Genomic DNA, 57671 nt, shown 5'->3' on the forward strand with positions numbered 1-57671 from the left:
TGGTGACAACGTAGAAATGTCAGTAGAATTGATCCACCCGATCGCAATGGACCCAGGTCTACGTTTTGCGATCCGTGAAGGTGGTCGTACTGTAGGTGCTGGTGTTGTTGCTAAAGTAACTGCATAAGCCCAATACTGTGTTACACTCAAATCGGAAGCTTCGGCTTTCGATTTGCATAATAGGCCAGTAGTTCAATTGGTAGAGCGTCGGTCTCCAAAACCGAATGTTGGGGGTTCGAGTCCCTCCTGGCCTGCCACTTTTTTTTTATAAAAAAGCTTAATTCTGGCTGAGTTGTCATATAATAAGTCGCGAATTCTACGACGAGTAAAAAAATGTCGAATGATAAATCGCGTGACGCATTAAGCGACGCGCCAATCCCTCAAAGAAATAATGCTGCAGAAGTTGTAAGCACTGGTACGCCACTTGATGCTGTCTTGTGGTTGATTGCTATCGCTTTATTGATCGGTTCAGCATTGGTAAATCAGCATTTACCTGCCTATTGGGCACCAGCAAATGATATTTGGGTGCGCGTTGGGGTAATTTTGGCTTGTATCGTCGTCGCTTTAGGTTTATTATACGCCACCCATCAAGGCAAAGGCTTTGTGCGTTTGTTGCAAGATGCGCGAATTGAACTGCGTCGAGTGACCTGGCCAACAAAACAAGAGACGATCACGACGTCGTGGCAAGTGCTTTTGGTTGTAGTGGTTGCATCATTGGTTTTATGGTGTTTCGATTACGGGTTAGGTTGGTTTATTAAGTTAATTATCGGGTAAGAGTGCGATGAAACGTTGGTATATTATTCATGCCTATTCAGGTTTTGAAAAACAAGTGATGCGTTCACTTAATGACCGAATCCAGCGCAGCACTGTTGCTGATAGTTTTGGTGAAGTCCTTGTCCCTACTGAAGAAGTAGTGGAAATGAAGGATGGCAAGAAGCGTAAGTCTGAGCGTAAATTCTTTCCGGGCTATGTATTGGTCGAAATGGAAATGAATGATGATACTTGGCATATCGTAAAAGAATGTCCAAAGGTACTTGGTTTTATCGGTGGTACACCAGAAAAACCGGCACCAATTTCACAACGCGAAGCGGATGCGATTCTTGCACGTGTACGTAATACTGGTGAAGCACCTCGTCCTAAGACGATGTTTGAACCAGGTGAAGAATTGCTCGTTATTGACGGTCCGTTCACTGACTTTAAAGGGGTCGTGGAGGAAGTTCAATACGATAAGTCACGTTTAACGTTGACGATTAATGTATTTAATCGACCAACACAGGTTGAACTCGAATTTCGCCAAGTCGAAAAGACGGTTTAATCTGCCCTGGTTGATAAGCGCCCGATCTGATCGGGCATTGTTGTTGTAACACTTCGGTGTTGTTTAATTTTTTGGGGAGCCTAACGGCGTCTGTACCCAGAGGTAATTTTCAATGGCTAAGAAGATTGACGGCTATATCAAGCTGCAAGTTCCAGCTGGTAAAGCGAATCCATCTCCACCAATTGGTCCTGCTTTAGGTCAACGTGGTGTAAACATCATGGCATTCTGTAAAGAATTCAATGCTGCTACACAAAAACTTGAAGTTGGTTTGCCAATTCCTGTCGTGATCACAGTGTACAACGACAAGTCGTTCACTTTCATCATGAAAACTCCGCCTGCATCTATTCTTCTTAAGAAAGCTGCTGGTATTCAAAAGGGTTCTTCTGTACCAAACAAAACTAAAGTTGGTAAGTTGACTCGTGCTCAGTTAGAAGAAATCGCGACTACTAAAGAACCGGACTTGACTGGTGCTGATCTAGACGCTCGTGTTCGTACCATCGCTGGTTCTGCACGTTCTATGGGCTTGGAAGTGGAGCTATAAGACATGGCAAAGTTAACTAAACGTCAAAAAGCCATTGCTGCTGCTGTTGAAGCAAACAAAGTTTACACTTTGGAAGAAGCAGTACAAGTTCTTAACAGCCTTCCAGCTGCGAAGTTCAAAGAATCTTTAGATATCGCTGTAAACCTTGGTGTAGATCCACGTAAATCTGACCAGGTTGTTCGTGGCGCGACGACTTTGCCTGCAGGTACTGGTAAAACTGTACGTGTAGCGGTATTTGCTCAAGGCGCTGCTGCAGAAGCTGCAAAAGCTGCTGGTGCTGATGTTGTTGGTTTCGATGACCTTGCTGAAAGCATTCAAGGTGGAAATCTTGATTTCGACGTTGTTATTGCTGCTCCTGATGCAATGCGCGTTGTTGGTAAGTTAGGTACAATTCTTGGTCCACGTGGCTTAATGCCAAACCCTAAAGTGGGTACAGTAACTCCTGATGTTGCTAGCGCGGTTAAGAATGCTAAATCTGGTCAGGCACGTTACCGTGTAGACAAAGCGGGTATCATCCACGCTGCGATTGGCCAAGTTGGCTTTAGCGAAGAAGCTGTACGTCAAAACGTTGAAACTTTAATTGCAGACTTGAAAAAGTTAAAGCCTGCAACGTCTAAAGGTGTATACGTTAAAAAGATCACTTTGAGCTCAACTATGGGTCCTGGTCTGATCGTTGACGTAAACAACGTTTCTAAGTAATTGGACAGAATTTTAAAGCCTTAGGTTTTCTCTTTGAGACAACCTAAGCAAACTTTGAATTGATAAATGAATATTTATCAGCGTCAAAGACCTCAGGCGAGAAACATTTCCGGATGTTTTTCTTAATCATCCAGTCTGAGTAGACGCGGTGGTGTGATTTATTCCTCCTCCGCGTGTAAGTCTGAATAGGGCTTACGAATTGGGAGTGCATCTGTTATGGATGCATAAATCACCGTTAGGAGGTTTTACGATGGCTCTTCTTATCGAAGACAAAAAACAGATCGTTGCAGAAGTAAACGAAGTTGCTTCTAAAGCGTTCTCTGCCGTTGTTGCTGACTACCAAGGCCTAACTGTAGAGCAATTAACAACACTTCGTGTTGAAGCTCGTAAGTTGGGTGTTACTACACGTATCGTGCGTAACACTTTGGCTAAGCGTTCATTTGAAGGTACTCAATTCGATATCTTGAATGACGACCTGGTTGGTCCAACAATTCTCGGTTTCTCTACTTCTGAAGATGACATGGGTGCAGCTGCACGCTTGTTTGAAGAATTTGCGAAAACTAACAAAGCATTTGAACTTAAAGCTGCTGCATTTGATGGCAAAGTTTATAAAGGTGCTGAAGTTAGCGTAATTGCGAACCTTCCGAACCAAGAAAAAGCACTTACTATGCTTGCCAATGTTCTTCAAGCTCCTATTTCGAAATTGGGTCGCCTTATTACAGCACTCAAAGAGAAAAACGAGTCAGAAGCGGCTTAATCCTACTTTCACACCATTCAATATCCATTTGGAGTTATTCTCATGGCTTTAACTAACGAAGAAATCTTAAACGCAGTTGCTGAAAAAACAGTTCTTGAACTTGTTGAATTAATCTCTGCTTTTGAAGAAAAATTTAACGTATCTGCTGCTGCTGTAGCTGTTGCTGCTGCTCCAGGCGCTGGCGCTGCTGCTGCTGAAGAACAAACTGAATTCAACGTTGAGTTGACTTCTTTCGGTGCTAACAAAGTTGCTGTAATTAAAGCAGTACGTGAAGCAACTGGTCTTGGTCTTAAAGAAGCTAAAGATATGGTTGAAGGCGCTCCAGCTGTTCTTAAGGAAGGCGTTTCTAAAGAAGAAGGCGAAGAACTTAAGAAGAAGCTTGAAGAAGCTGGTGCTACAGTTACACTTAAGTAATTCTGTAGGGAGTCGGTTTTTTGATAATCGGCTCCAAAAAATGGCTGATGGCTCTTGGGTCATCAGCCTTTTTGCGTTACAATAATCGGCTCGTTTTTTGTTAGTTTTGCGTGTAAATCGCGTATTGTTTGAGCAAAATTAATAAAAATCAAACGCTTACCAATATTTTTTTGCTTATAAAAATATTGTTAAGCGTTTTAATACCACTAAAAATTGCAGCATTTGTAAACAGTGGTGGCCATATCGGCCTGCGTAATTCCTTCTAAGCCCGTTCTGCAGGCGGGTTTAGTTTACTTTCCGAGGACTCCAGATGGCATACTCATATACCGAAAAGAAACGGATCCGTAAGAATTTTGGTAAATTGCCCCACGTAATGGAAGCACCGTACTTACTTTCGATTCAGGTCGATTCGTACCGTACATTCTTACAGGGCGGTAAATCACCAAAAAATCGCGAAGATATCGGTCTCCAAGCCGCATTTCGTTCAGTTTTTCCTATTGAAAGTTATTCTGGCAATGCTGCTTTAGAATTTGTTGAGTATAGCCTTGGTAAGCCTGAGTTTGACGTGCGTGAATGTATTTTACGTGGTTCAACTTATGCAGCACCAATGCGCGTAAAAATTCGTTTGATCATTAAAGATCGTGAAACGAAATCAATTAAAGACGTTCGTGAACAAGAAGTTTACATGGGTGAAATGCCACTCATGACCGATAACGGTACGTTCGTGATTAACGGCACTGAGCGTGTAATCGTATCTCAGTTACACCGTTCTCCAGGTGTATTCTTTGACCATGACAAGGGTAAAACCCACTCAAGCGGTAAAGTGTTGTATTCAGCACGTATCATTCCTTACCGTGGTTCATGGTTAGACTTTGAATTTGATGCAAAAGATCTGGTTTTTGTACGTATTGACCGTCGTCGTAAACTGTTGGCGACCGTGATCTTGCGTGCCCTGAACTATACCAACGAACAGATCCTGAATCTGTTCTACGAAAAAGTTCCTGTCTATCTGGATATGGGCAGCTATCAAATTGATCTTGTTCCAGACCGCTTACGTGGTGAGATGGCGCAATTTGATATTCTGGACAATGATGGCAAAACCATTGTTGAGCAGGGTAAACGTATTAACGCACGTCATGTACGTCAAATGGAAGCTGCGAACCTGTCTAAGCTTTCAGTACCTGATGAGTACTTATATGAGCGTATTACCGCTGAAGATATCACGCTGAAAAGTGGTGATGTGATTCCTGCCAATACCGTATTGAGCCATGAAGTCATGGTGAAGTTGGCAGAAGGCGGTGTTAAACAGTTTAATATCCTGTTTACCAATGACATCGACCGTGGTCCGTTCATTGCAGATACGTTACGTGCAGATACCACAACTGGCCGTGAAGAAGCGCTGGTTGAAATCTATAAAGTTATGCGTCCGGGTGAGCCACCAACAAAAGAAGCTGCTGAGAACCTGTTCAATAACCTGTTCTTCTCTTCTGAGCGTTATGACCTTTCTCCAGTGGGTCGTATGAAGTTCAACCGTCGTCTGGGTCGTCCTTACGAAGTGGGTACTGACCAGAAGTCACGTGAAGTTGAAGGTATTTTATCGCACGAAGATATTATCGATGTATTACGTACATTGGTCGAAATCCGTAACGGTAAAGGTGAAGTCGACGATATCGATCACTTGGGTAACCGTCGTGTACGTTCTGTTGGTGAAATGACTGAAAACCAATTCCGTGTTGGTCTAGTTCGTGTTGAACGTGCTGTTAAAGAGCGTTTAAGCCAGGCAGAAACAGATAACCTGTCTCCGCAAGATTTAATCAACGCGAAACCGGTTGCTGCTGCGATCAAAGAATTCTTTGGTTCAAGCCAGTTGTCTCAGTTCATGGACCAGAACAACCCGTTGTCTGAGATTACACACAAACGTCGTGTTTCGGCGCTTGGTCCTGGTGGTTTGACTCGTGAACGCGCGGGCTTCGAAGTACGTGACGTACATCAGACACACTATGGTCGTGTGTGTCCAATTGAAACGCCTGAAGGTCCAAACATTGGTTTGATCAACTCGCTTTCTGTATATGCAAAAGCGAATGACTTCGGTTTCCTGGAAACTCCATACCGTAAAGTAGTCGATGGTCGTGTAACCGATGATGTTGAATATTTATCTGCAATTGAAGAAGTAGGTACTGTCATTGCACAGGCCGACTCGGCAGTAGATAAAGACGGTAACCTGACTGAAGAAATGGTTTCTGTCCGTCATCAAGGTGAATTCGTACGTATGTCGCCTGAACGCGTTACCCATATGGACGTTTCTGCACAGCAGGTTGTTTCTGTTGCAGCATCATTGATTCCGTTCCTTGAACACGATGATGCGAACCGTGCATTGATGGGTTCGAACATGCAACGTCAGGCTGTTCCTACCTTGCGTGCTGACAAGCCGCTTGTTGGTACCGGTATGGAAGCAAACGTAGCACGTGACTCAGGTGTGTGTGTGATCGCAAACCGTGGTGGTGCGATTGAATATGTTGATGCTTCTCGTATTGTCATTCGTGTCAACGAAGATGAAATGATCGCGGGTGAAGCAGGTGTAGATATCTATAACCTGATCAAATATACACGTTCAAACCAGAACACCTGTATTAACCAGAATGTCATCGTGAACCTGGGCGATAAAGTTGCCCGTGGTGATATCCTGGCGGATGGTCCGTCGACTGACATGGGTGAGCTTGCGCTGGGTCAAAACATGCGCGTGGCGTTCATGACGTGGAACGGTTATAACTATGAAGACTCGATCTTGCTTTCTGAGCGTGTGCTTCAAGAAGACCGTTTAACCTCGATTCACATTCAGGAATTGTCATGTGTTGCACGTGATACCAAGTTAGGCGCAGAAGAAATTACTGCCGATATTCCTAACGTCGGTGAAGCTGCACTGTCTAAACTGGATGAGTCAGGTATTGTTTATATCGGTGCTGAAGTTACCGCAGGCGATATTCTGGTTGGTAAGGTAACGCCTAAAGGTGAAACCCAGTTAACCCCTGAAGAAAAATTACTTCGCGCAATCTTTGGTGAAAAAGCGGCTGACGTAAAAGATTCATCTTTACGTGTTCCGTCTGGCACGAAAGGTACGGTAATCGACGTTCAAGTCTTCACACGTGATGGTCTGGAAAAAGACGAACGTGCACAGGCAATCGAGAAAGCTCAGCTTGATGCATACCGTAAAGACTTGAAAGAAGAATACAAGATCTTTGAAGAAGCAGCACGTGAGCGTATTGTGCGCTTGTTGAAAGGTCAGGAATCTAACGGTGGTGGTTCAACTAAACGTGGCGATAAACTGACTGAAGAGTTATTGTCTGGTTTAGAGCTGGTTGATTTACTTGAAATCCAGCCGGCAGATGAAGCAATTGCTGAGCGCTTAACTCAGATTCAAGTGTTCTTGAAAGAGAAGAGCTACGAAATTGACGAGAAGTTTGCCGAGAAGAAACGTAAACTTTCTACTGGTGATGAATTAACCACTGGCGTATTGAAAGTTGTTAAGGTTTATCTTGCAGTTAAACGTCGTATCCAGCCTGGTGACAAGATGGCGGGGCGTCACGGTAACAAGGGTGTTGTATCCAACATCTTGCCAGTTGAAGACATGCCACATGATGCCAATGGTGTACCAGTCGATATCGTATTGAACCCGCTGGGTGTACCGTCACGTATGAACGTGGGTCAGATTTTAGAGACTCACTTGGGTATGGCGGCCAAAGGTCTTGGTGACAAAATCGAAAAAATGTTGAAAGAACAGCGTACAGTTCTGGAACTACGTGAATTCTTAGACAAGATTTATAACAAGGTCGGTGGTGAACAGGAAGATCTTGACAGTCTGACTGATGACGAAATCCTGGCGCTTTCAGGCAATCTGCGTGCCGGTGTGCCGTTGGCTACACCTGTATTTGACGGTGCTGAAGAGAGCCAGATCAAAGACTTGCTTGAATTGGCAGGGATTTCCCGTACTGGTCAGACCGTATTGTTTGACGGCCGTACCGGTGAACAGTTTGATCGTCCTGTAACAGTAGGTTACATGTACATGCTCAAGTTGAACCACTTGGTTGATGACAAGATGCATGCACGTTCAACTGGTTCTTACTCACTTGTGACACAGCAGCCGCTGGGTGGTAAAGCCCAATTCGGTGGTCAGCGTTTCGGTGAGATGGAGGTCTGGGCACTTGAGGCATATGGTGCTGCATATACCCTTCAGGAAATGCTCACTGTGAAGTCGGATGACGTCGAAGGCCGTACACGCATCTATAAGAATATTGTAGATGGTAACCATTATATGGATCCGGGTATGCCTGAATCGTTCAACGTATTGACCAAAGAGATCCGTTCTTTAGGTATCAACATTGAACTGAAAAATGGTGACTAAATCCCTCTCTATCCCCCTTTGTTAAAGGGGGAAGTTCCCCTCTTTTTAAAGAGGGGCTAGGGGAGATTCCAAATTTCAGTAAAAACAATATTTGTGACCCAGTCGGGTGAGCCTTGCTCCCCGACACACGGAGAAAAAAATTGAAAGACTTGCTCGATATCATGCGTAAGAAAACGGATTCAGAAGGTCATGCACCTGTTGAATTTGACCGTATCCGTATTGGTCTTGCGTCGCCAGAGATGATTAAGTCATGGTCTCACGGTGAAGTTAAAAAGCCTGAAACCATTAACTACCGTACGTTTAAACCTGAACGTGACGGTTTGTTCTGTGCCAAAATCTTTGGCCCGGTAAAAGATTACGAATGCTTGTGTGGTAAATACAAGCGTATGAAATATAAAGGCGTCATTTGTGAAAAATGTGGCGTTGAAGTAACAACTGCAAAAGTTCGTCGTGAACGTATGGGTCACATCGAGCTTGCTTCTCCAGTTGCACACATCTGGTTCCTGAAATCATTACCAAGCCGTATCGGTTTGTTGCTTGATATGACATTACGTGATATCGAGCGCGTATTGTATTTTGAATCTTATGTGGTGACTGATCCTGGTATGACTCCGTTTGAAAAGTACCAGCTTTTAACAGACGAAGAATACTACAATGCCCTTGAAGAACACGGTGATGAATTCACTGCGAAAATGGGTGCAGAAGCAGTTCAGGACTTATTAAAAGATATCGATCTTGAAGCCGAGATTGCACGTTTACGTGAAGAAATTCCACAAACGACTTCCGAGACGAAACTTAAAAAAGCGTCTAAGCGTTTGAAACTGATGGAAGCCTTCAAAGATTCAAACAACAAGCCTGAATGGATGGTGATGAATGTACTGCCAGTACTTCCACCAGACTTGCGTCCGCTTGTACCACTTGAAGGTGGCCGTTTCGCGACTTCTGACCTGAACGATTTATATCGTCGTGTCATTAACCGTAACAACCGTTTGAAGCGTCTTCTTGACCTTGCTGCGCCAGACATCATCGTACGTAACGAAAAACGTATGTTACAAGAGTCTGTTGATGCGTTGCTTGATAACGGTCGTCGTGGTCGTGCCATTACTGGTTCGAACAAACGTCCATTGAAATCTTTGGCAGACATGATCAAAGGTAAACAAGGTCGTTTCCGTCAGAACTTGCTCGGTAAGCGTGTTGACTATTCTGGCCGTTCGGTGATTACCGTAGGTCCTACGTTACGTCTTCACCAGTGTGGTCTTCCGAAGAAAATGGCACTTGAATTGTTCAAGCCATTCATTTTCGCAAAACTACAAGCCTCTGGCCAAGCAACAACCATTAAAGCTGCGAAGAAAATGGTTGAGCGCGAGACACCGGAAGTTTGGGACGTTCTAGCATCTGTAATTCGTCAACATCCAGTCATGTTGAACCGTGCGCCAACACTTCACCGTTTAGGTCTTCAAGCATTTGAACCTATTCTGATCGAAGGTAAGGCAATCCGTCTGCACCCGCTCGTCTGTGCTGCGTTCAACGCCGACTTCGACGGTGACCAGATGGCGGTACACGTTCCATTGACATTGGAAGCACAGTTAGAAGCACGTGCCTTGATGATGTCTACCAACAACATCCTGTCACCTGCAAACGGTGAGCCAATCATCGTTCCTTCTCAGGACGTGGTCTTGGGTCTTTACTACATCACCCGTGATGCGGTAAATGCCAAAGGTGAAGGCATGGTGTTTGCCGATACTCACGAGGTCAACCGTGCGTTGGCAACGGGTAAAGTTGCGATTCATGCACGCGTTAAAGTACGTGTTCATCAAACCGTGATTGATGAAAACGGCAACCGTGAGAAGCAAACCATTATTGTGGATACAACACCGGGCCGTTGCTTGCTATGGGAAGTTGTGCCACAAGGTCTAAGCTTTGACATGATCAACCTTGAGATGACCAAGAAAAACATCTCGAAGTTAATCAACTCTTGCTACCGTAAACTGGGTTTGAAAGATACTGTTATCTTCGCTGACCAATTGATGTATCTGGGCTTCCGTCAAGCGACACGTTCAGGTGTATCTGTTGGTATGGAAGACATGTTGATTCCACCAAGCAAGCATACGATTATCGATAAGGCTGAAACCGAAGTTCGTGAAATCGAACAGCAGTTTGAGCAAGGTTTCGTAACTGCGGGTGAGCGTTATAACAAGGTTGTCGATATCTGGGCACGTACTAACGACCAGGTTGCGAAAGCAATGATGGATAACTTGTCTTATACCCTGGTGAAAAACAAACAAGGTGAAGACGAGAAACAGAAATCATTCAACTCGATTTACATGATGTCTGACTCGGGTGCCCGTGGTAGTGCGGCGCAGATCCGTCAGCTTGCCGGTATGCGTGGTCTGATGGCGAAGCCGGATGGCTCGATCATTGAAACCCCAATTAAGGCAAACTTCCGTGAAGGTTTGACAGTACTCCAGTACTTCATCTCGACACACGGTGCGCGTAAAGGTTTGGCCGATACTGCATTGAAAACTGCGAACTCTGGTTACTTGACTCGCCGTCTTGTAGACGTAGCGCAGGATCTGGTTATTACCGAGCCTGACTGTGGTACAGCCGGTGGCCTGGTGATGACACCATTCATTCAAGGTGGCGATGTCATCGAGCCATTACGTGACCGTGTATTGGGTCGTGTAACTGCTGAAGACGTGCGTCGTGCAGCGGATGATGAAGTGGTATTGCCACGTGGTACTTTAATTGACGAGAAAATCGCAGCCCAGCTTGAAGAAGCGGGTGTCGATGAAGTTAAAGTCCGTTCGGTTATTGCATGTGAATCGAGCTTCGGTGTTTGTGCGAAATGTTATGGCCGTGACTTGGCACGTGGTCACCTGGTAAATCCGGGTGAGTCTGTCGGTGTTATGGCGGCACAATCGATTGGTGAGCCAGGTACACAGTTAACGATGCGTACCTTCCACGTGGGTGGTGCTGCGAGCCGAACTTCTGCGGCCAACAGTGTTCAGGTGCGTAACAAAGGTACTGTACGTTTCCACAACGTGAAAACTGTACAACATGCCAAAGGTCACCTGGTATCAGTTTCACGTTCTGGTGAAATCGGTATTGCCGATGACCTGGGCCGTGAGCGCGAGCGTTATAAACTTCCTTATGGTGCCAGCATCTTGATCAAAGATGGTGAGACTGTGGAAGCGGGTGGTATCGTGGCGACTTGGGACCCACATACACATCCACTTGTGACCGAAGTTGCCGGTAAAGCACGTTTCAGCCAGATTGCTGATGGTGTAACTGCAACCTCGAAGACAGATGATGCAACAGGTATGACAACTGTTGAAATCTTGCCGGTAACAGCTCGTCCTGCTTCTGGTAAAGACTTGCGTCCTGCAATCGTGCTGGATACAACTGATGGCGGCGAACAGTTCTACTTCTTGCCACAAAATACCATTGTGACAGTCCGTGATGGCGAAACCATTGGTGTCGGTGATGTCATTGGTCGTGTACCACAAGAATCGTCACGTACCCGTGATATTACCGGTGGTCTTCCACGTGTAGCTGACTTGTTCGAAGCACGTAAGCCGAAAGAACATGCGATCTTGGCAGAAGTGTCGGGTATCGTGAGCTTCGGTAAAGAGACCAAAGGTAAGAACCGTTTAGTCATCACACCTGATGACGGCTCGGAGATCTACGAAGAGTTGATTCCAAAATGGCGTCAAATCAACGTGTTCGAAGGTGAGCATGTGAACCGTGGTGAAACCATTTCTGATGGTCCACAAAACCCGCATGACATCTTGCGCCTGAAAGGTGAAGTGGCATTAACCAACTACATCGTGAACGAAGTTCAAGACGTTTACCGTCTCCAAGGTGTAAAAATCAACGATAAGCACATTGAAGTGGTTGTACGTCAAATGTTGCGTAAGGTTGATATCACTGATGGCGGCGATACAAGCTTCATCAAGGGCGAGCAAGTGGATTACATCCGCGTTGTTCAGGAGAACCAGGCTGTTCTGGCTCAGAACAAGTTCCCTGCGAAGTTTGAACGTCAATTGATGGGTATTACCAAAGCGTCGCTTTCGACTGACTCGTTCATCTCTGCTGCATCGTTCCAGGAAACCACACGTGTGTTAACTGAAGCGGCTGTAACAGGTAAAGAAGATGATTTACGTGGCTTGAAAGAAAACGTGGTTGTGGGTCGTTTGATCCCGGCTGGTACCGGTCTTGCGTATCACCTGGAGCGTCGTCGTCAAGAAGCAGAAGCTGCTGAATTCGAGCTTCACAATGACTTCAGTGAAGTAGACCAGGCATTCAGTCAGGCATTAAACTCAGACCAGTTCTAAGATTTAAGTACTAAAAAAGGCACCTTCGGGTGCCTTTTTTTGTGGAAAAATACGGCAGTTGTTACAAAAACACATTACAGCGTCAGTATTTGATTACTTAATCAAGGTAAACAGTTCATTAAAGAATACTATCCTATGTACAACTGAGGAGAGGAGTAGTTCCCATGAAAAAAATGATGATGATTGCTGGCGTTGGCCTGATGTCAACCACACTGTTTGTCGGTTGCCAGAATGCGAGTCCTGAAAGTAAACGTATCGGTTCTGCTGCAATTGGCGGTGGTGCGGGCGGTGCAATTGGTAAGCATGTCGGCGGTAACCTTGGCGCAGGTTTAGGCGCAGCGATTGGGGCAGGTGTTGCTGCCAATGCAAAAGGTTCAAATAGCAAAAATACCAGAAACAGTGCAATCGGTGCCGGTCTAGGGGCTGTAATTGGTGGTGCAGTATTGGGCGGTGATTCTGGTGCGGCAGTAGGTGGTGCACTGGGCGGTAGCGCCGGTTCAGCCTATGGTGAGAAAAAAGGCAAATACTAAGCCTGCATGACAGTAAGTCAGAATGCTGAAAATTCGTAGTTCAGCTTCTGACGTTTTTTTAGTTTATATATCCTTCCTTGTGCGGTGATAAATCGGTTGCCGAGCCAATTAAAATCAATATTCCTGACAGTCCGCTATTTGATGTTCTAACCTGTTCTTAAACGAAGCTGGGGCGCTATCATCTGCTATGCTCTAAGCCGGTTCAATAACCCGGACAGGTCATGCCTTTACAAAATATCAAACGATTGGGACATTGTGATAACACAATATGATCAAATCCCTCATAAAAGAAGATTATGCTTTTTACTAGAACGTATACAAGAGAGAGTATGGTCATGAAAAAAACAATAGGTTTAGCTTCTGTTTTGATGTTATCTACGGTGATGTTTACGGGTTGTCAGAACATGAGTGCATCGGATCAGCGTATTGGAACAGCAGCACTGGGCGGTGCTGTGGGTGGCGGTTTAGGTAACCATGTCGGTGGCGGCGTCGGTGCCGGTCTGGGAGCTGCGGCTGGTGCCGGTGTGGGAGCCAATGCCAAGGGTGCAAATAGCAGCTCTACCACCAGCAGTGCCATTGGTGCCGGTATTGGTTCTGTGGTCGGCAAAGCAATTTTTGGTGGTGACTCGGGGGCTGCGATTGGTGGTGCAATCGGTGGCGGCGCAGGCGCTGCAATTCAGGAAAAGAAACGATAATTTTTCAAGCTAAAACCCAGTGCCTGCAATATTGCAGGCATTTTTATATGCTCTCACATTATTGAACACTGGCTTTGGGTTTTTTACGTCGGATATACAGCACTTTTTCGACTTCTGCGATGCGGGTGCCGGCTTCATCCACAATACTCAGGGTGTAATGGCGTAAAACAGGTGCATGGTTTTCGGCGAGCCGTTTGATTTCGGCAATTTCCGCTGCATTTAACCGGATATCTGCATAGACCGTATCACGGCCCGGAGAAAGAAAATGAATGCTGGCGCTTTTGTCCCAGACAATATATTTATTGCCCAGATGATGGATCAGAATCAGCATATAAAATGGATCGACCATCGAATATAAACTGCCACCAAAGTGGGTTCCGACTATATTACGGTTACGCCAGGTCAGAGGCATTTTGACACGGATGTAGTAGTCATCCAGATCAATATGGTCAATGCTGATACCTGCACCACGATAAGGCGAATAGTGATTCAGCATAAATTTGGCAATCGCTGGAATGGTTCGAATCTTTTTGAAAAAATCGTTCATGGTCAATTTTTTTTGTTGCAACTCTATTCATACTGCATAAGTATCATTTTTCATGCAGGGCTGGCAATGGCTGTTTTATCACCAGGCCGATAGAAAACAAAATGGGAAAGTATTATGCAAGCACAAGTAAAAACAGTAACGACATCGGATCAGCAGACACTCTGTGTGAAAACATGGGGAGAACAACAAAATACCCCTTTGGTACTGGTACATGGCTATCCGGATAATCAGGAAGTCTGGGAGCCGGTCATTGAACAACTGGTCGACGACTATTATGTGGTGACTTATGATGTACGGGGGGCGGGCTTATCTTCGATTCCAAAACGCATTAAAGACTATCGTTTGCCGCGTTTGTCACTGGACTTGCAGGAAGTGGTTGATCAGGTGTTACCAAATCGTAATTTTCATCTGGCAGCCCATGACTGGGGATCTTTACAATCCTGGGAATCTGCAACTGAACCCAAACTAAAAGGCCGTTTGCTGTCCTATACCACGATTTCGGGTCCTTGTCTGGATCATGCCGCTTTCTATTTACGTGAAAAATTTAAGGCCGCACCCAGCAATGTGCTGAAAATGTTAAGTAAGTCGTGGTATATCGGGGCATTTCACCTGCCTTTAATTGCTCCAACAGTATGGTCGTTTTTTAGTCCGGAAAAATGGGGCAAGGTGTTAAGCGGGCTGGAGAGAAAGCAGGATTTACCTTTAAATGCCAATATTGCCTCGGACGGCAAATATGGCATTAATCTGTATCGTGCCAATTTTATTCCTTCTCTAACCCAGCCACGCCAGCGTTATGCACAATGTCCAGTGCAGGCCATTGTGTTAAAGCGTGATGCTTTTGTCAGCCCCGAGTACATTACCGAGTCGATGCCAAAATGGGTTGAAAACTTTGAATATGTTGAGCTGGATGCAAACCACTGGGCAGTGTTGAGCCAGCCTGAAAAAATTGCTGAACTGATCCGTCAGTTTGTACAACGTCAGGCAGCTTAAAGCTTTAGTGGAATTATTAAGCTAAAAAACGGTACAGTTTGGCGATAATCCGGCGATATTTTCAGCTAGGTTTTAATGAATCTGCTAGAATGTCGCCTTTTCTTTGCTCCTGAATTTGTTCATGAATGCTGTCGTAATTGCGATTGCCGTGATGTTTATCCTGTCATTGGCACGAGTTTCTGTTGTTCTCACCCTGGTGATTTCAGCCATTATAGGAGGCTTGGTCGCTGGTCTAAGCCTGTCTCAAACTGTTGAAGCATTTAATGCGGGTTTGGGCGATGGCGCTGAAGTTGCATTGGCCTATGCTGTATTAGGTGCGTTTGCATTGGCACTTTCCAAATCTGGTTTACCCGATTTGCTGGCCCATAAACTGATCGGTTTACTGGGTATGGAAGCAGGTAAAAACCATCAGACCAAAGTGAAGTTTCTGCTGCTGACAATTTTACTGATTGCGGCCATCTTCTCGCAAAACCTGATTCCTGTCCATATTGCCTTTATTCCGGTTTTGGTTCCGCCTTTATTGAAGGTCATGAACCATCTGAAACTGGATCGCCGTGCGGCTGCATGTGTCATGACATTGGGACTGGTCGGAACCTATATTTTCCTGCCAGTGGGCTTTGGTGCAATCTTTCTTGAACAAATCCTGATGGGCAATATTAACAAGATTGGTGCAGCCTATGGTCTTCATGTAGAACGAGGCATGATGCCAATCGGGATGGCAATACCGGTACTGGGCATGGTATTAGGCACGCTGGTTGCGGTGTTCATCAGTTACCGTAAACCAAGACTCTATGTGGACCGTACGATTACTCCGGTGAAAACGATTGATCTGGATAAGCCACTCAAGGTAACTTCGCAGGCAGAATACGATCTCCAGGCCGATGCTGAAGAACTCAAGCAAGAAGCAGAGAAGGTGCCGTATATTTCCAAGAAGACCATGTTTATGGCGCTGCTCGCGATTGGTTTAACCTTGGTTGCACAGCTCTATTCAGGTTCAATGATTCTGGGTGGTCTGGTCGGTTTTGCGGTGTTGTCGGCGTCTGGCATTTTTAAATGGCAAGATGCCGATGATGTGTTTGTACAAGGCATGCGCATGATGGCGCTGGTCGGTTTTATCATGATTTCTGCGGCAGGCTTTGCCTCGGTCATGACGCATACCGGCGATATTAACCATCTGGTTAATGGCGTGGTTCATATCATTGGAGATAATCATGCCCTGGCTGCTTTTCTGATGCTGTTTATCGGGCTGTTTGTCACCATCGGAATAGGCTCATCATTCTCAAGCGTACCGGTGCTTGCCGTCATTTATGTACCTTTATGCGTGCAGTTTGGTTTTTCTCCCTTGGCAACCATTGCCCTGATTGGAACTGCAGCTGCACTTGGCGACGCCGGTTCACCTGCTTCCGACTCGACTTTAGGGCCTACAGCAGGCTTGGGGGTTGATGGTCAACATGATCACATTTGGGATACGGTTGTGCCTACTTTTATACATTTTAATATCCCGTTGCTTATTTTTGGCTGGATTGCAGCAATGGTTTTATAATCAGAAGTGGCTCAGAAATGAGCCATTTTTTTTGATTATAAAATTTATCTTAAATATAAAAATAATCATTAAATGACATTTTTTGTCCCTTTTTAAATCTGGTTTTATAATGCGGTTTTAATATTAAGTTATATGTGATTATATTCTTAAATAGGGCTTAATTTATTTTTAAATCTGATGAAAATACTAGGTTTTATCAATATTTAAGTTGATTGTATTGGTCGGGATTAATATTTATTACATATTTTAACAATTATATTTTATTAATATTCAATGTATTATAAAATCAATTAAAATAGTTGGAATTAATATGTATTGCATAATGTAAATGTGCGTGTTTATTATGTTGAACAAGAACATAAATTGTTAAAGAGGTTGTTTAAATGTTAAAGAAAGTTTTGGTTGTTGCTTTATTGGGGTTATCTTCAACTGCATTTGCAGGGGGCTTTCAGGTTAAGGTGGGTGCGAGTTTAATTGACCCGACTGCAGATGTAGACTTGGCTCCAGGGGCAACTGTAAAAGGGGATCATGAGTTTGCATTTACACCATCAGTAGAATATTTCTTTGGTGATACACCATTCTCAGCTGAGCTTTTATTGGCAACTCCGGTCAAACATGATGTTTTATTAAATGGCGAATCAGTTGCGAGTGTCCGTCATTTACCACCAACAATTACAGCAAAATATAATTTTAAAAACTCGACCCGTTTCACACCCTATATTGGTGTGGGTGGCACAGCTTTCATTCCTTGGCATGAAAAGGGTGTAGCGAAAGATGTGAAAGAGGCTTATGGTTTCGCGGGCCAGTTAGGATTTAATTTCCAGCCTGCTGATGCAAAAAACTGGGGGGTTTATCTCGATGTGCGCTATGCAGATATTAGCCCGGAAGTGACCTTGGTTGATGGTACCAAATTTGATCTAGACCTTAATCCAGTGGTTTATACCTTGGGTTATAGCTATAAGTTCTAAGCTGAACCTATGCTTGAAAGCCTCACTATGTGGGGCTTTTTTATTTTTGCAATTTAAATATAAAACCGATACAGCCCTTACACAGAGAGTTTTGTATGCTGAAAAAATAATCTTCGCAAAGGGAGTGTCAGTGATCATGAAAAAACAAATCCTGTCCAGCTTGTTGTTGATGCCATTCCTGTTGTTTTCGCAGACGCATGCGGCCAGTTATTCATGCAAGGCTGCAAAGCTGAAGGTGGAGCAGCAAATCTGTAGCGAGCGTAGTCTCAATGATGCCGATGTCAGGCTGGCAACGACCTACCAGATCATTTTGCATGCCTTGCCGATGGGAGGACGTGATGCTGAAAAAGACCGCCAGTTTCAGTGGTTGAAGCAGCGCAACTCATGCGGGGCCAATACACCCTGTATCAAGCGGGCATATGCCCAGCGCCAGCAGCAGCTTGACCAGTTATTGCAACAGCGGGTATTAAGCCACGGGCCATTCTAAGCGCCATTTTGTGCATTTTTCGCCTGAAAAATACAGCTCAAGGATTGAAAAATTCAAGATATGCACCATTCATAAATCATTCCAAATAGATAAGCCTCACAGATAAGGAGTGATTTATGAGTGAACAAGTCGCACAAAATTATAGTTTCCAAGCTGAAGTTGCTCAGTTATTGCATTTAGTGACGCATTCTCTTTATTCCAACCCTGAAATTTTCTTGCGTGAATTGATTTCAAATGCTTCTGATGCGTGCGATAAGTTACGTTTTGAAGGGATTAACCATCCAGAATATTATGAAAATGATCCCGACCTGCATGTCCGTATCACTTTAGATAAAGACAATAAAACCCTCACCATTTCGGATAACGGGATTGGCTTAAGCCAACAAGAAGCGATTGATAATCTGGGAACCATTGCCAAGTCGGGCACCAAAGACTTTATGTCTAAACTGACTGGTGACCAAAAAGCCGATGCACAATTGATTGGCCAGTTCGGTGTGGGCTTCTATTCGGGCTTTATTGTTGCAGACAAGATTACCGTTGAGTCACGCCGTGCTGGTTTAGATGCAGCAGAAGGTGTGCGCTGGATCAGCGGCGGTACGGGTGAGTTTGAGGTTCAAAGCATTGATAAAACCACGCGCGGTACCGATATTATCCTGCATTTACGTGACGATGCGCTTGAGTACCTGGAGTCGTGGAAAGTTAAGCAGATCGTCAATAAATATTCTGACCACATTAGCTTGCCAATCGAAATGCAAAAAGAAGTCTGGCAAGAGAACGAAGTCGCTGAAGGTGAAGACGCTAATGCAACTAGCGGCGGCCAGATGGTCAAGACCGATGAATGGGAAGCGATTAACTCGGCCAGTGCGCTGTGGACGCGTAACAAGAGCGAAATCACGGATGAACAATACATCGAGTTTTATAAAAACCTGAGCCATGATTTTGCCGAGCCACTGGCATGGGCACATAACCGTGTTGAGGGTAGCACTGAATATACGCAATTGTTGTATATCCCAAGTCAGGCCAAACAGGATTTATTCACCCGCGAAGCCAAGGCGGGCATCAAGCTCTATGTCAAACGTGTGTTTATTCTGGATGAAGCCGATAACCTGATTCCAAACTACTTGCGCTTTGTACAAGGGGTGGTGGATAGTGCTGATTTACCGCTCAATGTCAGCCGTGAACTGCTACAGGAAAGCCGTGATGTCAAAACCATCCGTGAAGGGAATGCGCGTCGCGTACTGACTTTACTTGATGGGTTGGCAAAATCGGAAGATGAAAAAGATCAGGAAAAATTCAAGACCTTCTATACTGAGTTTGGTTCAGTGTTAAAAGAAGGTTTGGGTGAAGACATGGGCAACCGTGAACGTATCCTGAAATTGTTACGTTATGCCACTTCGACCAATGATGATATTTCCACCTCTTTTGCTGACTATAAAGCGCGGATGAAAGAAGGGCAAAAAGCGATTTATTATGTGACTGCAGAAAGCCTGGCTGCCGCCAAGAACTCGCCACAACTTGAAGTATTCAAGAAGAAAGGCATTGAAGTGTTATTGATGTCAGACCGTGTCGATGAGTGGGCCATGAACTTCGTGTTCGAGTTTGATGGTACACCGCTTCAGAACGTGTCCAAGGGTGCAGTTGACCTGGGTGACTTGCAGGATGCTGAAGAGAAAAAAGCTTTGGAGCAGGCCGCAGAGCAGTTTAAGCCTGTGGTAGAGCGTTTAAATACTTCATTGAAAGACAAGACCAAAGAGGTGCGTGTTACCACACGTCTGGTCGACTCGCCAGCCTGTCTGGTCACCAGTGAAGGTGAACTGTCTCCACAACTGATCCGTATGCTGAAACAGGCAGGACAGGCTGTGCCTGAGGTTAAACCGACACTGGAAATTAACCCGGAACATCCATTGGTGAAAAAACTGGAAAGCTCGGCACAGTTTGATGATCTGGCCAATGTCATCTTTGATCAGGCGGTGATTGCAGAAGGTGGCTTACCAGAAGATCCGGCAGCCTATGTTAAACGCATCAATAGCTTGTTATTAAAATAAGTCTTTTGATGAAGAAACCTCTGCTTCGGCGGAGGTTTTTTTATTGCTATGGATAACCTTGAAGTTATCCACAGTTATGGCGGTATTTCCATCAGAACCGGGCTTCGAAGCTGAGCTGATAACTCAAATGGTTGTCTGGACTGGACGCTGGTGCATTTAAATAATTCAGGTCATTTTGCATAAAAATCCAGTTTCGCCAGATGGGGCGCCGCCAGGAAAAATAAGGTCCCCATTCATTGATCCGGAGATTCCGGTTGTCATATTCTCCTGTGGTTACAATACCGTAGCTCAGGTTGCCTTGTGTCGGCATATTGAGTTGCTGGAAGGTACGATTATTCCAGCTATAGTCTGCTTCTGGTGCCTTAGAGATATTAAACCGGGTCGAAAGCCGGTTTTGTTGCTGCCGGGTCTGGGTCAGATCGAGTGTGGTTTCGGCATAGTTTTTACTGTCTGAGCCATAGCGGAACATCTGTGTGGTATTGAGATGTATTCCAAGTGGTAACGCCCATTGCTTTTTTGCCAGAAACTGTACATAGACATCAGTATCTGAGTTGGCACCCAGATCAAGATCAGTGCCAAAGGGCAACAGGCTGGAAATGGTGGCCCAGCTTGCGATAAAAGGGTTGGCAGGGGAAATCTTGTGCTGGCCCGGATGTCTGGTCAGTTTACCCATTCGCTTGGGCGCCTGAGACTGTTGTGCACGTTGCCACAGGGTATCGTTACCGAAAACAGCCATTAACGCTTGTGCAAGTGGGGCGTTATCGGGACTTTCATGTTCTTCTGCACAACTGAAGCTGGCTGCCGGTGCGTATTTTGCCCGAGTAAATGCTTTATGCAGCGTGTCCGGTGGACGGTTGTAGGATCTGCTAAAAGGTACAACCATTGGAAATAACGGCATAAGCAGATCACCCAGACACAGCTTTCCCATAATCAAAAAATACACAAGCAGAGCGTATTGTTGACGCATGCCATAAATAACAACAATAAAAGAAGATGACGCTAACAGGCAAAGCTTAAAGAGAGCTTGAAAGAAATATTATTTTTTTAATCAACCTGCCCAAATAACGAATCATTTGGGCAGGTTAGGGCCCGATGACAGATCAGAATAAAGTTTCTAGCCGGACAAAGGTACTGACGTAATGATTGCGATCTTCACGGTGATCATTGAAATAGTTGAGATCGCCTTGTACATAGAACCATTCTCGCCACAGCGGCTGACGCCATGACACGAACGGCCCCCAGCTGTTTAGGCGTAAGTCGTCATTGTTGTAATAACCGCCTGCATAAAGCCCGTAATTAAAGGTATTGTGCGCAAAAAACTGATGCTGGCGGAAAGTCCGGTTATCCCAACGGATATCATCGTCCTGTTTGTCGGCATAAGTGAAACTTAACTGATTCGACAGGAAAGGCTGATTTGGGCGCGCATGAATCAGTTCAAGGTTGGTGCGCAGGTAGTTTTCACTTTTACTGCCATAGCGGTAGATCTGCTCTGCATTAAAGCGGAAATCATTGCGCAAGTCCCAGTGTTTTTCTGCTCTGAGGCGGACGTAAATGTCACTTCCTGAACGGATCCCCAGATCGGCATCGGTCTCAAAAGGCAGTTTTTTGGAAAAGTTGGACCAGCGTAAGGCCAGCGAGCCGTTACTGTCACGGGTCTGCTTGGAATCAAACTTTTTATCCGGGTCCTGGTTGGGCTGATTGTTGGTATTGGCCACGTTATTCTTGAACTCATCATCCAGACTGTCGTCACCAAATACCACGCTCAGCTTTTTTTCCAGGGTCGGCAGTTTGATCTTACCGCGAATACGGGGCTTGACCTCGTAGTTGTCATATTCGTTCCAGTAATTGTCCAGCATCACACGGATGGTTGCTGAGGCCGGATTTTCAGGATCGACATCGCCAAACCAGTCATCAATCTTGACAGAAGTACGGTCAGCCCATTCCCGGATATGTCGCTGTTTTTTATCAATCCAGGTTTTATCTTCTGTTTCTGCCGTGGCAGGCACGATGGGCTGATCTGACTGTTCCGGGAAAATGGTAGGTGTGGCATCGACCAAACGTGGAATATAGTCCAGCGCATTTTCCGACGTATTTTGTGAGGTCGTATTGGGCTGTTGATCTTGCTGTTGCGGCATGGTTTCTGCGTTAGCGACACTGAACGTACCCATCGTCAGTGCACATAAAACAAAAACGATACGTGTTGGTACCATTTGCTGTAAATTATTCATAATAAAGGCTTATATGTTGTTCTTGGTTTAACTTTTGATGATTTGAAGGGTAAAATCAAGCCACAGTCACAAAAAGCAGCAATTTAACCGTATAAAAATGCTAAAGATCATAAGGATTTAGCGTCATCTATCACACTATCGATCCCTAAGTTCCAAGAACAGACTCAATCATTGATTGGGGCCAGGCCATACCAGTCAAGACGGAGCTGCCGACCTGCCGTTTTCCAGTGCCTGATACAGGTCATGAACGGAAATCGGCTGGGGAAGGTGACTGATGACCTGACGGATTAATTGCCAGGTATACCCCTCACTGCGGTCCAGTAACAAATACGGATAGGCCTGATCCTCACTGGAAAGTTTTACCCGTTCCTGCCCATGAATAATCCGGATTTTCTGGCGTTCCCGCAATAAAATCACAGGCGTGAAAAAGGTGGCGGCAGTTTCCTCAAAAGGAATAAATTTCTGGGTATTGATAAATGAAGCCGGAATATAGGGATAAACCCGCTGATCACGTTGCCATACCAGTGTGCCATTCATGATGCATTCATTGAATAAACTTTCGTGCTGGTGATAATGCTGCCTGAAGTTAACCCAGCTGGTTTGATGAATCGAGCTGGTGCGGGTATGGCGCTGATCGGTATAGGCTTGCAGGATCGTAATGGCATATTCGACACTATGGGTTCCGACCAGCACGACATAATGCGAGAACTGTCCTTGGGCATAAAGCTGTTCTGCCACAAAAATCTGCGCAGACTCCCAGATGGGTTGGGCTTCGTTTTCAGCTTTTAAATAGAGCCAGTCAATCTTGATGTTCTGGTCAATGTCATTGTGCAGGTCGACCCGATACAAAGAGGGAAAGGTGCGGGCATCTACCCGTTCCAGCCGGCAGATCAGCCCATCTAGGTTAAAGTCGTTTAGCGCCAGCGGTTGGGCTTTATTCAGGTGAGGTGAAGGCTGGGGTGTTTGCCTAAAACCAGGTTTGATCCGGTTCTCGGTGCTTGCAGGAGCTGAAGCCGCTTCGGGTACAGTGCGGATTTTATCCTGAATAATGGCATTTAGCTGGGACTGAAAATGTGCTGTTTCCTGTTTGATGCGTGCCAGTGCATCGGCAGGATTGACCTGCTGAACTTGAGATGAGGGATCGTGTACAGGTTCCAGTACCGGAATTAAATGCTGGAGTTGCTGGTCGGTCTTGAGATATTCACTGGCATGGTTTTGTAACCATTGCAAGGCTTCTGTGGTGGAGTTGAGCCACGGACTTTTTAGGAAGGATAAGGCAGGGCGAATCACCCAGACTTGCCAGAGTTGTGCCTGACGCAAGGCGGCCCAGCCCATGTCTGCCGAAGCGAACAGGGCATTTTCCACCCGCCCCATAAAGTTATAGCTGCCACGATAGGTCAGGCTGTAACCGTAACGGGCCAAATCATCAGCTGAAAATTCTTCATTGAGGATAAATGCCTTGAATGGCATGACCTGAGCCTGAAAAGCAGGATCGTCGCAAGATGCGCAAATGTCCTTGATGCGTTGTTTTGATTTTGCAATTTCAAAAAGAGAAGTTTTATTATTTTGAAGCCCAGCGATGAGATGCTTAAGCTCGTCCACCAAAAGTGCTTTCTCTAATACGTCCATCTATTGTTTCCTTAGAGATAGGCTTGAGCCTGTTTTTTTTAAATGTTCAATCAGTACATGTTGGGTGCGCTGTGGTTGACAGCCGCTATTCAGTTCTTATGGCTAAAGTAGGGCGACACTTCTGTGACAGGCAGGGAGGTAACAGGCTGTTTGGCCTGAACCGGAAGCGCAGTTGGCGCGTAACTGCTGAATTTTCATCACAAAAGATGGTCACTTTATGACGATTATAGAAGAAAATAACGCAAAATCTATAGCTCGAAAATGCGGCAGATCGTTCATTTCAACACTTCAAATCGAGAGATGGGTCATGATTTGGCCTTGAAAATCAAAACATTTTAAAATAATGCATCGGTTCTCTAGATCATAACCCTAAAAGGCATCTGTAAATTTATAGGCGAGTTGTGACCCGTTTCACACAAGCCGGGTAAGCTTGCCCAGTAAAAAAGATCAGGATCGGGATAAAGGCAGGCCTACCGTGCAAGGACAGCCTGTAAGGGCATGATCACCCTGCTGTTTTGGGTTATTTGCAGAGTAAAAAAGCTGCCTGAATCACTTGATTAAAGCAGCTGACTGGCACGATTAAGGCTTGATCTCACATTGCTCATCATTACATTGCGCTGCATCCTCCTGCTCGATCTGACCAGCAGAGGCAGTCTGGGCCTGTTGCAGGGCCTGCAAGAAAATTTCACGTGGCTGGGCACCAGATAGCGCCAGCTTCTGATCAAATACAAAGAACGGTACACCGGTGACCTTGAGCTGCTCACGGGCAATTTTTTCGTCATGGCGGACAAAATCTGCCAGCTCGTCTGAATCCAGTACATACTCGACTTCGGCATTATCCAGACCGATGCGTGAGGCAATTTCTTCAACCACTTCACGTTCACCAATCGGCAGGCCTTCGGTCATATAGGCATGGAAAAAGGCTTCTTTGGCTTCATTGCCCAGACCCTTGCTCTGCGCCAGGTGAATAATCCGGTGCGCGTTGAAGCTATTGCCAGAGTTGGCTTTTTGCCACTGGAAGTCGATACCTTCGGTCGCTGCCATGGCGGCGACATTGCGCTCCATCTCTTCCATTTCCGCATAGCTACGGCCATATTTCTTGGCTAGACGTTCGGTATTGGACGTGTCATGTCTGGCGGGTGCATCGGGATCAAGCTCGAAGCTGTGCCAGTGAATTTCAAGCTCGATGCCTGCTTCTTCAGCCACATGTTCAAGACGTTTTTTACCGATATAACAAAAAGGACAGACCACATCTGACCAAATATCTACACGCATGGCGTATCTCTTCAATTCTGATTACACAGATAATAGGGGCGTTGCCTGTGAATTTAAAGCAATCAATATGTAATGCTGCGTTACGAGAAGTGAAATAAAACGCATATAAACGGTTGTCTTTTATCGATTAAACTGGGATACAGAGTATAAAAAAATATAATGAATCTGGAGGCAATATGCGCCGTTTTCTATTTTTTCTCCTTGTGGTGATACTGGGTATCGGTTCTTTTTTTATTTATCAGCATCATCTACAGCAACGTGCTGCCAACAATAAACAGATGTTTGAAGTGGTCATGGCCGAGAAAATGCGTGCGCTTTATGATCAGGCGCAGGACTGGACCACACCTGTACAGCTGGATATCCATGATGATCGCCTGTCTGGTGACTACAAGCTGATGTCGGAGTTCCTGCTAAACTACTGGATACAGAATGTCGAAGCCCGCAATCGTTACCTGCGGGCACTAAAAGCGGCTCAGTGGGACACTTTTCTGGATATAGAACGTCTGGACCGTGACCGTAAACAGGATTATAAAGCAACCGAACAGATGCTGGCGGATGTGCGCAAGGCCTCAACCGAGTACGCACAAGCACGACAACAGATCCAGACCAGCTCCATGCAGCAGGCCACACGTCTGGCCATTCAGCATGATTTGCGACAGTCCTTGCAGGCAAAACTGGAAAACAACCTGAAATCGGATCAGGCCCATGATATTTTTCCGATTGAACAGCAGATTATTGAAAAGGCACAGGCCATGTTTGACCTGCTGAAAACATATCCCTGGCAAAGAAAAGGCAAAATGTTTCTATTCGGTGAGACTGCCCAAGTGAAAAAGTTTAATACCCTGTATCAGGATGTGCTGAAACTGAACAGCAAGATGGAAAAGATCAAGAAAAATAACACCGAGGTTCTGGAGGAAGAATTGTAGCCAGAGCCAGGCGCATAAAAAGCAGGAACTGATGCAGATGAATGTATGGCAGTTATTTCATAAAGTGAGGCCTTTCATCCTGCCATATAAATGGCTGGTGGCAGTAACGCTGGTGCTTACCTTGATCGGCGCGCTGACGGCACAGGTTAATGCGCTGACATTACAATATGCGGTTGACCAGATTAATGCCGTGGTTGAATCAGGACAGGGCCTCAAGGCAGGCTGGCATATTCTGCTGACGATCAGTGTGATCCTGCTGAGTAAAGAAGTCATCAATATCTTTATTCAGTTTGGGCAAAAGTTCTTTGGCGAGAAATTACGCATCCTGATTTCACAAGATGTGGCCCAGTCAATCATTGTGAAATTTTTACAATACCGGCTAGCCTTTTTTACCGAGGATGATAATCAGGCCGGAAAGCTACAGACCCGTATAGACCGGGGAATCGGTTCGATCACACGTCTGGTACAGATTTTCTTTATTGAAATTTTTCCGCTATTTAGCAGTGCACTGATCGCATTGTGCCTAATGTTTTATGCCAATGTCTGGATTGGGCTGGTGGCGCTGTGTATTGTGCCGGTCTATTTCTGGGTCACCTTCAAGCAGGCACAGAAGCTCGGCGGAACACGCCGTAACCTGCGAGATGGACGTGAACGTAAAAGTCAGGGCATTTTGAGTATCATTCACTCGATCACCGTGATCAAATCCTTTAACCGCGAACAGATTGAGGCAGAAAAGCAGCTCGCTTTACAAAAACAGTTAACCGATCACCAGATGCGGACACGACAGCTCAGTTTTCTGTTTGAGGGCTTAAAAACCTTTATTGAGCAGATCGGGGTGGTGTTCATTATCATTTTGACCGCCTATTTTGTCTTGATCGGTGATATGAGCATCGGCATGATCATGTTTCATATCCTGCTGTTTAATAATGTTTCTGCGCCGATCCGTTCCTTGCACCGGATTTATGATGAAGTCAATGATGCGATGATTTATGCAGAAAGCTTTTTCAAGATACTGGAAGCAGATGTTGAGGTGGAGACTTCCGGCCAATTAAAACCAGCCCCCTTGACCGGCAAATTTGAACTGAAACAGGTCAATTTCTCTTATCCGAATGGTTTTCATGCCTTAAAAGATATCAATCTGACCATCCAGCCGAACAAGATTACCGCTTTGGTCGGCTTATCGGGTGCTGGAAAATCGACCCTGATCAGCTTGCTGGATAAATTTTATCTGCCCCAGTCCGGCGAAATCCTCCTGAACGGGACGGCATTAAATGATATCGATACCCAGTATTTACGAGATCATATTGGTCTGGTCCTGCAAAAAAACCATATTTTTCAGGGAACCATTGAGGAAAATATCCGTTATGGCAAAACCGATGCAACGCAGGATGAAATTATTGCTGCTGCAAAAAAAGCATCGGTTCATGAACAGATTTTAAAATTGCCGCAAGCCTATCAGTCCGATGCCTTATTGCTTTCAGGTGGACAGCAGCAACGGATTGCAATTGCACGGATGTTTTTAAAAAATCCGCCGATTATTTTTCTGGACGAACCGACTGCCAGTCTGGATGCTATCGCCACCGAACAGATCAAGCACAGTCTGGATGAAATCAAGCAGGGTCGTACCGTGGTTATTATTTCCCATAGCCTGTCACAGATTATTGATGCAGATTATACCTATGTCATGCAGGAAGGCAGGATCGTGGAACATGGAGAACACCTTCAACTGTACCAGCAGCAAGGCGTGTATAAGAGCATCTTTGATGCCATGGCCAAAAGCCTGAATATTGAGAAAATTTCCAGAACGTTTGAGGGCGATGATGAGGAGGAAACGCATAGCTAGTATTTCCGCCTCATCCCCTATCTTTCTTGATCTCTTGCTGCCGTGAGTGTGGATAAGCTGGCAGTCTGGCTGCTGACTGGTGTTAATGGGGTTGGGAGTCTGGTTACTTCCATGCCTCATTGGTCAGGCCTATGGCCTGAAAGGGAAGTACAATCACATCAAAGGCAACCGCCAGAGGAAGTAGGGGAAGCATTTGCATGACTTCTTTACCGGAGCGTTTAACCGTTCTACTTTTATAGTGCTGGTATTGAATCTTGACGTGATAGGGCTTGGATAAAGGCGTTAATTTTGCCAGATTGTTTGCAGCGGGATAGACCTTGCCTTCAAGGGGCAAATTAAAAGCGGCAGGCTTTACTTTTTCCTCACAGCTACAGGGCTGGACACCATATTGTTTAAAAAGTGCAGCTTCTTTAGCGTTTAATTTGCCATTGGGCGGTGTATAAGAGAATCTGAAATTGCCATAAAAACTTGGGCTGTTCTGTGCGGGTGCATGAAAATCGAGATCACGATCAATCTTGATATAGTCCGGATTCAGCTGGCTGATGAGCTGAACCAGTCCGCTTCCACCTTTGTTAATCACATAACTATACTGTTTACCCGCAATAACGACACTGTCAGCAGGTTCATCGGGTAAGGCGGTAGCAGGCTTGCCAAAAGCAACCACGTCATCTTCAACCAGGGTTATCCATTCATATCCCGAGTCATCTTTAGTAAAGATATCGCGGGTTGAATCGGCAAAGCGGCTGGTTCCGCAAGCGCTAAGAAAGAAGGGAGCACATAAGCTCAGGATCAGAATATTCCGGTTTAAGAATTTTAAATGCATTGTTCTATTATAAATATCTGGACAGGCTAAAGAGCATAAATAAAAAACCGGATGAAAGCGAGTATTTCCGGTATGACATAAATCTGGCGTAATGACCGGCGAAATTGAATCCTGATTTAGATCACGGCCTGGCTTGACCGTTTATCTGACCCTTACTGAATCAGGCCGGTGTTTGCTGTAGCCTATAGGGAGATGCTTTTATTTCACTCATTATTTTCTTATGGATGAGGATATTTGGAGCAAACAATGAATTTTCTACAACGGGCCGTCGGTTTTTCCCTGCTGATGGCGATAGGTCTACCAGTCGTGCATGCGCAGCAGCAAGATGTCACTTCCTTACCCACCATCCGGGTGATGGCTGAATCGGAGCTGCGTGAAGAGGTTGGATTTGTGCCTTATCAGGAAGATAAGCAAGTCCGTCAGGCCCTGCAACATCGTGTCTATAAAATTCACCATGACATACAGAATGCAGGAGTGATGGAAACTCCGACCAGCGTGAATTATCAGCCTGCGACAACACAGCCGGATCTGTCTCAGTATTCTCCGGTTTTGCAGCAGTACATCCTGGCTGTGGCATCGGGTTTCCAGTCTTCAGACCCGACCAATGGCCTTTTTAAAATGCTGGAACCTTTGAATATTAACCGCAGTAATATCGACGGCATTCGCAATGGCACCATTAAAATCAATCTGGATGATATCTTGAAACTACAGCAACAGATTCGAGATGGATTAAATCCGCCACCGAGTCCACTATTTCCACGCTAACAGACTTATCTGGCTGTTAAAAAAATCCCCGCAAAGTGCGGGGATTTTGCATTATTGCTTCAGATAGCATTAAAAAATAGCGAAAAAATCATATTCTTCAAATTGTTTACGTCACTCGGTAAATTTTTTTTCAACCTGCAGGGGGGAGAAATAATATCAGGTAAATTCAGTAATACCTGTTCAGGTCGCTCACGTAACGAGCACATGCTGTTTACGGCTTGCTGTGTTTGAACCAAGCTGGTGTAAACCAAGTATGAGAATCTTTCAAAGGTTCATGTACAGCTCATCATTGATTCAGAGTTTGCTGCTAAGGAGTTAAAAAGTGGGAGCAAGTAAAGCAGAAAGGAAGTTTAATGAATAGATCTCACAGCTTAATGCTGATAAGTCTGATCTTGTTGACAGGGCTAATGGGTTGTCAAAGCAACTCGATAAAGCCCAAAGTAGATGGGCTACAGCTCCCCTCGAGTCCAAAACTGAGTACACCAATGCCCTCAGTAACGTGTTCAAAGAGTGCATCTCAGAATATAGAAGCTTGGTGGTTAAGGCTGATGGGCACGCAAATGATGCGCTCAGACTGAAACAAGCCTGACCCGAACAAACAGAGCCACCTACTTAGGTGGCTTTTTCTTATGAACGACAATCATTTTTCATTCTTTTTTCACCCAAAGTTTCGTTTAGCATATTCACAAGAATCACTTGTTTAGCGTCTACCCACTTATAGGTGTCTGAATAATCAAGATTGGCGGGTATATCTTTCTTATGCTCTAACAAAAATCTGTTTACCCAACAGAACTGATTGGCAGTACCTGTATTGAAAGTATCCTCCAATAAGTAAGCACCCTTACTATCTTTTTCATACCTTGAAAGGACGGCCAATTTGTTAATTGTTGATAACAGTAACTCGACCGTAACCGCATCAAGTGGTCTATTGGCAGCTTTACGGTAAACATCTGAATCAATTAACAGCATACCTGCTGCACCATTACCGCCATTTTTTAATGCTTCACCAGTATCAGGGGTATTTGCACAACCAGACAGTAAAGAAAGACAGACACAGATGCTAGTAGCCAAACTTATCTTTAAATTCATTGGCTTGAACATTATTAGGGTCTCCTCTATAAATTCTTTGATCTTTAAATATTTGAATCATGCCTACATTAAAGTCCTTTTTAAACACACGTTTGAACATATCCCTATTAATGTGCAAAGGCCCGTTATTCATGGCCAATAACTCTAGATCTCGTGTTGCATTAACCACATTTAAATTGTTGAGAGTCTTTTTCAAATCTTTAATGGCTTTAACTGCACCCTTACCCTGTGCAAATGGGCCTAGATTTCTCAATTCACGTAAATCATTAACAGCAAAAGTGCTTAAAAATCTTACTTTAAAGGCAGTTTGTTGAAATTCACCAACAATTTTGGGAATCTCTTTTAATGAGTGTTTGAGAATGTAGTTATGAAATTTGATGTACATTTGAGTATGAAATGCGATGTCGAATATAAAACCATCTGGAAACGTATTAATGTGATATTCCATCCCAAAACGAATGGCCAGCAACATTTCTATGCTGTTTTGTGCGACTTCTTCCCAGTGCTCTAACCCAAGCATAAAGTTGTATGGTCGTGCCATATAATAATTACGTTCTTTTATGTATTGATTACATAATGGCTCGGTAATGACACAAACTTTTTGTTCTGCTGGGAAGCCTGCCATTGAATCAGGGTATACTTTTCTATCTTGTGGTGTAGCCATTACTTAGCTCCACTCTGGTAACGGTTTAGATAGGTCAAAAGTAATTAAATCAACTTCTTTTGCCTCTTTGCCTGATTCAACAAGCTCCGTGTGTCCGGTTTCATCTGTAAAACCTTCAATGACATTACCGTCAGGCGACTTTATTTTGAAGTACTGCTCAACTAATGGCTCTCCGGTACGCTCATCAAACAGTTTAAATTTGATGCTATGATCGTCTGTATTTTGAGGCACAAAATTGTCTTGTTTAGGTGGGGGATTAGATGTGGAAGTGCTGCTAGAAGGGGCAGGGCTGTTGTCTTGAACAACAAGATTTTGTTTTGGTAATAGCTTACAACCACAAGATAAGCTATCTCCGGCTCGCGCGGCTAATTTACCAAAAATGTTCATGTGCGGATCGCCGCTAATAATGTTTGCTACAACTTTGTGTGTAGGACAAGATGCTTTATCACCGGTGCAGGCTATCGGAATACCTTCTACCTGAAATAAACTATTTCCGGTTAGTACTTTACCGCCGCCAGTTGTAGGACAGCCAATTGTTATATATGGCATTGCCATTATTAAACCCTCTATTGTTAATATAAATTAATAGATTTTGTAGCGGCACTACTCTATAAGAGGTTTTGTTGTTCTGGAAGTTCGTAGAAAGATTCAAATGTCTTTGGCTTAGTTAATGGCCCGCCTTGTATAACAACTAGTAAATTTAGGATAAGGTGTACTCTGACATATTCGTCATATACAGCTATACGGATAAGGGTTTAGGGTACTTTTGTTACTGACAGCACTGGTGCCATCAAGGTGGATAAACGCCGTGATGGTAAAGCAATATTCATCCGTTTTTGCTTTGATGAGAAAGAAGATTTTTTCATTGTCTTCATGGAAAATATAGTCATTAATATCAGTTTTATCATAATCTTGGGATTCAATAGTCTTACCGATATCACTGTTTCCCATTAAATCGGCTGCCATATTTTTAAGCATTATTAGAACCTTATTATTTGTTGGAATGGTGATCATAATTTGCCCTGTATTGTTCTTTTTACAGTGGGCATTTGTATTTTAAGAATTCTATACAACCATGAAACGAATTGTGATCGCATAAAAAAATCCCCGCAAAGCGCGGGGATTTTCTTTTATCTCAGTGTCGGTTAAACACGTTCGATAATGGTCGCGATACCTTGACCCAGACCGATACACATGGTCGCAAGACCGATTTGTGTATCTTGCTGTTCCATCACGTTCAACAAGGTTGTGGTGATACGCGCACCTGAGCAGCCCAATGGGTGACCCAGTGCAATTGCACCACCATTCAAGTTGATGATGTCTTGCTTGTCATACACGCCTAAGCCTTTCATGACTGATAAGCCTTGAGCAGCAAATGCTTCGTTTAACTCGATGGTCTGGATGTCCGCCATGCTTAAACCGGCACGTTTAAGTGCTTTTTGCGTTGCTGGCACAGGACCGTAACCCATGATGGCAGCATCACAACCTGCGATCGCCATTGAACGAATCACGGCACGTGGTTTTAACCCCAGTGCTTGAGCACGCTCAGCTGACATCAATAACATTGCAGATGCGCCATCAGAAAGAGCAGAAGAGGTCGCTGCGGTAACTGAACCACCTTTCGGATCAAACACCGGTTTCAATGCTTTGAATGCTTCAAGGTTGGCATCAGGACGAATCACTTCGTCGATGTCGCACAGGATTTTAAAACCGTTTGCATCGTGACCTTCAACACCGATGATCTCGTTTTTGAAACGGCCTTCTTGGGTTGCAGCCCAGGCACGACGGTGAGATTCAACACCAAAAGCATCTTGCTCTTCACGCGAGATCTGGTTCATGCGGCCTAACATTTCAGCGGTTAAGCCCATCATGTTAGACGCTTTTGCGTAGTGCTTAGAGGCTTCAGGGTTAAGGTCGATGCCGTGCATCATGCCAACGTGGCCCATGTGCTCTACACCACCAACGATGAAGATATCACCCTGGTTGGTTGCAATCTGTGCCGCAGCAGTGTGGATTGCTTGCATGGATGAACCACATAAACGGTTCACGGTTTGACCGCCAGCAGTCTTTGGAATATCAGCCAATAAGCCGATATTGCGTGCAATGTTCATCCCTTGCTCTAGGGTCTGGTTAACACAGCCCCAGATAATGTCTTCAACTTCGTTGGTATCAAACTGGTTACGGGCAACCAGTGCACGTACTAATTCAGCAGATAAACTGTCGGCACGTACATTGCGGAACATACCGTTTTTAGATTTGCCCATGGCAGAACGAACGCCATCAACAATCACAACGTCACGTGGATTTAAAGTAGCCATTCACGTCGCTCCTTAACCGTAGAATTTTTTGTTGTTAGCAGCCATGTCACGCAACATTTGTGGCGCTTCATAAGCCTTACCTAAGTGTGCATATTTGTCACAAAGCGCAACGTATTCAGCAACACCTGTCTGGTCGATGTAACGGCATGGACCACCACGGAATGGAGGGAAACCAACACCCATGATCATGGCCATGTCTGCTTCAGAAGCCGTTGCAACGATGTTGTCTTCTAGGCAACGAACGGTTTCGTTACAGAAAGCAAGCATCATGCGGTCAATGATTTCCTGTGAATCAAATTCGCGTTTTTCACCCGTAACATATGGTGCAATCACTTCGTAAGCTGTTGGATCAACCGTTTTCGCTTTCTTGCCTTTCTTGTCTAACACGTATTTGTAGAAACCAACGTCATTCTTCTGACCCAGACGTTTGGCTTCGTACATGGCTTCGATTGCGCCTTTGTAGTCTGGCTTCATACGGTCAGGGAAACCTTCTGCCATGACTTCTGCACCATGCACACCGGTGTCGATGCCGACAACGTCGATCAGGTAGGCAGGGCCCATTGGCCAGCCGAATTTTGCCATGACGCTATCTACTTGCTGGAAGTCTGCGCCGTCTTTTACAAGCAGGTCAAATGCACCGAAGTAAGGGAACAGGACACGGTTGACCAGGAAGCCCGGGCAGTCGTTGACAACGATTGGGGTTTTACCCATTTTTTGAGCAAGTACGACTGTCGTTGCAATTGCTTCTTCAGAAGTTTTTTCACCACGAATGACTTCAACCAGTGGCATCATGTGTACCGGGTTGAAGAAGTGCATACCTACGAAGTTTTCAGGACGTTGCAGTGCTTTTGCCAGACGCGTGATTGAAATGGTCGAAGTATTTGAAGCAATAATGGTATTTTCGCGCACATTCTTTTCAGTGTCTGCAAGTACCATTTCTTTGACTTTTGGATTTTCAGTGACAGCTTCGATCACGATATCGACTTCTTTAAACTCGTCGTAGCTTAAAGTAGGACGGATACGTGCAAGCGTTTCACCCATTTGCGCAGGTTTCATTTTTTTGCGTTCAACCTGTTTGGTTAACAAGCTGTTCGCTTCTTTCATACCGAGCGCAAGTTGCGGGTTACCAATGTCTTTCATGATGATTGGTGTGCCTTTGCTTGCCGCCTGGTAAGCAATACCACCGCCCATGATACCCGCGCCGAGTACGGCTGCCTGGTTGACCGGATGCGCACCTTTTTCATATTTCTTGGCAGTTTTCTTCACCACCTGATCATTGATGAATAAACCGATCAGGGCTGTGGCTTGCGGGGTAACAGCCGCTTTGGCAAAACCTTGTGCTTCTGCTTTTAACGCATCATCACGGGTTGAACTTGCACCTGCCTGTAAAGAATCCAGCAATAATTTTGGCGCAGGGTATTGGGCAGGGTTGGCTTTAGCCAGTACTGCACCTTTCGCGGTATTGAACGCCATCATTTGTTCAAGCGGGTTCAGCTTGATTGCATCTCGTTTTTCTTGACGTTTTGCTTTCCAGTTCAAGCGGCCAGCGATAGCTTGCTTGACCAGATCAACAGCAGCTTCTTGTAATTTGTCTGCAGCAACAACCGCGTCTACAGCACCATCTTTCAAGGCAGCAGCCGGTTTTTTCGGATTGGCCATGGCCATCCATTCAACGGCATTGTCAATACCGATAAGACGGCTTAAACGTACGCTACCACCAAAACCAGGATAAATACCGAGTTTGATTTCAGGTAAACCAACCTGTGCTTGTTCTGACATTACTCGATAGTCACATACCAGGCACATTTCAAAACCGCCACCCAGTGCTGTACCATTGATTGCAGCAACTTTAGGCAAATCTAGATCTTCAAAGCTGTTGAAGATTTCATGTACAGGCATAAGCCAATCAACGATCGCTTGCTCACCAGCAGCGAAGTTGTCGCCAAATTCAGTGATATCAGCGCCAACGATAAAGGTTGATTTGCCAGAAGTAACGACTAAGCCTTTAATATCGTTATTGGCTTTCACAGCAGCAATCGCTGCCTGGAAGTCTTCGATGGTTGCACGGTTAAATTTGTTAACCGACTCACCTTGTAAGTCAAAGCGGAATTCTGCAATTCCGTCCGCAAGCATTTGGACGGTAATGGCATTGCCAGCGTGGATCATGCCTGATCTCCCTTGTTGTGGAGGATTCTAAGTGGATGTCATAAAGCCTGTGTGCGATTTGGCACACAAAAAATGCTTCGCTAATCTTACGATAACTATATCCAAAAAGGACATAACAAGTTGTATCAAGCCGTGACGCTAGGGTCATCAATTTGTGGTATACCCGGCCTTGAAGCGCTAAACCCTCAATAAAAATCAGTTTTCCGGTAAAAATAGAGTCGTTGCTCTCGGGGTGTGATCAAAAATCCAGACCGGGCTTTTGTCCAGTTTAGGTAAAGCAAATTGGTATTTAACCGGACAAATTTGCTAGAATGGTGGGCTTATTTTGAGTGCGATTTTGAGATTTGGTTATCAAACTGGCATTCGGTTTTCAGCTAAGAAGATAGAGTAATCTATGATTAAGTGGATCATATTAGCGATCTTTATCATTTCGGCTTTGTATATTCAGCGCCGCGGTAAAGTAAAGCATTCGTTTTATCGTCAGTTTTTTGACCATTCGACGATTCTCGCGCCCATCAATTTTTTAATGTACATGTTTTCCAAAGTGCCGAATCAGCCGTACATCGACACCCAGCATTTTAAGGACTTGAAAGTTCTGGATGAAAACTGGGAAATGATTCGCGATGAAGCCAAGGCCTTATATGACAAAGGTGGCATTAAAGCTTCAAGTAGTTATGATGACCTGGGCTTTAACTCGTTCTTCAAAACCGGATGGAAACGTTTCTACTTGAAATGGTATGACTCTGCACATCCGTCCGCAGCTGAGCTTTGCCCGAAGACAACCGCACTGTTAAAGACATTGCCAACCATTAAAGCCGCCATGTTTACCGAGCTTGCGCCGGACAGCCGTCTGGTGCGCCATCGCGACCCTTATGCCGGTTCATTGCGTTACCATTTGGGCCTGATGACGCCAAACGATGACCGCTGCTTTATTGATGTGGATGGTGAACGTTACTCTTGGCGAGATGGTGAAAGTGTGGTGTTTGATGAAACCTATATTCATTATGCTGAAAACAAGACCGACCAAAACCGTATTATCTTCTTTGCCGATGTTGAGCGTCCATTAAAAACCCGCTTTATGGAAAAGTTCAATCACTGGTTTGGCAAGAACGTGATGACCGCGGCAAGTTCACCGAATGAAGCAGGTGACCAGACCGGTGGTTTAAACAAGGCCTTTGGTTATATTTACCAGATCCGTATTAAGGCTAAGGCCCTGAAGAAGTCGAACCGTTCGTTGTACTACTTCCTGAAGTGGTTCATCATGCTAGGTTTGTTCTTCCTGATTTTTATACGACCTTACGTTTTTTAAGTGTAAATTATATAAACGCCCGACAGGGCGTTTTTTTATAACAAGGAATAATAATGCAACAACTCAATGACCAGCAATTTTTACACTATTTGATTAGTGACGCTATTTATCCTCGTTGTGGTCAAGACAATGAACCCCTAAAAGCGCTTTATAGCCAGCACTGGGAACGTGTGAATGAACTGACGGCCCATGCCGACAAGTTTTTAACACCAGAAGATTTATCCAAATTCTATAAAGTCGTTTTATACCTGAAGTGTTCCATCAAGCTTAAAGCACAAAATTATGCCATTTTTATTGAGGCTTATCGTGAATATCTGCTCAGCTTCAAGTCAGTGATCAGTGTTTATGATGTCATGGAACCTTTATTCCTGTATGGATTTGATCATTTTAATCCGCTTGCCCAAGGCAACACTTTTGCACAATATGAAAAATTAAAAAAATTATATACCCGGATTGAGCGCTATAGCTCGATTCGTGGTCATTTGAAAAAAATGGATTTTTTTAAGGAACAGCAGGCATTTGCCGAATATGCCTTGCAATGTTTAGAGCACATGAGCCAGTACGCGTTTTACTGTGAAGATAACCAGTTGGCCTTAGGCTTAAACATTCGGGCCATGGCCTTGCTGGCTTTGTTTAATCCGGCGTATCAGATAATGTTTTTAAAGAAATTTTTACAGCATCAATATGCCGTTTTTGGTCCTGAAAACTTGCGCATTTTCTGCCTGTACTGTGAACAGATGCTGGAACAATATGGAGATGAAATTTTTACCTCCGAGGCCCGTGCTTATGCCGATCAATTGATCGGACTGGAAAATGCCAGACGCCGGGCAAGTGACAGCTTTATCTGGAAAACAGAACTGGGTTTGGATTTACCGTTAAAAGACTGGGCGGTTAGTATCTGGATCGATCTTCTGCATGACCATGGCTATGCTTTGCTGGAATTGCAGGATGACAGTGAGTTTAACTGGCATGTCAAATTAATTGTTCGCCCATACAATCAATCTTATTCTCAACACTCCTGTCATGATCATTATAGCAACGACTTGCAGATGCCTGCCTTTACCGAATATACGGTGAGCAGATTTCCTGAGTGGTTAAAACACCTGAATCCCGAATACCAGTTTGATTGGGACAGTATAAAAATCAGGGGATTAAAAAAGAGAACTGACAAACACAAAGTGATGCAATGGTTGCGATTACCATTTCAGCATGAAATTTGACGGATCAGCACTTGAAAAGCGGTAACTGCGCCAACATCATCAAGATAATACTGATGATTAAAGCTGACTAGTGAACCCAAACGCTCGAGAACATATCGAAAAAATATTGGCCCATATGACCCAATTGCCCGGTGTTTATAAAATGCTGGGGAAAGACGGCGAACTGCTATATGTGGGCAAAGCCAAAAACCTGAAAAACCGTGTCTCGAGCTATTTTGCCAAAACCATTGAACATCCGAAAACACAGGCTCTGGTGGCCCGTATTTATGATATTGAATCGCTGGTGGTACGTTCGGAAACAGAAGCGCTATTGCTCGAACAGAACCTGATCAAGCTGCATCGCCCGCCGTACAATATCATGTTGCGCGATGACAAATCCTATGTCTATATCTTTGTTTCTGCCGACAAACCCTATCCGCGAATCGCCAGTGGGCGAGGCAAGGGCAAGCACCAGATTGGCAAGTTTTTCGGGCCTTATCCCAGTGCCTATAGTGCCCGAGATACCTTACTGGTTTTACAAAAATTATTTAATGTACGGCAGTGCGAAAACAGCTATTTTTCCCAGCGCAAGCGCCCATGTCTGCAATACCAGATCAAGCGCTGTACCGCGCCATGTGTCGGTCTGATTAGCCCTGAAGACTATAAAGAGGACGTCGATAACTCGATCCGCTTCCTGCAAGGCGATACCAAAGAGCTGAATCAGGAGCTGATCAGTAAAATGGAGCAGGCGGCAGAAGCACTGGAATTTGAAAAAGCCGTGTTCTATCGCGATCGTCTGGGCTTGTTGCGTGAAGTTCAGGCCCAGCAGGCGGTGTTTAAAATTAAGGGCGAGGCCGATATTCTGGCGATTGCCTATCAGGCCGGGGTGACCTGTGTACAGATCATGCATGTACGCAATGGCCGTATGCTAGGGGGTAAAAGCTATTTTCCCGATATGCTCGGTGATGATCTGGGGCAGATGCTGAGTGATTTTATCGCAAACTTCTACTTTCAGGTGGCAGATGAAGTGCCTGCCGAACTGATTGTGAATATTGAGGTCCCTGACAAGGTACAACTGGAGGACGCCTTACAGCAAAGCTTTCATAAAAAAGTCCAGATCAAGCATAAAGTGCGTGAAACCCGGGCGGAATGGCTCGAACTGGCGCAAATGAATGTACAGCATGCCATTAAAGGCAAGTTGAGTAATCATCTGGAACTCAATGAGCGTTTCCATCAGCTGGAACAGGTGGTTGGCCGTCCGATTGACCGGATTGAATGTTTTGATATCAGTCATACCATGGGCGAAGCACCGATTGCGTCGTGTGTGGTTTTTGATCAGGGCGGTGCCAGAAAACGGGATTATCGCCAGTTCGCGATTCAGGATATTACCGGTGGCGATGACTATGCAGCCATGCGTCAGGCGCTGATCCGCCGTTATAAAAAGAATATGCTGCCCGACCTGCTGTTGATTGACGGGGGCAAAGGGCAGTTGCATATGGCGATGGAAGTGATGCAGGAGCTGCAACTGGATGCCTTCATGATCGGGGTGTCTAAAGGAGAAGGGCGTAAGCCCGGGCTGGAAACCTTACATTTTACCGATGGCACCAAGATTCAGTTGCCGGAAGATCATAAAGCCTTGCATCTGATCCAGCAGGTGCGTGATGAAGCGCACCGTTTTGCCATTACCAAGCATCGGGCCAAACGTGACAAGCGCCGAAGCAGTTCAGTACTGGAAGCGATACCGGGTCTGGGGCCGAAACGTAGACGTGATCTGCTCACCCATTTTGGCGGTATCCAGGGTGTATTAAAAGCCTCTGAAAAAGAGCTGATGCTGGTGCCTGGTCTGGGTGAAGTCATGGCAAGAACCATTTATAAAATCTTGCATGAATAACCGGCTGGATTGACCCAATCTGCCAGAGCGATCGGCCGCAATGATCATTCACAAATGCGCAAAAACCATCAAAGATAGGTGGTTTGGATCATAAGGAAAACATGATGTCATTGCTGCCACTTTATCAGCAGGTTGAACAACAAGAATGGATTGATATTCCCTCAGGCTGGCTGCAAGGCCGGACCGTATTTGGCGGTCTGGTTGCGGGTGTCCTGATCCAGAAAGCTTTAACTGTGGTTCAGGATGCCACCCGACAGTTGCTCAGCTGTAATATTACCTTTGTGGGGCCAGTACAGCAGGGACAGGCTAGAATGACTGCCGAAGTACTACGGCAAGGCAAGTCTGTCACCACGCTGGAAGTAAGACTGTGGCAAAACGGGGCGGTGCAGAGTATTCTGGTCGCCAGCTTCGGTTCACCGCGTGACTCCCGCATTCATGTCAGAAACTTGCCGCAGGTGCCTGATTATCCGGAACCGGAACAGCTTGATAAAACCATTTATATTGAAGGCTTAATGCCTGAATGCCTGCAGCATTTTGAACTGTGCTGGGCTGAAGGCAGCTATCCGGTCGCAGGCAGTAAGGAGGCCGATTTTGGGGGATGGGGCCGTTTTGCTCCGGATCGGCATCACAACCGTGTCATGCAACTGCCAGACCTGTGTGCATTAATGGATGTCTGGCCTCCCGGGGTACTCCCGATGTTCAAAACACCGGCGCCGGCAAGTTCCTTGAACTGGCAGATTACCTATTTAAACCCGGTGACTGGACAGGTTCAGGACTGGTTTAAGTATAAAGTTGTGACGGAGTATGCAGAACATGGATATTCAACCGAATATGCCTATCTCTGGGATCATGACAACCGTTTAATTGCGGTGCTTAGACAAACGGTTGCCGTTTTTGCCTAGTCGACACTGCGGTGCATTTCGTATAAAGTTGCTTACACATGGATCATCTCAGCACATCCTTTGTGCGACATGCATATTTGATGCGAACAACATGGCGGTGTTTATGAGTACAGGGCAAATCCTGAACATTCCCAATATTTTAACTTTGGCACGTATCGCCCTAATTCCTGTATTTCTGGCCATCGCTTATTGGCCACCAGCAATTGGGATCGCCGAGCATCATGGGGGAATGATGCGTCATATCGTCCTGACCGCAATTTTTGTGCTTGCGGCGGTGACCGACTGGTTTGATGGCTATCTGGCACGAACCTTGAACCAGACCTCTGCCTTTGGACGTTTTCTCGATCCGGTTGCAGACAAGTTAATGGTTGCAGCGGCCTTGATTGTACTGGTGCAATGGCAACCGACCATTTCTATGGCTTTTGCAGCAATTGTAATCATTTCGCGTGAAATTACGGTCTCTGCGTTACGTGAGTGGATGGCAGAACTGGGCGCGCGTACCAGTGTGGCAGTATCGACTGTCGGCAAATATAAAACAGCCTTTCAAATGATTGCGATCAGTGTATTCCTGCTGAACTGGAAACCTCTGGAAATCTGGGCCTATGCCTTGCTGTATGCGGCGGTGATTTTAACCTTATGGTCGATGTTTATTTACATGAAAGCGGCCTGGCCGTATTTAAAACAGCCCTAAGCATGAGTTAAATACAAAAAGCCTTCCTTCAGGAAGGCTTTTTTATGGGATAAAACCTGATGGCAAGAAAAAAGCCCATAACAACGATGAGCTTAGTTCTCTGAGGAAAGTCATGCTCTTTTGGGAGAGTATGCTGAAGAACATAATCATCATATGAGAATCTGACCGCATTTACAACAGTGAAAAATGTAAAACTTTTTAAATATTCTCAAATGGGTGAATTCTGGTTTTCTGAAAGGGTGGCGAACTTGTGTTCGATTTGTGAGGCATTACTCTGCAAGATTTCAATCAGTTTCTGAATGTTGAGGAAATCAAACCGGTTTTTGGAGGCCACCAGGGTGAGGGCAATCGGGGCTTCCTTGGTGGAAAAACGGATCGGTACCGAAAGACCACACACCATCGGGTCAATTTCCCCCTGCGATAAATAGAAGCCCTGTTTCTTGATCTTGCGCATCTGTTGCATAAATTCATCTGCATTATTGGCAAATCCGACCTGTGCCAGTTCCTGCGGAAACTGCTGATAATAGGCCTGAATCCGCTGCTTGGTTAAATGGGCAATGACAATTTTAGGCGAGGCGCCCACATAAACCGGGCGTGGACAACCACGACCATAAGAGATCAGTTCGGCTTCCTTGAAGGTTTCATGATGCAGGTCGATACAGTAATCATGATTTAGATAGGTCAGCAGGCAGCACAGCTCGGTACGTTCCACGATATCCCGCATAAACGGAATACTGATCTGGATCAGGGGATCGGTACTGTGCGAGATATAGTCTAGCACCGCAATTTTTGAGCCCAAGGTATAGTCGCCGGAGGTGCCGCTGATGCGCTTGAGAATATCGGCTGAAACCAGTTCTTTCAGATAACGATAAGCAGTCGGTTTGGAGAGACCCAGTTCATCACAAATGATATCGACATTGATAATCGGACGTGAAACTGAAAATAAATCCAGCACGGTGAGAATTTTACCAAAACTCGAAATTGCCATGATGCGTTGTCTACTCCTTAAAAAATAACGTGAAAAACGAACTGTCATTGCTTTATAACAGAAAAGGTTTAGGTCGTGCACGGGATTTTATATTTGCTGGTTCCGCAACGGGAAAGAGCGGTTGATATTGAGAAAACCTTAAAATATTAAGCGTATTATTTTAGTTTAAAATTAAAAATTATCAAATCGTGATAATTTATGTTGACTAATTTGCTCTGTTTTGAAAAAATTGGCAACGCAATGTCTTATTCGGATAATTATTTTTAGGACACTCTTCCTGAAAATACCGGCATTGTGTATCACTCCCAATATCCAGTTTTACTCATTTTTGATGCTGCTGATCTGAATTTATCAGATCAGTCAGGACAAGCTGTCGCATTTTTAATGATGGATGAGTAACCGACTGAATCTGACCTGAGACGCGTTCATGCTATTTAAACAGTTGTTGGCTTTTAGACCGAGCCGACTTGACATCATCTTTGCGTGCAAAACATTTGTAGCAGGTATGCTGGCATTGTTTATTTCGTTTGAACTGGACCTGATTAACCCGATGTGGTCAATCGGTACAGTCTTGATTATTGCCAATCCTTATTCGGGCATGGTGTCTTCCAAATGTGTTTACCGGCTGGTGGGCACCGTTGCAGGGGCCATTATTGCCTTGTTGCTGACCCCGCATTTTATTAACACGCCGTGGCTGTTTACCGTCGTCTTGTCCCTGTGGGTCGGCTTTGCCCTTTATGTGTCGTTACTTGACCGTACACCACGCAGCTATGTTTTCATGCTGGCAGGCTATTCCACCGCCATGATCGTGTATAACGCCATTACCTATATCGATAGCTACAATATTTTTGATATTGCCCTGGCACGGGTGCTGGAAATTTCCATCGGGGTCATTGCCACGGCTGTGGTCTCGGCGACCTTTTTTCCTGTCCATGTCGGCGCCATGATCAAGCAACGTGTCAATAAAACCCTGAATGATCTGGAAAGTACCTTTGAACGCCTGATTACGGTACAGAAAGAACCGGAAAACTATACCCGGGTTTTATCGGTCATTACCCGTGATGCTTCCGATATCCATGCCTTGGCCGTGCATCTGGCCTATGAGAAAGGTGAGTTAAATGGCATGACCAAACCGTTGCAGGAAATGCTGCATCAGGTCTCTCTGGTGGTGGCCAATCTGGTGGCATTATCGCAACGGGTCAAGCAACTGCAACACATGCAGCTGGCAAACCTGACCCCGCATCTGGAAGGGATTCGTGGCGATACTGTGACTTTTTTAAAGCAGGAACGGGTGTTAACTCCGGCAGATTTACAGACCCTGCCTGCCGGTTTTGAACAGGATTTTGCCGAGCTGATTGCGATTGCAACGCCGGAACAGCAAATTGTACTGGCTGCCCTGAAAATGGACGTGCGCCATTTTATCGCCAATATTCTGGCGGTTAAGCTGATCTGGCAACAGATCCAGCAGGGCAAAAAAGACATTCCGGCTGAAATCACTTCCATAACCACCAAATATCCGAGCCTGCACCGTGATCATGGCATTGCCATCCGCGGCGGTATCAGTGCCGTGCTGATTACCTTTATCGTGACCGGCGCCTGGATTTTGTCGGGCTGGAAAGCGGGCTTCATGATGGCGCAGATGGGAGCCATTACGGCCTGTATCCTGACCGCGCTGGATAACCCGGTTCCCGTCTTACGGATCTTTATCTGGGGCAGTATTGTTTCGGCCGGACTGGTATTTTTATACGCCTTTGGCATCTTCCCGCATGTGACTCATTTCTGGCAACTGGCACTGGTTCTGTTTCCTGTGTTTCTGGTGGCGGTGACCATGATGGCCAACCAGATGCTGATGCCGATCGGCATGGTGCTGGGTATCAATACCATGATGGGCCTGAATCTGCATAATCAGTACAGCATGGATGCGGTGTCGTATCTGGACAGCTCGTTTGCGATGGTTCTCGGGGTGATGGTGTCGCTGATTGTGATTGATCTGGTACGTGCGGTTTCACCGGATACCAGTGCGACCCGGATTTTGACTTTACATTATCAGGCAATGCGGCAGGCATTAAACCTGTCTTATGGCAGTGACTTCAAGATTCATCTGCGCAGCATGCTGGATCGTGTCGGGGTATTGAATACCAAGATGGTACAAAATCCGGAAATTAAAACAGCGATTCAAAATGCACTGGTTGAAAGTAGCTCGATTGTGGATCTGGTGCGCCTGCAAGAGATCAGCCAGAAATTACCGCAACAGCCTGAACTGCAACAGCAGCTAGGCCGGTTGCAGCAACAGCTGGCAGGGTATTTCCAGCAGCAAGAGAAACAACGCTCCATCCATCATTTTCCGGCAGAAATCGTGCAGCAGATTCAAACTTTGCAGCAGTTTGCCCCACAGGTTGAAGATCTTCAGCTCAGACAACGGCTGCTGATTTCGTTAAACAATATTCGTGAAAGCATTGGACATATTTCTATAGAACAGCGCCATTCAGACATGTATGGCTTAGGTGTATCTCATGGGTGAACTTAATCTTTATGGCATTTACATTCCCGTCCTTCTGGTACAGGCCATCATTGCCTATGTGCTGTTCAAGCTGGCAGGCCCCTGGCTGGATCGTCTGGGCAGCAAAGGCTGGATAGCCCTGCCGAGTATTTTCAACCTGTGTTTTTACTTGGGCCTGCTGCTGCTGGTGCACTGGCTGTTTGTCTGGTTGTGGGCTTAACCGTTGTGGCGACGTTCCGATGAAATTTAATGATTTAAAGAGAAATGGTAAAGGTAATAAACATGAATGCATTTGATGTGAGAAAAGTCATCCGTCCTATTGTATTACTCCTGGCCGTGCTGATCGCGGTGTATACAGTGGTGCATTTGTGGAACTACTACAACGCTGCACCATGGACACGGGATGGCCGTATCCGTGGTGATGTCATCCAGGTGGCATCTGACGTCAACGGTCTGGTGACCGAAGTGCTGGTTCAGGATAACCAGACCGTCAAAAAGGGGCAGGTGCTATTTAAAATTGATGTTGCACGACAGGCACTGGATGTAGAGCAGGCCAAATCCGATCTAGCCAAAGCCAAAGCCGGACTGGCACAAGCCCATGCCAATCTGGCCGGTGCAAAAGCCAGCCTGGTCAAAACCGAAGCCAACAAGAAACTGGCTGATAAAAATGCAGCACGTTATGCCAGTCTTATGGATGGTGCGATTTCCAAACAGGAGCAGGATCAGGTCTTTGCCCAGCGTGATCAGGCGGGGGCAGAAAAAGAGCAGCTAATGGCCAATATTGAACAGGCCAATGCGGCAATCCAGCAACAGCAGGCCCTGATCGAGGTTGCCAACAGTAACCTGCATCTGGCGCAGTTAAACCTGCATCGTTCAGAAGTGGTGGCACCGGCAGATGGAACCTTGTCGAATTTTGACTTGCGTGTTGGTAACTATGTCAAAGTCGGACAGGCTGTGGCTGCACTGTTAGACCGTCAGCAGCTGTATGTGGTGGGTTACTTTGAAGAGACCAAACTCAACCGTATTCATGTCGGAGATGCGGCCACCGTGCAGTTGATGGGAGACAAGCAGAAAATCCGTGGCCATGTACAGGGGATTGCCTCAGGGATTGAAGACCGTGAACGTTCAGGCAGCTCCAATTTGCTGGCCAATGTCAACCCGACCTTTAGCTGGGTGCGTCTGGCACAGCGTGTACCGGTAAAGATTGTGCTGGATGAGCAACCGCATAATCCCTTGGCCTTTGTTTCAGGGCGTACTGCGACTGTGAGAATCATTGAAAAATAATGCCTGTGTTTGGCAGGCGGGTTTTCCTGTTTGCACAGGCAGCAGCAAATAGCGGCATGGATGCCGCTACAAGATAAAGGGTGTGGAAAATTTTTTAAGTTTAAGGGCTAATCCCGGCAGGGTCGCGATACCAGCTCTGAATCAATAAGGCCGCTGCAAAACTGTCTGCAGATAAACGTTTGGCCTGCCCTTTGCTTTGATACGATTCAAGTTCTTCTCTGGCTTCACGAGTGGTCAGCCGTTCATCCACCATCCAGGTGGTAATATTGGTTTGATGACGTAAACGGCGTGCAAACTTACGGGCACGGGCAGACAGTTCCGATTCAGTGTCATCCATATTTAGCGGCAAGCCGATCAGAAACAAGTCCGGTTGCCATTCCTTGACGATCTTGAGCAGTTTATCCCAGTCCGGAATACCGTCTTTCATGGCAAACAAGGGCAGGGGATTACTGCTTTCAATACTGGATTGACCGATCGCCATCCCCATTTTTTGGGTTCCAAAATCAAAGGCCATGATGGATTGAGCTGTTTGCATATCAGGCATGACCAATCTCGGAGGCAAACCAGGTCCGGTCGACCCCGATTTTCTTATAGGCTGCATCCCAGCGGTCGCCATAAGGCAGGTTGAAAATCAGGTCCATATCCGATTCACAGATCAGCCAGTCACCCCGCGCAATTTCTTCCTCAAGCTGGTTTTTGTTCCAGCTCGCATATCCCAGCGCAATCTGGTAGCGGCCCACGCCTTCATTATGGGCGATGGCATCGAGAATATCCTTGCTGGTGGTGATACAGACATTTTCGCCCACAGCAATTGACGAATGCCAGGTCGGTTGGCCTGTATGTAACACAAAGCCTGCTTCCGGACGTAATGGCCCGCCTTGCAATACCGCATGTGGATGTACATTATCAGCATCAATCTCTAAATCATTGAGCAATTCTTTGATCTGCAATTCAGATGGGCGATTGATGATAATGCCCTGAGCGCCGTCTTCATCATGGCGAGCAACATAAATGACTGTATTGGCAAAGAAGTCATCGACCATGTCTGGTGGGGCGATGAGACAACGGTGAGTTAGATATTGTTTCGTCACCTAGGCGGTTCTCCCTCAATGTATTGTGCTGATCTATCTATATAGGTTCTTTTTATCAACATACAAGAGTTGATCGGATTTCGCCAATCTTTTTCTGATATTTTGACGGTGATGTCAGGCGGTCTGGAATTTGAGCTGACGTAGCTGTCTTGCATGCTGCAAGGTGGTCTCGCTAATTTCGACACCGCCGGACATCCGGGCCAGTTCAAGGATACGCTGCTCTTCGCCCAACTCGATAATGGTGCTGCTTGCCGGATCGGTTTGCTGTTTTTTCACCAGCAAATGCTGGTCGGACTGGGCTGCCACCTGCGCCTGATGGGTAATACATAACAACTGGACATGTTGTGCCAGGTCAGCCAGCAGACGGCCAACCACTTCGGCGGTACCGCCACTGATCCCGACATCGATCTCATCAAAGACCAGTACCTCGGCTTCGGTTTTTTCGGCATTCATGACCTGCATCACCAGGGCAATACGCGACAATTCCCCCCCGGATGCAACACGTGCCAGTGGTTGTGGAGGAATCCCTTTATTGGCTGTGAATAACAGCTGGATAAAGCTCAGACCCTCTGCATTCGGTTCCTGTGGCTCGAACCTGAACTCGAAATGAGCTTCCGGAAGGGCGAGCGGTTTGACCTGTTCGGTAAGCTGTTTCGCCAGAGGAATGGCAGCTGCACGGCGGATTTCATCCAGATGCTGTGCGGCCTGCATAAAGTTCTGGTAGGAGATTTCCACCTGTTCTGCCAAGGTTTCCGGATCTTCCAGCTGATGTAGCTGTTCAAGCTCCTGTTGCCATGATTCATATTCCTGTTTGAGCAGCTCGGGCTGGGTACGGTGTTTACGTGCCAGACGGTGAAACACCTCCAGCGTGGTATTCAACTGCTCCATCCGTTCAGGATCAAAGCTTTGCCGGTCAATAAACTGGCGTAAGCTGGCGGTTGCATCATCAATTTCGCTTTGCGCATTCAGCAAGGCATGATGAATATTGGCAAGCTGTTCACTGCGGCCGGCATGGGATTCCAGACGACGAATGATCGATGCAACTTCCTGGGTAATATTTTGTTCTGCTTCATCTAGCACATTCAGGCTATAGCTGCAGTCCTGCATGATATGTTCATGATGGCTGAGGCGATCAAACTCTTGTTCAATTTCCCGATAATCGGTCTGGACGACCTCTTCGAGCTCTTCGATCTGCGATTCCAGATGTTGTATTTTCTGAATCCGTGTCGCCTGCGCGTCCAGAGCAGCCTGATGCTGGCGAATATTTTTTTGCCAGGTGGCATATGCTTCACGTACCGCATTGGACGAATCTGCAAAGTTGTTATAACGGTCAAGCCAGTGCTTTGGATAAGGCGGTTCCAGCAATTGCTGCTGGCTATGCTGACTGTAGAGTTGTACCAGTAAGCGGCCGATTTCCTTGAGTTCGGCTAAACTGCTCGGACGGCCATTAATCCAGGCCTTGCTGCGGCCTGTAGCAAAAATCACACGTCTTAAATGGATTTCACCCGAATCATCATCCAGTTCATGCTCTGTAAGCCACTGTGCTTCAGCACTGTCGGGCTGGTAGCTAAATACAGCCGTGACATCGGCCTTATCGGCACCATAGCGGACATAGTTGGTATCGGTGCGTTCGCCCAGACAGGCAGAAAGCGCATCTAACAATAATGATTTGCCCGCACCAGTTTCACCGGTCAGCACATTGAAGCCCTGTTCAATATCTAAAGCCAGATGGTCGGCGAGTGCAAAATTAATTAAAGTTAAATGGGTGAGCATAAACGCATCCAATGCACAGAATCTTTTGCTTAAAGATAGAGAAGTTTTAAAGTTGCTACAAGAGTTGAATGCCGGATTTTCCTGATTTACTAAAAGCTGTATATAGACGGCTGTTTTGAGATTAGACAATTATTCGATTTTTTGATCAGCCAGGCGACTAGCAGCCTCTGTCCAGTCCTTTTATTTGAGCGTGGATGTACGTTGTTTTTTGCGATTGGTTCTCCGATCGCTCAGCTGATGCCTGAACCTTGTGAAGTGATCCTTTTCATGCTTTGTCTATCCATGCCACTCACCGCATGGCTGTTCGTCTTGCGCTCAGGCAAAGCGTTGCTTTATATCCCTTCACTCACAGCATGGCTGTTTGTCTTGCGCTCAGGCAAAGTGTTGCTTTATATCCCTTCACTCACAGCACAGCTGTTCGTCTTGCGCTCAGGCAAAGCGTTGCTTTATATCTCTTCACTCACAGCACAGCTGTTCGTCTTGCGCCCAGACAAAGCGTTGCTTTGTTAATCTGGGCTCAGGTATGAAAATTGCTATGTTTCCACCAGAAAATGGATTGATTAGTTGTCACGGCACAATTAAACTACGTCCAGCATAACCTAATATAAATGCGGCATTATTTGGAGAGTACGCATGAGTTCAGTGCAGTTTGATCATGTAACGGTCATCAAGAAATCGAATGTGTATTTTGGTGGGGCATGTATCAGCCATACAGTACAATTTGAAGATGGTACAAAAAAGACTTTAGGTGTAATTTTACCCACTGAACAGCCTTTAACTTTTGAAACACACGTGCCGGAGCGTATGGAAATCATTTCTGGTGAATGTCGTGTCAAAATTGCCGACAGTACGGAAAGCGAATTGTTCCGTGCCGGCCAGTCATTCTATGTTCCGGGCAACAGCACCTTTCATATTGAAGCAGATGATGTACTCGACTATGTCTGTCATTTAGAAGGTTAACCTATTCCGCTCTAAATCGAGTACACTATGCTCAAAGAAAATCCTGTAAAGTCACTTTGCAGGATTTTTATTTTTCAACATTCCTAAAACTCTTTTTGATAAAAGAGGATGTGCTAAACGAGGTCGTTCATGGCAAAACCTGAATATTATTATGGCGTTCATTCGGTGGAGTCATTATTGGAGTTAGAGCCTGAACGCGTTTTGACGTTGTTTACCTTAAAAGGCCGGGATGACCAGCGCTTGCAGAAGATTTTGCAACTGGCAGAACCGTTTGGAATCAGCATCCAGAAGGCCAGTCGTGACAGTCTGGAAAAGCTGGCCGGTTTGCCCTTTCATCAGGGGGTGGTTGCTGCAGTGCGACCACATCCGGTCTTAAATGAAAAAGATCTGGACCAGCTGATGCAGCAGTCTCCGGATGCCTTGTTGCTGGCGCTGGATCAGGTCACCGATCCACACAATCTTGGCGCATGTATCCGTACCGCAGCAGCGATGGGGGTGCAGGCGGTGATTGTACCGCGTGACCGTTCAGCCAGCCTGACACCGACTGCGCGTAAGGTTGCCGCAGGTGGTGCTGAGAAAGTGAAGTTTATTCAGGTCACCAATCTGGCAAGAACTTTGGCACACCTGAAAGACAGCACGCATACCCGGGTGATTGGCACCATGCTGGATGAAAAAGCCTTGCCGATTCATCAGTGTGATTTTAAGGGGCCGGTTGTGATTGTGATGGGGGCTGAAGATACCGGCCTCAGACCGATTACCCAGTCCCAATGTGACCATACCGTGTATATTCCGATGTCAGGTGATCTGCAAAGCCTCAATGTCAGCGTGGCAACAGGTATGGCATTATATGAAGCCTGCCGTCAGCGTGGTGTATAATTTAAGCTCCTGTTGTTTGATGTAAGCCCAGATGACTGCTCGTACGCAAGGCTATTTCTTTGTCCTGATCACCATGTGTATCTGGGGCGGGTTTACCATTTTTTCCCGTCTCAATGCACACTGGCATGTCAGTGTCTGGGATCTGGTGGCCATGCGGTTTGCGATTGCCTCCCTGATTTTATTACCCGTGCTGATCTATAAAAAAGATCTCGCTTTTTTATGGCATCCACGTCCTGTGATTTTGGCGCTCATTGGTGGTCTGGTGTATTGCCTGACCGTCTATACTGCGTTTTTACATGCACCCGCCGCCCATGCCGCCATTTTCCTGAATGGCTGTATTCCGCTGTGTACCGCCATCGCTGCCTATGTCTTGTTTCGGCAACCTTTTGACAGGCACACCTGGGTCAGTCTGATCATCATGATGGGTGCATTGGGGCTGATGAGCTATTTGATGCTGCATGATCAGGCTTCTGGATTGGGCGTCGGAGATTTTCTGCTCTTTGTGAGTGCTGTGTGGTGGGGAATTTTTACGGTTTTGCTGAAACAGTGGAAGCTCTCTGCCTGGCATGCAACTGCAGGTGTGGTGATCTGGTCTGCAATGATCTATCTCCCTATTTATCTTGTATTTGTTCCCAAGCATTTCCATGAAGCAACGCCTGCACATTTGTTGATTCAGGGACTGTTTCACGGTGTACTGGTAGTGATCGTGGCAACCCTGACTTATGTGGCTGCGATTGAGCGATTAGGGGCATTTAAAACAGGCAGTATTGTTACCCTGGCTCCGTTCATTGCTGCGCTGATTGCCGTGCCTTTACTGAATGAGCCGTTGAATGCGGCGATTGTGTGTGGCCTGATCGGGATGGGAGTCGGTGCATTGCAGCCGTGGCGCTGGTTGCGTAAAGACACACTGGCCACACGGCTGGCACAGCAGAAAAAACCTTAGAACCGGTGCTCCGACCGTTGTAAATAACTCAAGTGCAAGGGTTTCAGTTGCTGATGCAGATGTTCCAATAAACCGTCATTTAACACAATATCATTGGCAAGCTGTTGTTTTTGCGCACGGGGCATTTGTGCTGCCATGATTTTACGGATCTGTTCTTCACTTTGACCATCGCGCTGGCTGGCCCGTTGTAGCTGGGTTTGTTCATCTGCATCGACCAGTAAGGTATGATCAGTCAGTTCATGCTGGTTGGTTTCAAACAGTAAAGGTGAAACCAGTATCACATACGGGCTTTCGGCCTGCTGCAATTGCTGGATAATAGACTGGCGAATGGCGGGGTGGGTAATTTTTTCCAGCGTTTGACGCGCTTGCGGAAACTGGAAAATATGCTCACGTAGTGCTCTTCGGTCTAAGCTGCCATCTTCCTGCAACACCCAGTTGCCAAAGGCCTGCTGTATGGCCTGCAAGGCTGGCTGACCTGGCTCAACCACTTCCCTCGCTATGATATCGGCATCGACTACGCTAATACCCTGAGATTCAAACCATTGTGTAGCAGCAGATTTGCCGCTTCCGATACCGCCTGTAATCCCTAGGATAAAACGCATATTAGCCCCCTAAATAAACTTTCATGATCTGATCACCCCACAAAAAGGCGATCCAGCCTGCAATTGCAATATATGGCCCAAATGCAAAGGGCTGATTTTCACCACGCATTTTCATCAAAATAATACCAATAATTGCACCGACCATTGAAGAGAGTAGCACAATTAAAGGCAGCAGCATTGGCCCCATCCATGCGCCTAATGCGGCTAACAGTTTAAAGTCGCCATAACCCATGCCTTCTTTACCGGTGATTAATTTGAATATGTAATACACGATCCAGAGGCATAAAAAGCCGATGATATAACCCCAGATTGCCAGACTGGCCGAGGTGTAAATGGCATAACTGTTGATGCCTAGTCCTAAGGCAGCTAGCGGAAGGGTGAAGCGGTCTGGCAGCAACTGGGTGTCAAAATCGATAAAGGTCAGTGTGATCAAGACCCAGGTCAGCACTAAACCAAACAGCATCTGTACGGTAGGGCCGAAAACAGCGACCACTACCAGTGAGCACAGCAGGGTCAATAGTTCAATCAGCGGATAACGGATACTGATCGGGTTGTGGCAGCTGCCACATTTACCCCGCAGGGCTAACCAGCTAATCACAGGAATATTCTGGTACCAGCGAATTGCGGTAGCACATTTGGGACAGGTTGAAGCCGGTTGGCTTAAAGTCAGTTTGGCCTGATCAATAATGGGCTGTTCAGGATGCAGCAGCAGCTGGCATTCCTGTTGCCATTCCTGTTCCATCATTTTAGGGGTGCGGTAGATGACCACATTTAAAAAGCTGCCAATGCATAAACTAAAAAGCCCGACTGCCAGATATAGTGCAGCCGGGTTTTCGATAAAATATTCAATTATTTGTTGCATGCGTATTAGACCACAGAACCCATTTGGAAGATTGGCAGATACATGGCGACTACCAGACCACCGACTAAAATCCCCAGTATAGCCATGATTAACGGTTCCATCATAGAGGTGAGGCCATCGACGGCATTGTCGACTTCATTTTCATAGTGAGTAGCGACTTTATCCAGCATGCTGTCTAAAGCACCAGATTCTTCACCAATCGCAACCATTTGAATGGCCATCGACGGGAAACGGTTGGAAACACGCATGGCGAACTGCAGTTGCTGACCGGTTGCAACATCCTCACGGATTTTCATGACCGCTTCTTCATAAATCACGTTATTGGTCGCTCCTGCGGTTGATTCCAGTGCATCAATCAGAGGAACACCGGCAGCGAAAGTGGTTGCCAGGGTGCGGCTATAGCGCGCAATAATGGCTTTATACACCAGATCACCAAAAATAGGGGCCTTGAGAGCCATTTTATCAAGCAGATCGCGGAACTTTTTACTGCGCTTTTTGGCTTCCAGAAAGGCGGCAATAATGGCACCAATCACAATAATCAGGATAAACCAGTATTCTTGCATCCATTTGGACATGCTCACCACCATTTTGGTGAATGCCGGCAAATCGGCACCAAAAGAGCTAAACAGGTCCTGAAATACCGGAACCACTTTCACCATCAGGATAATGGTGACAATGACAGCCACCACGATCACCGTCGCCGGGTATTTCATGGCCTTTTTAATTTTCTGCTTGAGGAGTTCACTTTTTTCTTTGTAGACCGCCACACGGTCCAGCATGGTTTCCAGTGCCCCGGACTGTTCACCGGATTCGACCAGTGAGCAAAACAGGTTATCAAAGTATTGCGGATATTTTTTTAAGGCACCGGCAAAGGTATTGCCACCTTCAACCTCGCCCTTGATCCCCAGCACCACTTCACGCATCGACGGGTTTTCCAGACCTTCAGCCACAATTTCAAAGCCCTGTACCAGCGGGACCCCGGCTTTCATCATGGTCGCCAACTGGCGGGTAAAGATCGTGATATCCAGCGTGGTGACTTTTTTCTTCATCAGGCCTTCAAGAATATTCTTGCGTTTTTCACGGATATTCTTGATGGTGACCCCCTGTTTACGCAAGGTGACTTTTGCCAAAGCCATATTGCGTGCTGGTAGTTCCCCTTTAATTTTTGCTCCTTTCCGGTCGACCCCTTCATAAGCAAAAGTTGGCATCATTTGCGCTTTTTTAGCTGCCATGATTATTAATCCTTGTTATTGATTTTATTCGCTTGTTACACGGTTAATTTCCTGCAAAGAGGTAATTCCCTGCATCACCTTTTTTAAACCTGAACGCCGTAAATTATGAAAACCTGCCTGCTCCGAGGCGGCTGCTATCTGCAAGGCGTTACCATCTTCCATAATGATTCTGGAAATCTCGGGTGTGACTTTCATGACCTCGTACACACCGACACGTCCTTTATAGCCCTCGCGGCATTCAGCGCAGCCGACGGGCTGGTAAATCTTGAAATCGGGATCGGCCAGGTCCTGTTCGGTAAAGCCAAGTTCCAGCAGGCTCTGTCTGGGAATATCAATCGGTGCCTTGCATTGAGAGCATAAGCGACGCGCCAGACGTTGTGCAATTACCAGATTGACCGAAGTGGCAATATTGAAAGAGGGCACGCCCATATTGCGTAAACGGGTTAAGGTTTCAGGAGCACTGTTGGTATGCAGGGTCGACATCACCATGTGGCCGGTCTGTGCCGCCTTGATCGCAATTTCGGCCGTTTCAAGGTCACGGATCTCCCCGACCATGATCACGTCCGGGTCTTGACGCAGGAACGCTTTCAGCGCAGCAGAGAAGGTCAGGCCGGTTTTCGGGTTGACGTTGACCTGATTAATTCCTTCCAGATTGATTTCAACCGGATCTTCGGCGGTTGAAATATTGGTATCTTCTGTATTCAGGATATTTAAGCCTGTGTAGAGCGATACCGTTTTACCCGAACCTGTCGGACCGGTAATCAAAAGCATGCCTTGAGGTTTCTCAAGTGCTTCCATAAAGAGCGCTTTTTGCTCATCTTCGTAGCCGAGCGCCTCAATGCCGAGCATCGCACTGGATGGGTCCAGGATACGCAGAACCAGCTTTTCACCAAACAGGGTCGGCAGCGAGTTGACACGGAAATCAATCGCTTTGGTTTTAGAGAGCTTTAACTTGATCCGGCCATCTTGGGGCATGCGTTTTTCTGAAATGTCCATTTGCGACATGACTTTTAAACGCGAGGCGAGACGGGTTGCCATCTGCAAAGGTGGAGTGGCAATCTGGCGCAAGACCCCGTCGACACGGTAGCGTACCCGGTACATTTTTTCATAAGGTTCAAAATGTAAATCGGATGCACCCATGCGAATGGCATCAATCAGTAATTTGTTAATGTATTTGACAATCGGTGATTCATCACCCTGAGGAGCATCTTCCTCTTCTTTGGCCGGGTCCTGGCTAACATCGATATCAAGATCAAAATCTTCATTTTCACCAAAATCAAAACTGCCAGAATCGCCAAATTGCTGTTCAATCAGTTTTTCAAGTTTGGTGTGTTCAACAATAATCGGTTCGATGTTGAGTTTGGTATTGAAGCGGATGGCATCCAGCGCTTCGATATTGGTGGGATTGCTGGTGGCCACATATAAGATTTGCCCGCGCTGAATAAGCGGCGCAACCCGGTGTTTCTGGATCAGCTTGTTATCGGCCAGATCACGTGGTAGCAAGGCGGTATCGTACACAGCCAGATCAAATAAGGGCTCCCCGAACTCGGCTGCAATGGTTTCAGCAATGGTCAGGGGAGATAAGCGATGCTGTTCGATCAGGTGTGCAACAATGTCTTGCTGTGCTTTTTTGGCAGCATCAATGGCTGCCTGCATGGTGGCCGCAGACAGGTGACTGTCTTCAACCAACCGTCGAATAAACCCCGAAAACTTTGGAGACGTATGTAATCCTGACATCTGTCCGCCTTATGACAATAAATGTTTATAATATGTATTCTAAAAATTATACTTTTGTTAGGTAAAAATGCCACTAGCGAAAGTGTCGTTTTTGCCTTGATTCATCGCTAAACTTTGAACTAATCGAGTTTTTTTACAAATTAATTTTAGTGAATCCTTTTATTTTTAAATGGCTTTGCTGTTGTGGCTGCACACAGTGTCCGCTTTTCAAAAAATATCTGATTGACGGCTGCCTGAGGCAGGTGCAGGTGTGACCGGCATAAATTTTAAATTGATTTAGATCTAAACAATAGAAAAAAACTGAATTTTATAAAAATCCGTGTAAAATATGCAGCATTTTTGAAAATTAACAGTAGACGGGCGAAGTATGTCGAACTCGACCATTACCCCTTGGGTTGTTGGCAATTGGAAAATGAATCCAATGCATGCGAATGCTTTCCAACTAATAGAAGAATTTAAGCAGTTATTACAGCAGGAGCCGGTTTCTCCTGAGCAGTGCCATATTGGCGTGGCGCCGACAGCGATCGCCTTAACTGCTGTTCAGGCGCAGTTAAAAGATGCGAACAGAGCCGTGTATACTGTGGCGCAGGACCTTTCTCGTATTGCCGGTACAGGCGCCTATACGGGCGAGGTCAGTGCAGAACTGTTAAAAGACAGCCAGATTGAATATGTGCTGGTGGGGCATTCCGAACGCCGTGAGCTATTCGGTGATCATGTCGAAATCTTGAAGGCAAAACTGCAAAATGCATTAAATGCAGGCCTAACCGTGATTTACTGTGTCGGTGAAAGCCTTGAACAGCGTGAACAGGGCGCAGCAGAGCAGGTGGTACTGCAACAGATT

Annotated in this window: 50 protein-coding genes, 1 tRNA gene and 3 pseudogenes (1 of these 54 running past the window's edge); 33 read left to right on the forward strand and 21 right to left on the reverse strand. The window is 45.9% G+C overall.

The window, feature by feature from the left end; all coding sequences use genetic code 11:
• From OC23_RS18825 to OC23_RS10435, 12 genes and pseudogenes are all read left to right on the forward strand, one after another.
• Window positions 1–127: pseudogene (locus tag OC23_RS18825) on the forward strand (elongation factor Tu); the annotation flags it as partial.
• Window positions 128–181: 54 nt separating this feature from the next.
• Window positions 182–257 (forward strand) — tRNA-Trp (locus tag OC23_RS10385).
• Between the two features lie 76 nt (window positions 258–333).
• Window positions 334–774 carry a preprotein translocase subunit SecE gene (secE, locus tag OC23_RS10390; protein ID WP_038344670.1) on the forward strand — a complete coding sequence of 147 codons (441 nt, stop codon included), beginning with the start codon at window positions 334–336 and terminating at the stop codon, window positions 772–774.
• 7 nt (window positions 775–781) lie between these two features.
• Complete coding sequence (gene nusG / locus OC23_RS10395; protein WP_038344671.1) at window positions 782–1315, forward strand: transcription termination/antitermination protein NusG; 534 nt, start codon at window positions 782–784, stop codon at window positions 1313–1315.
• Between the two features lie 112 nt (window positions 1316–1427).
• Window positions 1428–1856 (forward strand): 50S ribosomal protein L11, encoded by a 429-nt coding sequence (gene rplK / locus OC23_RS10400; protein WP_004637639.1) that lies wholly within the window; start codon window positions 1428–1430, stop codon window positions 1854–1856.
• A 3-nt stretch (window positions 1857–1859) separates the two neighbouring features.
• Window positions 1860–2555, forward strand: coding sequence for a 50S ribosomal protein L1 (rplA, locus tag OC23_RS10405; protein WP_038344673.1), 696 nt, complete (start codon window positions 1860–1862; stop codon window positions 2553–2555).
• 250 nt (window positions 2556–2805) lie between these two features.
• Window positions 2806–3312: a 50S ribosomal protein L10 gene (rplJ, locus tag OC23_RS10410; RefSeq protein WP_038344674.1), complete on the forward strand. Its 507-nt coding sequence runs from the start codon at window positions 2806–2808 to the stop codon at window positions 3310–3312.
• Window positions 3313–3354: 42 nt separating this feature from the next.
• On the forward strand, window positions 3355–3726 hold the full coding sequence (rplL, locus tag OC23_RS10415) for a 50S ribosomal protein L7/L12 (protein ID WP_004774018.1): 372 nt from the start codon (window positions 3355–3357) through the stop codon (window positions 3724–3726).
• Between the two features lie 310 nt (window positions 3727–4036).
• Complete coding sequence (rpoB, locus tag OC23_RS10420; RefSeq protein WP_038344675.1) at window positions 4037–8125, forward strand: DNA-directed RNA polymerase subunit beta; 4089 nt, start codon at window positions 4037–4039, stop codon at window positions 8123–8125.
• Between the two features lie 140 nt (window positions 8126–8265).
• Window positions 8266–12459, forward strand: coding sequence for a DNA-directed RNA polymerase subunit beta' (rpoC, locus tag OC23_RS10425; protein ID WP_038344677.1), 4194 nt, complete (start codon window positions 8266–8268; stop codon window positions 12457–12459).
• Window positions 12460–12623: 164 nt separating this feature from the next.
• Window positions 12624–12989 carry a DNA transfer protein p32 gene (locus OC23_RS10430; protein ID WP_038344678.1) on the forward strand — a complete coding sequence of 122 codons (366 nt, stop codon included), beginning with the start codon at window positions 12624–12626 and terminating at the stop codon, window positions 12987–12989.
• A gap of 335 nt (window positions 12990–13324) precedes the next feature.
• A complete protein-coding gene (locus OC23_RS10435) occupies window positions 13325–13684 on the forward strand; it encodes a YMGG-like glycine zipper-containing protein (protein ID WP_038344932.1) in 360 nt (119 codons plus the stop codon).
• A 58-nt stretch (window positions 13685–13742) separates the two neighbouring features.
• On the opposite strand, the gene OC23_RS10440 is transcribed toward OC23_RS10435, so the two are convergent.
• Window positions 13743–14231, reverse strand: coding sequence for a PaaI family thioesterase (locus OC23_RS10440; RefSeq protein ID WP_038344934.1), 489 nt, complete (start codon window positions 14229–14231; stop codon window positions 13743–13745).
• Between the two features lie 114 nt (window positions 14232–14345).
• On the opposite strand from OC23_RS10440, the gene OC23_RS10445 reads away from it, so the two are divergent.
• The 5 genes from OC23_RS10445 (at window position 14346) to htpG (ending at window position 20264) form a co-directional block, all read left to right on the forward strand.
• Complete coding sequence (locus OC23_RS10445; RefSeq protein WP_038344680.1) at window positions 14346–15221, forward strand: alpha/beta fold hydrolase; 876 nt, start codon at window positions 14346–14348, stop codon at window positions 15219–15221.
• A 121-nt stretch (window positions 15222–15342) separates the two neighbouring features.
• A complete protein-coding gene (locus tag OC23_RS10450; RefSeq protein ID WP_038344681.1) occupies window positions 15343–16764 on the forward strand; it encodes a Na+/H+ antiporter family protein in 1422 nt (473 codons plus the stop codon).
• Between the two features lie 383 nt (window positions 16765–17147).
• A complete protein-coding gene (locus OC23_RS10455; RefSeq protein WP_038344682.1) occupies window positions 17148–17732 on the forward strand; it encodes an OmpW/AlkL family protein in 585 nt (194 codons plus the stop codon).
• Between the two features lie 136 nt (window positions 17733–17868).
• Window positions 17869–18219: a lysozyme inhibitor LprI family protein gene (locus OC23_RS10460; RefSeq protein ID WP_038344683.1), complete on the forward strand. Its 351-nt coding sequence runs from the start codon at window positions 17869–17871 to the stop codon at window positions 18217–18219.
• Between the two features lie 116 nt (window positions 18220–18335).
• Entirely contained in the window at window positions 18336–20264 is a 1929-nt protein-coding gene (gene htpG / locus OC23_RS10465; RefSeq protein ID WP_038344684.1) for a molecular chaperone HtpG, read from the forward strand.
• A 91-nt stretch (window positions 20265–20355) separates the two neighbouring features.
• Here htpG and OC23_RS10470 read toward each other — a convergent pair whose 3' ends face one another.
• From OC23_RS10470 to OC23_RS10485, 4 genes are all read right to left on the reverse strand, one after another.
• The gene (locus tag OC23_RS10470; protein WP_038344685.1) at window positions 20356–21231 is read right to left on the reverse strand and encodes a hypothetical protein; all 876 of its coding nucleotides are present in this window, start codon (window positions 21229–21231) and stop codon (window positions 20356–20358) included.
• 133 nt (window positions 21232–21364) lie between these two features.
• A complete protein-coding gene (locus OC23_RS10475) occupies window positions 21365–22492 on the reverse strand; it encodes a hypothetical protein (protein ID WP_038344687.1) in 1128 nt (375 codons plus the stop codon).
• Window positions 22493–22687: 195 nt separating this feature from the next.
• Window positions 22688–24121 carry a hypothetical protein gene (locus OC23_RS10480; protein WP_038344688.1) on the reverse strand — a complete coding sequence of 478 codons (1434 nt, stop codon included), beginning with the start codon at window positions 24119–24121 and terminating at the stop codon, window positions 22688–22690.
• 579 nt (window positions 24122–24700) lie between these two features.
• Window positions 24701–25396 carry a DsbA family protein gene (locus tag OC23_RS10485; RefSeq protein WP_038344689.1) on the reverse strand — a complete coding sequence of 232 codons (696 nt, stop codon included), beginning with the start codon at window positions 25394–25396 and terminating at the stop codon, window positions 24701–24703.
• 176 nt (window positions 25397–25572) lie between these two features.
• On the opposite strand from OC23_RS10485, the gene OC23_RS10490 reads away from it, so the two are divergent.
• Together OC23_RS10490 and OC23_RS10495 are read left to right on the forward strand one after the other, a co-directional pair.
• Window positions 25573–26322 carry a hypothetical protein gene (locus OC23_RS10490; RefSeq protein WP_038344690.1) on the forward strand — a complete coding sequence of 250 codons (750 nt, stop codon included), beginning with the start codon at window positions 25573–25575 and terminating at the stop codon, window positions 26320–26322.
• 37 nt (window positions 26323–26359) lie between these two features.
• The gene (locus OC23_RS10495) at window positions 26360–28165 is read left to right on the forward strand and encodes an ABC transporter ATP-binding protein (protein WP_038344936.1); all 1806 of its coding nucleotides are present in this window, start codon (window positions 26360–26362) and stop codon (window positions 28163–28165) included.
• A 103-nt stretch (window positions 28166–28268) separates the two neighbouring features.
• Here OC23_RS10495 and OC23_RS10500 read toward each other — a convergent pair whose 3' ends face one another.
• Complete coding sequence (locus tag OC23_RS10500; RefSeq protein WP_038344692.1) at window positions 28269–28988, reverse strand: hypothetical protein; 720 nt, start codon at window positions 28986–28988, stop codon at window positions 28269–28271.
• A 246-nt stretch (window positions 28989–29234) separates the two neighbouring features.
• On the opposite strand from OC23_RS10500, the gene OC23_RS10505 reads away from it, so the two are divergent.
• Entirely contained in the window at window positions 29235–29753 is a 519-nt protein-coding gene (locus tag OC23_RS10505; protein ID WP_038344694.1) for a hypothetical protein, read from the forward strand.
• A 111-nt stretch (window positions 29754–29864) separates the two neighbouring features.
• Here OC23_RS10505 and OC23_RS19460 read toward each other — a convergent pair.
• The 7 genes and pseudogenes from OC23_RS19460 to fadB all read right to left on the reverse strand — a co-directional run.
• Window positions 29865–29992, reverse strand: a pseudogene (locus OC23_RS19460) (PH domain-containing protein); the annotation flags it as partial.
• Window positions 29993–30380: 388 nt separating this feature from the next.
• Complete coding sequence (locus tag OC23_RS10510; RefSeq protein WP_038344697.1) at window positions 30381–30854, reverse strand: hypothetical protein; 474 nt, start codon at window positions 30852–30854, stop codon at window positions 30381–30383.
• The gene (locus OC23_RS10515; RefSeq protein WP_038344699.1) at window positions 30814–31506 is read right to left on the reverse strand and encodes a hypothetical protein; all 693 of its coding nucleotides are present in this window, start codon (window positions 31504–31506) and stop codon (window positions 30814–30816) included. The genes OC23_RS10510 and OC23_RS10515 overlap by 41 nt, the downstream gene beginning before the upstream one ends.
• Before the next feature lie 3 nt (window positions 31507–31509).
• Window positions 31510–32061 carry a PAAR domain-containing protein gene (locus tag OC23_RS10520; protein WP_038344701.1) on the reverse strand — a complete coding sequence of 184 codons (552 nt, stop codon included), beginning with the start codon at window positions 32059–32061 and terminating at the stop codon, window positions 31510–31512.
• Window positions 32062–32247: 186 nt separating this feature from the next.
• Window positions 32248–32484: pseudogene (locus tag OC23_RS10525) on the reverse strand (PH domain-containing protein); the annotation flags it as partial.
• Window positions 32485–32651: 167 nt separating this feature from the next.
• Window positions 32652–33824, reverse strand: a complete 1173-nt coding sequence (fadA, locus tag OC23_RS10530; protein ID WP_038344702.1) for an acetyl-CoA C-acyltransferase FadA — start codon at window positions 33822–33824, stop codon at window positions 32652–32654.
• Window positions 33825–33836: 12 nt separating this feature from the next.
• Window positions 33837–35990, reverse strand: coding sequence for a fatty acid oxidation complex subunit alpha FadB (gene fadB, locus OC23_RS10535; protein WP_038344703.1), 2154 nt, complete (start codon window positions 35988–35990; stop codon window positions 33837–33839).
• Between the two features lie 394 nt (window positions 35991–36384).
• On the opposite strand from fadB, the gene lpxO reads away from it, so the two are divergent.
• From lpxO to pgsA, 5 genes are all read left to right on the forward strand, one after another.
• A complete protein-coding gene (gene lpxO, locus OC23_RS10540; protein WP_038344704.1) occupies window positions 36385–37299 on the forward strand; it encodes a lipid A hydroxylase LpxO in 915 nt (304 codons plus the stop codon).
• 53 nt (window positions 37300–37352) lie between these two features.
• The gene (locus OC23_RS10545) at window positions 37353–38519 is read left to right on the forward strand and encodes a hypothetical protein (RefSeq protein ID WP_038344706.1); all 1167 of its coding nucleotides are present in this window, start codon (window positions 37353–37355) and stop codon (window positions 38517–38519) included.
• A gap of 70 nt (window positions 38520–38589) precedes the next feature.
• The gene (gene uvrC / locus OC23_RS10550; RefSeq protein ID WP_038344715.1) at window positions 38590–40389 is read left to right on the forward strand and encodes an excinuclease ABC subunit UvrC; all 1800 of its coding nucleotides are present in this window, start codon (window positions 38590–38592) and stop codon (window positions 40387–40389) included.
• Between the two features lie 104 nt (window positions 40390–40493).
• A complete protein-coding gene (locus tag OC23_RS10555) occupies window positions 40494–41291 on the forward strand; it encodes a thioesterase family protein (protein WP_038344716.1) in 798 nt (265 codons plus the stop codon).
• A gap of 103 nt (window positions 41292–41394) precedes the next feature.
• Window positions 41395–41982 (forward strand): CDP-diacylglycerol--glycerol-3-phosphate 3-phosphatidyltransferase, encoded by a 588-nt coding sequence (gene pgsA, locus OC23_RS10560; protein ID WP_152607823.1) that lies wholly within the window; start codon window positions 41395–41397, stop codon window positions 41980–41982.
• A gap of 208 nt (window positions 41983–42190) precedes the next feature.
• Here pgsA and OC23_RS10565 read toward each other — a convergent pair whose 3' ends face one another.
• Window positions 42191–42970 (reverse strand): IclR family transcriptional regulator, encoded by a 780-nt coding sequence (locus OC23_RS10565; RefSeq protein ID WP_038344719.1) that lies wholly within the window; start codon window positions 42968–42970, stop codon window positions 42191–42193.
• A 427-nt stretch (window positions 42971–43397) separates the two neighbouring features.
• Here OC23_RS10565 and OC23_RS10570 point away from each other — a divergent pair, with 427 nt between their 5' ends.
• The 3 genes from OC23_RS10570 (at window position 43398) to OC23_RS10580 (ending at window position 46754) form a co-directional block, all read left to right on the forward strand.
• Complete coding sequence (locus OC23_RS10570) at window positions 43398–45491, forward strand: FUSC family protein (RefSeq protein WP_038344720.1); 2094 nt, start codon at window positions 43398–43400, stop codon at window positions 45489–45491.
• On the forward strand, window positions 45484–45690 hold the full coding sequence (locus tag OC23_RS10575) for a DUF1656 domain-containing protein (protein WP_038344721.1): 207 nt from the start codon (window positions 45484–45486) through the stop codon (window positions 45688–45690). The genes OC23_RS10570 and OC23_RS10575 overlap by 8 nt, the downstream gene beginning before the upstream one ends.
• A 62-nt stretch (window positions 45691–45752) precedes the next feature.
• A complete protein-coding gene (locus OC23_RS10580) occupies window positions 45753–46754 on the forward strand; it encodes an HlyD family secretion protein (RefSeq protein ID WP_038344722.1) in 1002 nt (333 codons plus the stop codon).
• Between the two features lie 100 nt (window positions 46755–46854).
• Here the strand turns inward: OC23_RS10580 and ruvX are convergent, their stop codons facing one another.
• The 3 genes from ruvX to recN all read right to left on the reverse strand — a co-directional run bounded on the left by ruvX (window position 46855) and on the right by recN (window position 49618).
• Window positions 46855–47298, reverse strand: a complete 444-nt coding sequence (gene ruvX / locus OC23_RS10585) for a Holliday junction resolvase RuvX (protein ID WP_038344723.1) — start codon at window positions 47296–47298, stop codon at window positions 46855–46857.
• Complete coding sequence (locus OC23_RS10590; RefSeq protein ID WP_038344725.1) at window positions 47291–47845, reverse strand: YqgE/AlgH family protein; 555 nt, start codon at window positions 47843–47845, stop codon at window positions 47291–47293. Before OC23_RS10590 ends, ruvX begins: the two co-directional genes overlap by 8 nt.
• Window positions 47846–47959: 114 nt before the next feature.
• A complete protein-coding gene (gene recN / locus OC23_RS10595) occupies window positions 47960–49618 on the reverse strand; it encodes a DNA repair protein RecN (protein ID WP_038344727.1) in 1659 nt (552 codons plus the stop codon).
• Window positions 49619–49819: 201 nt separating this feature from the next.
• Between recN and OC23_RS10600 the strand changes: the two genes are divergently transcribed.
• The 4 genes from OC23_RS10600 (at window position 49820) to OC23_RS10615 (ending at window position 52397) form a co-directional block, all read left to right on the forward strand.
• On the forward strand, window positions 49820–50128 hold the full coding sequence (locus tag OC23_RS10600) for a hypothetical protein (RefSeq protein WP_038344729.1): 309 nt from the start codon (window positions 49820–49822) through the stop codon (window positions 50126–50128).
• A 123-nt stretch (window positions 50129–50251) separates the two neighbouring features.
• Window positions 50252–50578 carry a pyrimidine/purine nucleoside phosphorylase gene (locus OC23_RS10605; protein WP_038344731.1) on the forward strand — a complete coding sequence of 109 codons (327 nt, stop codon included), beginning with the start codon at window positions 50252–50254 and terminating at the stop codon, window positions 50576–50578.
• A gap of 129 nt (window positions 50579–50707) precedes the next feature.
• Window positions 50708–51454 (forward strand): 23S rRNA (guanosine(2251)-2'-O)-methyltransferase RlmB, encoded by a 747-nt coding sequence (gene rlmB, locus OC23_RS10610; protein ID WP_038344732.1) that lies wholly within the window; start codon window positions 50708–50710, stop codon window positions 51452–51454.
• Between the two features lie 31 nt (window positions 51455–51485).
• A complete protein-coding gene (locus OC23_RS10615) occupies window positions 51486–52397 on the forward strand; it encodes a DMT family transporter (protein WP_038344733.1) in 912 nt (303 codons plus the stop codon).
• On the opposite strand, the gene coaE is transcribed toward OC23_RS10615, so the two are convergent.
• From coaE to pilB, 4 genes are read right to left on the reverse strand one after another with little or no spacing between them, the layout of a single operon-like run.
• Window positions 52394–52999 (reverse strand): dephospho-CoA kinase, encoded by a 606-nt coding sequence (gene coaE, locus OC23_RS10620; RefSeq protein ID WP_038344734.1) that lies wholly within the window; start codon window positions 52997–52999, stop codon window positions 52394–52396. The genes OC23_RS10615 and coaE overlap by 4 nt on opposite strands.
• Before the next feature lies 1 nt (window position 53000).
• Window positions 53001–53861, reverse strand: a complete 861-nt coding sequence (locus tag OC23_RS19580) for a prepilin peptidase (RefSeq protein WP_038344735.1) — start codon at window positions 53859–53861, stop codon at window positions 53001–53003.
• A 5-nt stretch (window positions 53862–53866) separates the two neighbouring features.
• A complete protein-coding gene (locus OC23_RS10630) occupies window positions 53867–55093 on the reverse strand; it encodes a type II secretion system F family protein (protein ID WP_038344737.1) in 1227 nt (408 codons plus the stop codon).
• Window positions 55094–55117: 24 nt separating this feature from the next.
• Window positions 55118–56830, reverse strand: coding sequence for a type IV-A pilus assembly ATPase PilB (gene pilB, locus OC23_RS10635; RefSeq protein WP_038344739.1), 1713 nt, complete (start codon window positions 56828–56830; stop codon window positions 55118–55120).
• Window positions 56831–57197: 367 nt separating this feature from the next.
• Here pilB and tpiA point away from each other — a divergent pair, with 367 nt between their 5' ends.
• Window positions 57198–57671 carry the 5' portion of a triose-phosphate isomerase gene (gene tpiA / locus OC23_RS10640; RefSeq protein WP_038344741.1) on the forward strand. Its footprint extends 318 nt past the window's final position, so 474 of the gene's 792 nt are visible here — the first part of the coding sequence; its start codon is at window positions 57198–57200; its stop codon lies off the right edge, out of view.

The organism is Acinetobacter sp. A47 (assembly GCF_000805455.1).
Taxonomy (GTDB): Bacteria; Pseudomonadota; Gammaproteobacteria; order Pseudomonadales; family Moraxellaceae; genus Acinetobacter.

What these genes read in the sequence shown, in the direction of transcription:
- secE (WP_038344670.1), top strand. Translation starts at nt 334, where the DNA reads ATGTCGAATGATAAATCGCGTGACGCATTAAGCGACGCGCCAATCCCT.
- nusG (WP_038344671.1), top strand. Translation starts at nt 782, where the DNA reads ATGAAACGTTGGTATATTATTCATGCCTATTCAGGTTTTGAAAAACAA.
- rplK (WP_004637639.1), top strand. Translation starts at nt 1,428, where the DNA reads ATGGCTAAGAAGATTGACGGCTATATCAAGCTGCAAGTTCCAGCTGGT.
- rplA (WP_038344673.1), top strand. Translation starts at nt 1,860, where the DNA reads ATGGCAAAGTTAACTAAACGTCAAAAAGCCATTGCTGCTGCTGTTGAA.
- rplJ (WP_038344674.1), top strand. Translation starts at nt 2,806, where the DNA reads ATGGCTCTTCTTATCGAAGACAAAAAACAGATCGTTGCAGAAGTAAAC.
- rplL (WP_004774018.1), top strand. Translation starts at nt 3,355, where the DNA reads ATGGCTTTAACTAACGAAGAAATCTTAAACGCAGTTGCTGAAAAAACA.
- rpoB (WP_038344675.1), top strand. Translation starts at nt 4,037, where the DNA reads ATGGCATACTCATATACCGAAAAGAAACGGATCCGTAAGAATTTTGGT.
- OC23_RS10430 (WP_038344678.1), top strand. Translation starts at nt 12,624, where the DNA reads ATGAAAAAAATGATGATGATTGCTGGCGTTGGCCTGATGTCAACCACA.
- OC23_RS10435 (WP_038344932.1), top strand. Translation starts at nt 13,325, where the DNA reads ATGAAAAAAACAATAGGTTTAGCTTCTGTTTTGATGTTATCTACGGTG.
- OC23_RS10440 (WP_038344934.1), bottom strand. Translation starts at nt 14,231, where the DNA reads ATGAACGATTTTTTCAAAAAGATTCGAACCATTCCAGCGATTGCCAAA.
- OC23_RS10445 (WP_038344680.1), top strand. Translation starts at nt 14,346, where the DNA reads ATGCAAGCACAAGTAAAAACAGTAACGACATCGGATCAGCAGACACTC.
- OC23_RS10450 (WP_038344681.1), top strand. Translation starts at nt 15,343, where the DNA reads ATGAATGCTGTCGTAATTGCGATTGCCGTGATGTTTATCCTGTCATTG.
- OC23_RS10455 (WP_038344682.1), top strand. Translation starts at nt 17,148, where the DNA reads ATGTTAAAGAAAGTTTTGGTTGTTGCTTTATTGGGGTTATCTTCAACT.
- OC23_RS10460 (WP_038344683.1), top strand. Translation starts at nt 17,869, where the DNA reads ATGAAAAAACAAATCCTGTCCAGCTTGTTGTTGATGCCATTCCTGTTG.
- htpG (WP_038344684.1), top strand. Translation starts at nt 18,336, where the DNA reads ATGAGTGAACAAGTCGCACAAAATTATAGTTTCCAAGCTGAAGTTGCT.
- OC23_RS10470 (WP_038344685.1), bottom strand. Translation starts at nt 21,231, where the DNA reads ATGCGTCAACAATACGCTCTGCTTGTGTATTTTTTGATTATGGGAAAG.
- OC23_RS10475 (WP_038344687.1), bottom strand. Translation starts at nt 22,492, where the DNA reads ATGAATAATTTACAGCAAATGGTACCAACACGTATCGTTTTTGTTTTA.
- OC23_RS10480 (WP_038344688.1), bottom strand. Translation starts at nt 24,121, where the DNA reads ATGGACGTATTAGAGAAAGCACTTTTGGTGGACGAGCTTAAGCATCTC.
- OC23_RS10485 (WP_038344689.1), bottom strand. Translation starts at nt 25,396, where the DNA reads ATGCGTGTAGATATTTGGTCAGATGTGGTCTGTCCTTTTTGTTATATC.
- OC23_RS10490 (WP_038344690.1), top strand. Translation starts at nt 25,573, where the DNA reads ATGCGCCGTTTTCTATTTTTTCTCCTTGTGGTGATACTGGGTATCGGT.
- OC23_RS10495 (WP_038344936.1), top strand. Translation starts at nt 26,360, where the DNA reads ATGAATGTATGGCAGTTATTTCATAAAGTGAGGCCTTTCATCCTGCCA.
- OC23_RS10500 (WP_038344692.1), bottom strand. Translation starts at nt 28,988, where the DNA reads ATGCATTTAAAATTCTTAAACCGGAATATTCTGATCCTGAGCTTATGT.
- OC23_RS10505 (WP_038344694.1), top strand. Translation starts at nt 29,235, where the DNA reads ATGAATTTTCTACAACGGGCCGTCGGTTTTTCCCTGCTGATGGCGATA.
- OC23_RS10510 (WP_038344697.1), bottom strand. Translation starts at nt 30,854, where the DNA reads ATGTTCAAGCCAATGAATTTAAAGATAAGTTTGGCTACTAGCATCTGT.
- OC23_RS10515 (WP_038344699.1), bottom strand. Translation starts at nt 31,506, where the DNA reads ATGGCTACACCACAAGATAGAAAAGTATACCCTGATTCAATGGCAGGC.
- OC23_RS10520 (WP_038344701.1), bottom strand. Translation starts at nt 32,061, where the DNA reads ATGGCAATGCCATATATAACAATTGGCTGTCCTACAACTGGCGGCGGT.
- fadA (WP_038344702.1), bottom strand. Translation starts at nt 33,824, where the DNA reads ATGGCTACTTTAAATCCACGTGACGTTGTGATTGTTGATGGCGTTCGT.
- fadB (WP_038344703.1), bottom strand. Translation starts at nt 35,990, where the DNA reads ATGATCCACGCTGGCAATGCCATTACCGTCCAAATGCTTGCGGACGGA.
- lpxO (WP_038344704.1), top strand. Translation starts at nt 36,385, where the DNA reads ATGATTAAGTGGATCATATTAGCGATCTTTATCATTTCGGCTTTGTAT.
- OC23_RS10545 (WP_038344706.1), top strand. Translation starts at nt 37,353, where the DNA reads ATGCAACAACTCAATGACCAGCAATTTTTACACTATTTGATTAGTGAC.
- OC23_RS10555 (WP_038344716.1), top strand. Translation starts at nt 40,494, where the DNA reads ATGTCATTGCTGCCACTTTATCAGCAGGTTGAACAACAAGAATGGATT.
- pgsA (WP_152607823.1), top strand. Translation starts at nt 41,395, where the DNA reads ATGAGTACAGGGCAAATCCTGAACATTCCCAATATTTTAACTTTGGCA.
- OC23_RS10565 (WP_038344719.1), bottom strand. Translation starts at nt 42,970, where the DNA reads ATGGCAATTTCGAGTTTTGGTAAAATTCTCACCGTGCTGGATTTATTT.
- OC23_RS10570 (WP_038344720.1), top strand. Translation starts at nt 43,398, where the DNA reads ATGCTATTTAAACAGTTGTTGGCTTTTAGACCGAGCCGACTTGACATC.
- OC23_RS10575 (WP_038344721.1), top strand. Translation starts at nt 45,484, where the DNA reads ATGGGTGAACTTAATCTTTATGGCATTTACATTCCCGTCCTTCTGGTA.
- OC23_RS10580 (WP_038344722.1), top strand. Translation starts at nt 45,753, where the DNA reads ATGAATGCATTTGATGTGAGAAAAGTCATCCGTCCTATTGTATTACTC.
- ruvX (WP_038344723.1), bottom strand. Translation starts at nt 47,298, where the DNA reads ATGCCTGATATGCAAACAGCTCAATCCATCATGGCCTTTGATTTTGGA.
- recN (WP_038344727.1), bottom strand. Translation starts at nt 49,618, where the DNA reads ATGCTCACCCATTTAACTTTAATTAATTTTGCACTCGCCGACCATCTG.
- OC23_RS10605 (WP_038344731.1), top strand. Translation starts at nt 50,252, where the DNA reads ATGAGTTCAGTGCAGTTTGATCATGTAACGGTCATCAAGAAATCGAAT.
- rlmB (WP_038344732.1), top strand. Translation starts at nt 50,708, where the DNA reads ATGGCAAAACCTGAATATTATTATGGCGTTCATTCGGTGGAGTCATTA.
- OC23_RS10615 (WP_038344733.1), top strand. Translation starts at nt 51,486, where the DNA reads ATGACTGCTCGTACGCAAGGCTATTTCTTTGTCCTGATCACCATGTGT.
- coaE (WP_038344734.1), bottom strand. Translation starts at nt 52,999, where the DNA reads ATGCGTTTTATCCTAGGGATTACAGGCGGTATCGGAAGCGGCAAATCT.
- OC23_RS19580 (WP_038344735.1), bottom strand. Translation starts at nt 53,861, where the DNA reads ATGCAACAAATAATTGAATATTTTATCGAAAACCCGGCTGCACTATAT.
- OC23_RS10630 (WP_038344737.1), bottom strand. Translation starts at nt 55,093, where the DNA reads ATGGCAGCTAAAAAAGCGCAAATGATGCCAACTTTTGCTTATGAAGGG.
- pilB (WP_038344739.1), bottom strand. Translation starts at nt 56,830, where the DNA reads ATGTCAGGATTACATACGTCTCCAAAGTTTTCGGGGTTTATTCGACGG.